The following is a 56,008-nucleotide window of genomic DNA, read 5'->3' as shown; positions in this document are numbered from 1 at the left end:
GAGCGCTGACGCATCGCTGCACGGTGCTGCGGCATGGCCGTGTTGCCGGCCGCGTCGATGACCCTGCCAACACAACGTCGTCCGCAATGGCGCAACTGATGTGCGGCCACGAGATCGTGCCGCCGGCGAGGGGGCCATCGACGCCAGGTGCTGATGTGCTGACGCTCGACGGCATTTCCACCTCGCATCATTCCGGCACTGCGCTGCGCGACGTATCGCTTGCCGTCCGCGCCGGCGAAATCCTCGGCATTGCCGGCGTGTCGGGCAACGGCCAGCGGGCGCTGGCGGAGGTGATCTCCGGGACACGTGTGCCCGATGCCGGCCGGATGACGATTGCCGGCCAAAAAGTCTCGCGGTTTTCGCCGCGCGAGGTGCAGGCGCTCGGTCTTGGCCGCATCCCGGAAGACCGCATGACGACGGGGCTGGTCACCAACCTGCCGCTGGCCGATTCGATGGTGCTGCCGCGCATCGGCACCGCCGCGTTCAGCAACAGGGGCCTGCTCAAGCCGGATGCGATCCGCGCCTTTGCCGAGGCGCAGATCAAGGCCTATGATATCAGGTGCCCCGGGCCGATGACCCGCGCCGGGGCGCTGTCCGGCGGCAATCTGCAGAAGGCGCTGTTGGCGCGCGAACTCGCCTTCGATCCGAAGGTGCTTGTTGTCTCGCAACCGACACGCGGCCTCGACATCGGTGCCGCCCGTTTCATCCACGAAAAATTCCTCGACATGCGGGCCAAAGGCTGCGGCATCGTCGTCATCGGCGAGGATCTCGAAGAGCTGCTGGTGCTCTGCGACCGCATCGCGGTGATGTATGAGGGCCGCATCGTCGGCACGCTCGACAGCGCGGATGCGACGATCGCGCGGCTCGGCCTGATGATGACCGGGGCGGAGGGCCACAGCTGATGTTTCGCCTGGAGGTCCGCACCTCGACGCCCGCCTGGTTCAATCTGGCTTTGCCGCTGGTGGCGATCGGAGCAACGCTCATCTTGTGCAGCGGCCTGATTGCGCTGGCCGGCGCGGGCGTGCTCGAAGCTTATGGCGTGATGTTCACGGCGTCGCTGGGCGACAGCTATGCGATCACCGAAACGATGGTGCGTGCAGCACCCATGATCTTCACCGGACTGGCGGTCGCGGTCGCTTTCCGGGCAAAATTCTGGAACATCGGCGCCGAGGGGCAATTGCTGGCCGGTGCGGTGGCCAGCTGCTTTGTCGGCGCCATTCCGATGCCGGGACCGCTCGCCATGGTCTTGATGGCGGTGGCCGGTGCCGCCGCCGGTGCGGCAGTGGCGCTTGTTCCCGCCACGCTGCGGGTCAAATTCAAGGTCGATGATGTCGTCAGTTCGCTGCTGCTCAACTCGGTCATCTACTACGCGCTGATGGCGCTGATCGAAGGGCCGTGGAAGGATAGTTTCAGCGGCTATCCGATCTCGCCGCCGATCGAGGATTCGGCCAATTTTCCGGTGCTGCTCGAAGGCACAAGGCTGCATCTCGGCGTCGTCGCGGCGCTGATCGCGGCGCCGCTGATCTGGTTCCTGATCGTGCGCACGACGCTCGGCTTCCGCATCAGGGTCACCGGCGAAAACCCGGAAGCGGCGCGCTATGGCGGCATCCACGTCGAGCGGGTGCTGATCTCGACAGCTCTGCTGTCCGGCGCACTGGCTGGGTTGGCCGGGGTCGGCGAGGTCGGCGGCGTGCACTTTCAGGTGATGAGCGACATCTCGCCGGGCTACGGGTATTCCGGCATCGTCGTTGCCATGCTGGCGCGGCTCAACCCGCTTGGTGTCGTGCCGGCGGCGATCTTCCTTGCCGCCGTGATGACCGGCGCCGAGGCGATGTCGCGGGCGACCGGCGTGCCCGCCTTCCTCAGTGACGTCATCCAGGGCACCGCATTGCTTGCCATGCTGGTGGCGCTGCTGTTCACCGCCTATCGCATCCGTCGCGTCGGAGTTGCCCGATGAGCGCGGTGTTCGAACAGATCTTCCAGGTCGGCTTCCTGGCCGCGATCATCCGCATTGCCACGCCGCTGGCTTTCGCGACGCTGGGCGAAATGTTCTCGGAGCGGGCCGGCGTGCTCAATCTCGGCATCGAAGGCATCATGCTGTTGTCGGCGATGACCGGCTTCACCGCCGCCAGCCTCACCGGCAGCCTGTGGCTCGGCGTGCTGGCGGCCGTGCTGACCGGCATGTTGATGGGCGCGCTGCATGCGCTGTTCACCGTGGCGCTCGGCCTCAGCCAGCATGTCTGCGGCATCGGCGTGACGCTGTTCTCGTCGGGCCTCGCCTATTTCCTCTACCGGCTGATCTTCGGCCAGCAGTCGGTGCCGCCCAACATCAAGGGTTTTCAGACACTACCGCTCCCGGTCCTCTCCGATATTCCGGTGCTCGGGCCGGCCGTGTTCAACCAGTTTGCGTTGGTCTACATGGCGATCCTGGCCATTCCGCTGGCCGCCTTCGTGCTCTACCGCACGCCATGGGGCCTGTCGGTGCGCATGGTCGGCGAAAACCCGCGCGCCGCCGATTCGGCCGGTGTCAGCGTCATCGCCACACGCTTCCAGGCGGTCATCCTCGGTGGTGCGCTGATGGGACTGGCCGGCGCCTTCCTGTCGATGGCGCAGTTCAATGCCTTCACCTTCGGCGTCGTCTCGGGGCGTGGCTGGGTGGCGATCGCGCTGGTCGTCTTCGGCCGCTGGGACCCATGGCGCTCGGCGGGGGCAGCGGTGCTGTTCGCCTTCGTCGATGCCTTGCAGCTGCGCATGCAGGCCAGCGGCCTCGGCCACATCCCCTACGAGGCGTTCCTGATGCTGCCGTTCATCTTCACCATCGTCGCCATGGCGGTGATGTCGCGCAATGCGGTGGCGCCTTCCGCGCTGCTGAAGCCGTTTCGACGCGAGGAGCGGTAGACGGGTAGGACTTGGTGTCCTTCCTCTCCCTCCGGAGGGGGGAGAGGTGGCGCTGCGAAGCAGCGACGGAGTGGGGGGAACCACCTGGCAACCGTCGCCAACGGATATTGAAAGGGGACCAAGGCGCAGGAACCTTCCTGTACCGCGCCAAGGGTCGACCCCACTCCGTCGAGCTGCGCTCGACACCTCTCCCCCGATCGACGGGGTAGAGGAAGGGCGCCAAGCTGTCCCTGGGACGAAGAACCTGGATACTGGAAAGCCTCACATCGCGGTAAAGCCGTTGTCGACGAACAGATGCGTGCCGTTGACGAAGCTCGACTCGTCGCTGGCCAGGTAAAGTGCCGCCCTTGCCACCTCTTCCGGCTCGCCGATGCGGCCCTGCTGCGCTGCCAGTGCCGCGTCGGAGACGTCGACGCCGAGCTTGCCGAGGTCGGCGACCTCGCGCAGGCCGTGCGGCGTGCGGATGAAGCCGGGACAGACCGCGTTGCAGCGGATGTTGCGGTCGCGGAATTCGACGGCGATGGCGCGCGCGAACATGTGGCAGGCGCCCTTGGTGGTGTCGTAGAGCACTTCGTTGGGAGTCGCCGCCACCGCCGAGATCGACGAGGTGCAGACGATCGAGCCACCGCCCGCCGCGATCATGCCGGGCAGCACGGCGCGCGTCATCAGGAACATCGAGCGCACATTGACGGCATGCAGCCAGTCCCATTCCTGGACCGTCGTCTCCAGGAAAGGTTTGATCACGATGGTGCCGGCGTGGTTGAACAGCACGGTGACCGGGCCGAGCTTTTCCGTCGCCCCTTTCACCGCCGCTTCGACCTGGGCTTCGTCGGACACGTCGGCCACCCAGTTTTCGGCCACGTGTCCCCGCGCGCGTATCGCCGCCGCCGTGGCTGCGGCCGCCTCGCCGTTGCGGTCGATGATCGCCACCTTGGCGCCTTCGGCGGCGAACAGCTCCGAGGCCGCCCCACCCATACCCGTCGCGCCGCCCGAAATGATGGCGACCTTGCCGGCCAGTCTTGTGCCCATTTTTCTGCTCCCCAGTTAGACGATTTCGTGTTTGCTGATTGGGCGATGCTACCGCGCCCGCTCTGGGCGGCCAATCCACGAATTGGGTTGCAGCGGGGACAAGGCCATAGGTCCATTCAGACGCAGAGGCGAAACGGACGTGCCCTGTCGATCGATCGCCCAGATGAGCTCTCTCAGCAAGCGGCTACCAATTTGTAGCCGCTTAGGAGAAAACTATTCTGCCTATCGCCCAAAAATAGCAATCGACAAAGTCTACAAGTTTTATAGATTAACCGGCGAGACGGAGGTCGATATGTCCTATATCCAGAACGCCCAGACGGATCGCAACGGCCAGAGGCTGGCCAATGCCCAGACCTTTCGCCCGGCCTATGCCGGTGCCTTCGCCTATGTCGTCTTTGCCCTTGCGTTTGTGTTCACCGGGGCCGTTGTTCTGGGTCTTATTCCCTGAGTCGTCAGATCGACCGGGGTTAACTGCCCCACCGCTTACAGGCAATCGGAGTTGAATGAACCGAATCCTCGGTGCGCTTTCGCGCGCCCGACACAACGGAGGAGATGGCAATGCCGATCGAGTTCACGCATGTTCCCAGCAAGACCGCCGACGCCGCAGTTCCCTTTTTCTACGACTTTGCCGAGACCGCGACCAAGCTCGGGCTGATCGAGGATGGCGGCTTCCGCAAGATCGTCGTCGATGATTCGGCCGGGTTGCTGACCAATATGGATCTTGCTGCCCAGGTGGTCGATCGCACCTCGTCGTTGGAAGTCGTCCTCACTCACTGGGCCGGCGTGGTCGAACCGACCGTGGCGGCCCGCCAGCTGGCGTCGATCGACAGGAAAAGTGGCGGGCGGCTGGCGCTGAGGATGATCAGCGAGCCGCTGAGCGACGACGATGCCGAAACACGGCCGGTCGGGCACACCGTCATCTGGCAGCGCATCGATGAATATCTGGTGCTGCTCAAGCGGCTGTGGTCGAACGACCGGCCGTTCGACCATGAAGGCGCGTTCTACAGCATCAAAGGCGGTTACGTGCCGCGCAAGGGTCCGCACGGCGCCGACCTGGTCATCCGTATGGGCGGGCAATCCGGAACGGCGCTCAAAGTAGCCGGCCGGCATGCCGATGTCTTCGAACTGGCGTCGGGCTCGATCGATGAGGTTCGGCAGTTGATGGAGCGGGTGCGCGGTACCGCCGCCGAGCACGGCCGGGCGGGCAAGCTGCGCTTTGCGCTTCCAGTCAGGATCCACCAGGGCGCCTCCGCCACCGGCCACAAGGCGGTCGACCTGTCCGGGCCACCGGCACAGGCCGCCCTGTCGCTGCTTGCCTATGCCGCTCTCGGGATCGATGAATTCATGATTGTCGGCGTCGACACGCCGCGCGAGATCGCAACGGTCGGCCGTGAAACGATAGCCCTGCTGCGCAACTCCCTGGCGCGTCGCGAGGCAGACGCATTCCAGCCTGGGGCGTATGCGCCTCATGCGAGGCCCGAGGCGCGCGCCGCGGGCTGAAGCGCCCTCAGCCTTTTATTCCCTGCCTGTCGCCAAGCCGCGACAGGCCTTCGATGACGGCAGCGGACTCAGCCAGGGCGCCGAAGACGCCGTCTTCGACCGTCACCATGTGAAGCGCGGCTTCGTGGGCCTTCTGGTCGCCGCTGGCGCAGGCGTCCGAAATCGTCAGGCATTGGAAATTGCGGTCGCAGGCCTCGCGCAGCGTGGTGTGGACGCAGACATCCGTGGTGCATCCGGAAAATAGCAGATGCGTGATGCCTTGCGCGCGCAGCACAAGCTCGAAATCCGTATAGGTGAAGGCGCTGTTGCAGGTCTTGTCGACAATGATGTCCTGCGGCGCCACGTCGACTTCCGGAACGATCTGGAATCCGGGGCCCGAGCGAAGCAGGATTTCGGTGCCTTCGAGCCCGGCGCGCTTGCGGCGCCATGTCTCGTAGGGCGTCATGTCGGCCATGTCAGCCCGATACCCCTGCCTTGTGTGGATGATCCTGACGCCGGCCTTGCGGGCGGCTGATATCAGCCGGCTCACGGTTGGCAGAATGGCTCTTAGCGGCGAAGGGTCATAGCCCTGCCTGGCGAAGTAGCCTGATGCCGACAGGAAATCCTGCTGCAGGTCGATGACAATCAGCGCGGTGTTTTCGGCCACCAGCCTGCCGTCATAAGGGAAGTCGAAGGGCGTTGCCTTGATCATTTTTGGCTCCCGGTTTTCGACCGGCACTTGTTTGCTTTGACGCAATTCCGGACGGGAAACCGTTTCACACTTTCCCTGGAATTGCTCCAGCCGTTTCGTATCAGCGCGACGACACCAGATGCTGGGCATCGTGCAGGCGCCGATAGACACCGCCGGCGCGGAGCAGTTCGCTGTGCGAACCCTGTTCGACAACGCCCGACTCCGAGACGACAACGATGCGGTCGGCGCCCCGGATCGTCGCCAGCCGGTGCGCGATGATCAGCGTGGTGCGGCCCTCGGCAAGTTCGGCCAGCGATTTCTGGATTTCGCGCTCGGTCTCTGTGTCGAGCGCCGACGTCGCCTCGTCGAGGATCAGGATCGGCGGGTTCTTCAGGAACATGCGGGCGATCGCCAGCCGCTGCTTCTGGCCGCCGGACAGTTTGACGCCGCGCTCACCGATGATCGTGTCATAGCCGGCCGGCAGGCCTGATATCATGCTGTCGAGCTGCGCCCGCCGTGCGGCGTCGGTGATAGCCTCGTCGGAGGCGCCGAGACGGCCATAGGCGATGTTCTCGCGGATCGAGCCGCCGAACAGGAACACGTCCTGCTGGACGATGCCGATCTGGCCGCGCAGCGAGGCGAGCGTCATGTCGCGGATATCGATGCCGTCGATGCTGATCTGACCGGTGCCGACCTCGTAAAAACGCGGCAGCAGCGAGCAGATGGTGGTCTTGCCGGCGCCGGACGGTCCGACGAAGGCGATGGTTTCGCCGGCGTGGATGGTGAGATCGATATGCTTCAGTACCGGCTTGCCGTCGCCATAGCCGAAGCTCACGCCGCGATATTCGATGTCGCCCTTGAGGCCGCTCACAGTCACGGCACTTGGCCGGTCGGCGATGTCGGGTTCGGTGTCGAGCAGCTCGGTGTAGCGCCGGAAGCCGGCAATGCCTTTCGGATAGGTCTCGATCACCGAATTGATCTTCTCGATCGGCCGCACGAAGACGCCGACCAGAAGTAGGAAGCCGACGAAGCCGCCATTGCTGAGGCCTCCCGTGATGACCAGATAGCTGCCGGCGATCATGACCACGAGCTGGATCAACCTGATGCCCATATAGTTCAGCGAATTGCTGGCCGACATGATGCGGTAGGCGTCGAGCTTGGTCTGGCGGTAGCGCTGGTTGTCGTGCGCGAACAGGGTGCGCTCATGCTCCTCATTGGCGAAGGCCTGGACGACGCGCATGCCGCCGACATTCTCTTCGATGCGGACGTTGAAATCGCCGACACGCCGGTAGAGCGCCTGCCAGTTGCGCTCCATGCGGTCGCCATAGCGCATCGTCACCCAGGCGATCAGCGGCACGATCACCGCCGTGATCAGCGCCAGGTGCATGTTGACCGTGAACATCAGCACGAAGGCGCCGGCGAAGGTCATGATGGCGATGAACAGGTCCTCGGGGCCGTGATGGGCGATCTCGCCGATTTCCTCGAGGTCCTTGGTGACACCGCCGACGAGATGGCCGGTCTTGTGGTTGTCGTAGAAGCGGAACGACAGCTTCTGCAAATGGTCGAAACTCTTGCGCCGCATCTCGGTCTCGATGTTGATGCCGAGCATGTGACCCCAATAGGTGACGACCGCCATCAGCACGGTGTTGAGCAGATAGATCACCAGCAGGCCGGCGGATGCGATGATGATCAGCGTCCAATCCTGCTGCGGCAGGAGCTGGTCGACGAAGGTGCGGACCGCCATGGGAAAGCCGAGTTCGAGCAGGCCGGCCAGCACCGCGCAGGAGAAGTCGAGCGCGAACAGCCCCTTCCAGGGCGCGTAGTAGGAAAGGAAACGTCTGATCATCGAGGTGAACCGCAAGCTGTCTTGATGGGCGCGGTGAGCGCGCCGGCCGTCATCGGTGGGCGCTGCTTACAACCGGCAGCGCAAGGGCGGCAATATGCCAGGACGGACTTCATTGCCTGCCTTTCCATATCAGCGCCATGAAATAGGGACCGCCGACGAAGGCGGGGATGAGGCCGGCCGGCACCTGCCAGGGAAAGATCAGCGTTCGGCCGGCCCAGTCGGCGGCAACAAGGATCAGCCCGCCGAGGAGGGCCGAGGCTAGAAGCTGCGGCACGGCGCGGCGGAAGCCGAGCATGCGGGCGAGGTGTGGCGCCATCAGGCCGACGAAGCTCAGCGGGCCGATAACCAATGTCGCGGTCGCGGTGGCCAATGCGGTGAGTGCCAGCAGAATGGCACGAACGCGGCCAAGCCGCAGGCCGAGGCCACGCGCGGCAGTTTCGCCGAGCGGCATAATGTCGAGCCAGCGCGCCGTCAGCGGCGCCAGTGCGAGGACGGCGACCGCGACCGCTGCGGCGGTGAAAGCATCGGTTGGCGTTGCGCGGTAGGTCGATCCCGACAGCCAGGCGAGTAGAAAATCCATGCGCGGATCGCCGCTGGCCAGAAGCAGCGCGGCGAAGGCGGACGCGACCGTCGCCACGGCGACGCCGGCAAGCAGCAGCCGCTCCGGCGACAGTGCATTGCGCCGCCCGACCAGCACGACGATCGCCAGCGCCAGCAAGGCGCCCGCCAAGGCCGCGCCGAGCATAGCCGAGCGGTCGAAGCTGTCGCTGAGCAGCAGCAGCGCCAGCACGCCGAAAGAGGCGCCGCCGGAAATGCCCAAGACTTCGGGTGCGGCCATCGGGTTGCCGGTCATGCGCTGCATCAGCGTGCCGGCAACGGCAAGCAGGACGCCCGCCGAGAGAGCGACGGCGACGCGGGGTACGCGCAAGGTGAGCAAGTCTGTCAAATCCTCTGATGAGACCCAGTGCCAGCCGTCGGCACCGCGGCCGAAGCCGATGGCGACTGCAACCGCGAGGATCAGCACCAACAGGCCTGCGATCAACGGCAGCCCGTTCTTCGACAGACGCGCGGACGACACGATGTCCGCCTGTCCTTCGAGGGCGGTTCGCATCCGTGGCAACAGGAACAGCAGCAGTGGTGCGCCGAGCAGGGCGGTTGCGGTGCCCGCAGGCACTTCGGCGGCGAACTGCAGATGCTGCACCAGCCGGTCGGTGAGCCAGAGCAGGGCGGCGGCGATCAGCGGCGACCAGACCATGCGGCGAGCAAGCGTGCGGGCTCCGGCCAGCCGCGCCAGCGCTGGCGCCGCCAGCGCCACGAAGCCGATGACGCCGACCTCGGCGACGACCAGCGCGCTGAGCGAGACAGCGACTGCCATGCCGGCAAGGCGGACGACGGCCGGCCGGGCGCCGAGCGACGCCGCGCCATCGTCGCTGAGATCGAGCAGGCGTAGTGGGCGCCGGAGCAGGAACGCGGCGCAGATGCCGGCCAGCAGCCACGGCGCCAGAGCAACGACGGCCGCGTCGCCATTCTGCACCAGCGAGCCGTTTTGCCAGATGAACAGTTCCTCGGTGTATTCGCGGTTGAGCGCCATCAGCAGCGCGCCGGCCGAGCCGAAGGTCAGGCTGACGACGAGGCCTGCAATGATGATCGACACCGGCGAGAAGCTGCGCCCGCGCGCCAGCGCGAAAACGGCTGATGTGGCGAGCGCGCCGCCGGCCAACGCGACGCCCTCGCGACCCCCTTCCAGCAGCCATGGTGCGTAGAGGGTGGCGGCGGCCAGTGCGAGGCTCGCTCCGGCATTGGTGCCGATCGTGGTCGGCTCGGCCAGCGGATTGCGCAGCACATGCTGCATGATGACGCCGGCCAGACCAAGTGCCGCGCCGGCCAGCGCGCTGACGGCGACACGCGGCAGGAAGGCATAGCGATAGAGCAGCTGTGCCGGATCGGATGTGTCGGGAGTGTTGAGCGCCAGCCACCACAGGTCTGTCGGCAGAAGGTGGATGAGATCGAAGACGGTCAGCACCAGCGCCAGGGCCGTCGGCACGGCCACCAGCAGGACGAGCGCGCCGATGCCGTCGCGTTGTCGCGGCAGGGACATTGCCTGAGCGATCATGCCGCTGCCATGAATTCGGCGAAACGTCCGGCGGCGGCAAGACCGCCGAACGGCCAGACCGGCGGAATGGTTCGCACCCGGCCACTCCTGACGCAAGGCAGATTGGCCCAGAGCGAGCTGCGGGCAATCCGGATTCTGATGTGCGGCGGGATCGGGTCGAGCGAGATCAGTTGCGCCTCGCCGACGGCGACCAGTTCCTCGATGCCGACCGTCGAAAAGCCCCACTCATTGGTGGCGCCGCTCCAGGCGTTGACGAGGCCGAGCCGGTCGAGGACATCCTGCAGCAGGCTGCCGGCGCCGTAGATGCGGACATGGCGGTCGTCGAACATGCTGACGATGCAGAGCGGTTTTTGCACCGCCCGCTCCAGCGCGGCGCGGGCTTGCGCTATCGAGGCTTCGATGCGCTCAACAAGGTTTTCTGCTTCCGTCCTGCGGCCAAGCAAGTCGCCAAGCTGCAGCGTCACCTGTTGCGCTTGTGCGTAAGGTGGGGCCTTGCCGCTGTAGAACGGCACGTTGAAGGTCGGGGCCAAGCTGGTGAAGCTGCCCTCGTCGAGGCCATAGCCATAGGCGCCAACGATCAGGTCCGGCCGCAATTCCCGGAGCAGTTCGAGATTGGGCTCGCTGCGCGATCCCAGGTCGATGGTGGCCCGCGGCAATGCCGGGCCCTGCACCCAGTCGTGATAACCCCTGGTGTCGCCGACGGCGAGCGGCGACAGGCCGAGTGAGACCACCATTTCGGCTGATGTCCATTCCAGGCAGACGATGCGGGCAGGTGCGGCGGCGCGCGCCATGCCGCCCGGCAAAGCGAGACCGGTCGCGGCGAGGCCGGCAAGACACTGGCGGCGCGTCAGCGGCGCCATCCTGGCTCGGCCGGTCACGTCGGCATCACCATGTGTATTTCACCGCGCCGTTGATTCTGCGGCCTTCGCCGTAGAAACAGCCAAAGCCTGATGAGAAACAGGAGGCGACATAGCGTTTGTCGAACAGATTGCTGACGTTGAGGCTGAGCGTGGCGTTCTGCCAGGTGTAGTGCACGGCCGCATCGGCAAGCACGGCGGATGGAACCTTGAAGCTGTTGTCGTCGTCGCCATAGGTCGAGCCGACGTAGCGGACGCCGGCGCCCAGCCCGAGGCCCTCCAGGCGGCCGCTGCCGAAGGTGTAATTCGCCCACAGCGACGCGGAATGCGTCGGCACGCCGAAGGGCGTATTGCCCTCGTTGCTGATTGAACTCCCGTTATCATCAACAACAGAGGTCGCCTTGGTGATCCTGGTGTCGAGATAAGTGTAGGCCGCTCTCAGGTCGAGGCCGAAATCGAGGCTGGCAACGGCCTCGAGTTCGACGCCGCGCGAGCGGATCTCGCCGGTCTGGAACATATCGTCGGGCCGGCCCTCATTGCCGTAGCGTACGACATTCTGCCGGGTCAGGTCGAAGGCCGAGACGGTGATGAAGGAGTTCCAGCCGATGGGCTGATATTTCAGCCCGATCTCATACTGCCTGCCGGTTTCGGGCACGAACAGATTGCCGTCGCTGTCGGCGCCGGCCACCGGCTGGAACGATTCGGAATAGCTGACGTAGGGTGCCAGGCCGTTGTCGGCGAGATAGACGAGGCCGGCGCGGCTGGTGAAGGCGTTGTCCTTCTGCGGGGCCAGGAAATCGCCGGCCAGATTGTCGTAGACTTTCGAGTCCGACCAGTCCTGGCGGCCACCCAGCGTCAGCCGCCAGTTGCCGAGCTTGACCTGGTCCTGCGCATAGAGGCCGACCTGCTGCTGGGTGGTGTCGGTATCGGTGTAGGGCGTCAGACCGGCCACCGGGCTGCCATAGACCGGGTTGAAGATGTCGAGGTTGTCGACAGCACCTTCGGAGGCATAGTCGCGGTAGGTGTAGCGCTTGTAGTCGAGGCCCATCAGCAGCGTGTGGGTGAGCGGTCCGGTGTCGAAATCGGCCTGCGCCTGGTTGTCGATGGTGACGCCACTGAGTTTGGTGCCGCCGGCATCGGCATAACGGGAATAGGTGCCATAGGGCGGATCATCGGGTTGAGGATTTTCAGGATCCCCTTCCAGCAGTCCGGCGCCGAAGACGCCTTCCTCGGTGTGGGTGAGATAGACGTAGCGGGCGTGCTGGCGAACCTGCCAGGTCTCGTTGAAACGGTGTTCGAACTCGTAGCCGATCGACGCCTGATCGTTGTTGTAGGAATCAAAACCCGGTTCACCGACAAACCGGCTGTTCGGCAATATCTGGCCGTTCTTTGCCGGCGTGATCGTACCCTCCGCCGGCAGATATTGCATCGCCCAGCCTGAGCGGTCGCGCTGGTAATTGGCGAGGATGGTCAGGCTGGTGTCGGCATCGGGCTGCCAGGTGATCGCCGGGGCGATGAAGATGCGGTCGTCCTTGACGAAATCGGTCTGCGTGTCGCCCATATGAGCGGCACCAGTCAGGCGGAACAGCAGCGACTTGTCGGCGTTCACCGCGCCGCTGAAATCGAACTTGCCTTCGTATCGGTTGAAACTGCCGCCACCGAATTCGACCTCGCGCAGGTTCTCCTCGGTCGGCCGCTTGCTGACATAGTTGATGATGCCGCCGGGGCTGGCCTGGCCGTAGAGCACGGATGCTGGCCCACGCAGCACTTCGTAGCGTTCGGCGCCATAGGAATCGAGCGCGGTGAACAGCGTGAAATTGCTCTCCTTGAGCTGCAGGCCATCCTTGTAGAAGACGCCGCTGGCGTTCGAAATGCCGCGCAATTGTAGCCCGAGGCCACGATTGTCGGTGCCATAGAGATTGCCGGTGGCGCCGGGCGTGTAGCGCAACGCACTGTTCAGGCTGTCGACGGCCTGCGCTTCCATCTGGTCCTTGGTGATGACCGATATCGACTGCGGCGTCTCGATCAGCGGCGTGTCGGTCTTGGTGCCGGTGGAGCCCTTGGTGGCGACATAGCCCTTGACCGGCCCAAAGGCGCTTTCGACACGTTCCTGGACGTTGATCGGGTCGAGCGTGGTTGCCGTGTCCTGAGCCGCTGCAAGGCTGCAGCCAAGCAGGGCCGGCAGCGACACCGTTGCGATCAGCAGGCGCTTGCGCGCAACCCCGTCCCGCCAAAATGGTCCCCGTCCAGTGATCATCCGGTGCACCCCTGTTTTTCCGAATTTCGCCGCGATGTTGACGGTCGCGACGATTTGTTGATCGTTGCAGTCATCTTCAATGTTGACTAGTAAGGTCATGTTTCATAGTCAACCGGGCATCGGCTGCCGAAGGCCGGAATCTGGAAATGCGGGCCGCCGCACTGGAGAAAAGCCATGACCGTGGCTGGAATTGATGCCCAGACTGCCTTCCAAATCGATGCGGTGCGCTTTGCTGTCGGCGAGCGGACGCTGCTCGGTCCGGTTTCGCTCGAACTGGAGCGCTCGCGCGTCTACGGGCTGATCGGCCACAATGGTTCGGGCAAGTCGACGCTGATCAAGCTCATGGCGCGCCAGCAGCCGGCAAGCTCAGGTGCCATCACCTTCGCCAGCCGCCCGCTGCCGAAATGGGGCGCCCGCGAGTTTGCCCGCGCGCTTGCCTATCTGCCGCAGACGACGCCGGCGGCGACCGGTCTCACCGTGCGCGAACTGGCGACGCTCGGGCGCTATCCCTGGCATGGCGCGCTTGGCCGTTTCCGCGCGGAGGACAGGCAGCATGTCAACGAGGCGCTGGCCCTGACCGACATGGAAGGTTTTGCCGACCGGCTGGTGGACGAATTGTCCGGCGGCGAACGCCAGCGCGCGTGGCTGGCCATGCTGGTGGCGCAGAACGCCGGCGTCATGCTGCTCGATGAGCCTATCTCGGCGCTCGACATTGCCCATCAGGTCGAGGTGCTAGGGCTGGTCAAGGACCTCAGCCGCAAACGCGACCTTTGCGTCGTCGTCGTGCTGCACGATCCCAACATGGCAGCGCGCTACTGCGACGAGCTGATCGCGCTGAAGGACGGCAAGCTGCTGACGCGCGGCACGCCCGGCGAAATCATGCGCAGCGATGTGCTGAAAGGCATTTTCGGCGTGGAGATGGGCGTGTTCGCACACCCAGTCACCGGCCAGCCCGTCGGCTATGTGCAGTGACGAGATGCGATGCGGCGGCGGGAATGGAAAGCGGCTGGCCGCTATGAGAACAAGGAAGAAGCCGTTGTCGAGAACTAGTTTGTTGGCGGCGTTGGTCGCATCCGTCATCCTGTCGGCCGGCAGCGCGGCCGCCCAGGAGCAACCGGCTAGTGGCGCGCCCGCGATCGAAGCTCCCGCCGCGCCAGCGCCCGTTGCGCCGGCGCCCACCGCACCGGCAGTCGTCCCGCCGGCCACGATGGCGCCTGCACAGCCGGCCAGCCAGCCGACTGCGCCGGCCGGGGCCGGGCCTTCGACGGCAATGGGGCTGACCTTGCCGCATGATCTGTCGCCATGGGGCATGTTCATGGCGGCCGATATCATCGTCAAGGCGGTGATGATCGGACTGGCCTTTGCCTCCCTCGTCACCTGGACGATATGGCTGGCCAAATCGCTGGAGATTTTTGGCGGCAAGCTGCGCATCCGTCGCGCCGTACGGGCGATCGGCGATGCCGCCACGTTGAAGCAGGCCAGCCGCGCCCTCGACCGCAGCGGCGGCCCCGGCGCGCTGCTGGTGCGGGCGGCCGAGGAGGAGACCGCCCTTTCGGCCGGCGCGCTCGACCATGTCTCGGGAGACGGGTTGAAGGAACGGGTCACGTCGCGCCTGTCGCGCATTGAGGCGGCGGCATCGCGGCGCATGTCGCGCGGCACCGGCGTGCTGGCGACGATCGGCTCGACCGCGCCCTTTGTCGGCCTGTTCGGCACCGTCTGGGGCATCATGAACGCCTTCATCGGCATCTCGCAGGCGCAGACCACCAATCTCGCCGTGGTCGCGCCGGGCATCGCCGAAGCGCTGCTGGCCACCGCGATGGGCCTTGTTGCGGCAATACCGGCCGTCGTCATCTACAACGTCTTTGCCCGCTCGATAGCCGGCTACCGGCAGATCCTCGCCGATGCCTCGGCGGGCGTCGAACGGCTGGTCAGCCGCGACCTCGACTTCCGCACCGTCGCGCCGGCAACGGCGCTGGCGGCGGAGTAGCGGCATGGCAAGCAGAATCCGACAGACCATGGATGACGATCTCGAGGAAAGCCACGAGATCAACGTCACCCCCTTCATCGATGTCATCCTGGTGCTGCTGATCATCTTCATGGTCGCGGCACCGCTGGCGACGGTGGATGTCAATGTCGACCTGCCGGGCTCGACCGCAACGCCGGCGCCGCGGCCCGAAACGCCGCTGTTCCTGACGCTGAAGGACGATCTGACGCTGGCGATCGGCAACGATAGCGTGCCGCGCCCGGCTTTCGCCGCGACGCTGGACGGCAGGACAAAGGGCGACAAGCAGACGCGCATCTTCCTGCGCGCCGACAAGGCGGTCGCCTATGGCGACCTGATGGAGGCGATGAACCTGCTGCGCGGCGCCGGCTATCTGAAGATCGCGCTGGTCGGCCTGGAGGCGACGCCCGCAGCCACTGGTGCGGCGGCGGCGCCATGATGCAAGCGGCCGCCATGCCCACGGTCCAGTTGTCGCGCTTCGGCTGGCGCGACCTTGGCTTGTGGGCCGGTGCGGCCGCGCTGGTCCTTGGAGCGCATGTCGCGGTCGCCTATGCCGTGCAGAGCTTCACGATGGTCACCGAAGCAGACGGTGGTCCGCCACCGGCCCAGGTGATCGAGATGGCGCCGATGGTGATGATGCCGGCGGTGGAGGAGCAGGTTGCCGCCCTGGACGCGGTGACGCCCGATCAGAGCGAGCCGACACCGACGACCGAGCCGACGCCCGAAGAACCGGTCGAGAAGGCGGAGCCGGTTGTCGAAAAGCCGGAAGCCGTTCCCCCAGACGAGGCCGAACCCACCCAGACCGAAGTGGCTGAACAGGTCGACCAGCCGCCGCCGGATGAGGTGGTGCCGGATATTGTCGAGGCTGTCGCCCCCGACGTCGTCATTCCCTTGCCGCAGCCGAAACCGGTCGAGGTGGTCAAGGACAAGAAACCTGTCGAGGCCAAGGCGAAAAAGCCTGTCGACAAGCCCAAGCCGCGGCCGAAGAAGGAGAAGGCTGCGCCGCCGAAGACGGTGGCCGCCGCCAGCGCCGATGCGAGACCAGCGGCCAAGACAGCCGCGCCGAAGTCGGCACAATCCGCGTCGAGATCCGGCGACTCCAGCAAATGGGATTCAAGGCTGCGCTCGTGGATCAATCGACATACGCGCTATCCGAGCGCGGCCAGGGCCCAACGCGCAGAGGGCAGCGCGTACGTAACGTTTACAGTCGACTCGTCCGGTCGGGTCCTCTCTGCCAGGCTGACCCGCTCCTCCGGCAACACCGCCCTCGATCGCGCGGCTCTTTCCGTGCTCCAGGGAGCTACCGTGCCGGCACCACCGCCAGAACTTGGGGGGCGCCAAAGCCGAACGGCGCCGTTCGTCTTCAACCTGCGCAATTGAAGTAGGCCTCGATCCAATTTGAAGTGGCGCTATCGGCTGGTCGCGCGAACTGCAGTCGATCAATAGCTCAGCGACAAGGCCTCGACCTCTTCGAGATAGAAGCGGCATTTCTTGCGCAGGATCTTGAGGCTCGGGTCATCGGCGCCGTTGATCTCGATGGTCTGCATCATGAAGTCGAAATGGGCGTGGAAGGCGTCCACCGCGCCCCAGAGACTGTCGGCCTGGCAGCTATCGGCAATTGCCATCGAGACGAGTTGGCGGGCCTCGATCCGCGCGGCGTCCGGCGATGGCGGTCGCCTGGCGATCAGGCCGTCAAGCCGGCTGAAAATGCTTTCCCTGGCGTCGACGCCTCTGATGTTGGCAATCATGTTCATGTGCAGGTCCCCCTTGGCAATTCCAGGCGCGCAACGGCTTCCCGTCTGGAGTTGTTTGAAAACAAACGGTTAGAGCAGGTTCAGTGTCCTGAACCGCTTTGGGTCCGAGCGACCGGGTGCCGGTTCTGCGGGCAGGATGCGATCAAGGCCGGGATGGCGGCCGCATCGGTCGGCCGGCCCCGGATGATGTTGGCGACCTCGGCATCGGCCTGTTCGAACCAGTAGACCATGTCGGCGCGGTTCAGATCCGTGGCGGCTTTTTTCAGCAGCGGCAGCAGGCTCTGCAACGCGCACAGCGTCTCCCAGCGGTTTGGCCGGGAGGCCGAACCTGCCCCCGCGCATGCGCCTGACGATTGCATGTCGCTATGCTCTGCGTGGCTGGGCAGCACGATTGTCTTTTGCCTGCGCCTTGGGGTGCAGCGGGTTGCCGCTGAGCTGCGCATGCCTGGCCGGCCGTGCGCCGCGAAGAACGTCGAAGGCTTCTGCATAGGCCATGCCCAGCAGATAGGAGATCATGGGAAAACGGCTTGCTTCCGCCATCTGCACGAGCTCATTGGTCATCGACGAAATATATTGAAGACTATCGATTTCCGACTGGCGTAAAGATTGATTTGGCACGTGCTGCTCCTGTCTCTGGTTGTACCTAGGGAACGCGTTACAGAATATACTGAGCCGTCTAATTGATAGATTGACCCGCCGAAGACGGGCATGTTGCCGGGGACGAGAGGGTCAAGGCATAGATGGGCGCGTCGGTGAGGCGATCGAGGCCGAGCAGACGCTTGATCGCCAAATGACTGAGCGCCGCCGTCGGACATGCCGACAGGCCATGATTGGTCGCCGCCAGCATGATGTTCTGGCCGATATGGCCGGCCTCGATCAGCACGACACGATAGGCATTGGCGTCCTCGTATTTCCACATCGTGCGATCGAGCTTCGCGCAAAGCAGGACAAGGCACGGCATGGCGTCCGCCCATTCCTGCCCGCCGACCAGTTCGGAGATCTTGGGCAGATGGTTTGCGGGAATCCTGCCAAGGTCGTGATCGGCGGCGGAATAGTGGTAGACGCCGGGCTCGAGGCCATCGACGCCGAGCGCGACCACATAGGCTTCATAGGGGTTCCTTGCGCCGCCGGAAGGGGTCATGCCAAGCGGCAGAGCGCCAACGCAGTTGGCGGTCTCGCCGGTGATGCCGAGCCCTGCGAACAGGCAGTCGGAAAGCTGTTTGGCCGTGATGGTGGGCTGAGCCGCCGTGCGGTTGGTGCGGCGCCGCGCCATCAAGGCGAGAAGCTCATTGTCTTCCAGCGCGTTCGGCAACTGGATGGCGCCGGCGGAATTCTTGAGCAGCAGGTCCGGCTGCGGTGTGTGGCCGGCGCGTTCGATCTGCCGTTCTTCCGCTTGCTCGATGGTCATGTATTCGCTGTCCTGGACGCAGAAATGCATCAGCGCGGTCGGAAGGCCCCAACTCCATTGTCCGGAGAACTGTTCCTCCTGTTCGGCGAGCGGCGATCCGGCGGTCACCAGGGCGGAAAAATCGAGCAACTGGGGAACGACTGCCTTCAACTCGGACTTCGACCACCCATGGGCGCGGGCGATATCCGCCGTCGACGCCCATTTGTCCCACGAAGCGAGAAGACCGACCATCTCCGGGCTGCATTCAAACACGCTTCTGGTCAGGAAGTTGCAGGCCGTGACCTTGTTCGGTCCGGGGTAGAAAACCAACGTTTTTGAAGAGCGCATTTTCATGATGCTGAATGCCATCTGCGGAGCCGAGGCGCCGACAAGCGAACCGCTCGCCGGCGCAGAACGGCTTCAGCGCTTGTTGTAGTGCATGCCCTGCGAAAAGAAGACGGTCTGCGTGCCGGCGGCAATCGTCAGCTTCGGAGCGGTGTTCACTTTCTTGGCCATTTTCATCCCTTTCCTGACCCCATTGGGATCCGTTGAAAGACCCCCCAAAAACGGGATCTACAGCAAGAAAGGTAAGGTCGAAAGAGTTAATGGTTTGTTAAAATTGTAGTAAAGATGCGAGGGAAAGACGAACGGCTGAATTATCTTTCCTTGCGATAAAGTGTAAAATATCGATTTTATTCAGATACAGAGTAGACTATCGCTAGCATACGCTTTTTTGGTATATGCTTATTCTTATTTAGCGTAAGCCGCGGCGATCGAAGGGATTAGCCCAACCCGTCCCGGGTGAGGCTGACCACCAGTTGGTCGACATCAGGATCGTCGAGCCTGATGACATGTGCCATGCTGATGGCATCCCTTGGGCGGATGTTGGCCATGTCGCGCCGCATGATGACGGATACGAACGCCGGCCCCGCCTCCGTCAGAAGCATGGCCTTGCCTGTCAGCACCGGTTCGGAGATGGGAGCCCATTGCACGGAGATCAGCGACGGCTCGCCGGTCTGGCGGCGATTGATGCCGCTGAAATAGATCCAGTTCAGGCGCGAGATCGCCACCCCGTAGTGGTTGCCGCGCGCCCGCGCCCATGTCGATCCCCGGCGTTCCGACCATCCGGTGACCCTTCTGAAGGTGACCAGCTCGGCTTCGCGCCGCACGAAGGTTACCGATCGCATCAAGAGATCGGGCCGGGAGGGAATCGAAAAATAGGTGAAATAGGTGCCCCCAGCGATCGATGGACTGGGCGGGCGAATCATCTGGTTGAACAGGCTCTCGGACACCGGCGGCAGGCCGCGCACCCTGGGTTCGGGGACGCCGGGATCCCGGTACAGTTCAGCTTCGTCGATCCGGAAGTAGTCGCATATCAGCTTGGCGGTGGCCTTGTTTGGAACCGTCTGGCCTTGCAGGTAGCGTTCGAACTGCGTGCGGTTGGTCCCGAGTTCGCGGCATACCGCGCTTACGGAGGCATGGTCCTTGCACAGTCGTCTGAGGTTTGCAGCGAGATTCTCGCGAATTGACACGTCTTTGCTTCCACAGGCGGCTTCTTCATTTCGATTCGAAAATCCATATAGCGTCTCCGGCCGCCCCCCGCCGAAACGCCCTTGTCACAACGCACAGAAAAACTGATTTGGTAACGCCAATCTAATGGGGCGGCTTCCAAAAAAAACGCAAACAATCTGTGAGCAGCTTCCGCCATAAGTCCAATTGACAACAGTTTTGTCAGATATCGCGAGACGGAGGCGCAGTATTGCGCGCGGCCTTCGAAGGCGCGTTGGCACAACAAATACCGCCCGCAGGCAAGCCAGGACGAGCGTCGTGCAGTGCATTGGCGCGGAGAGCGGATAATTATTCCGCTGGTGGAGCTGAGGAGGATCGAACTCCTGACCTCGTCATTGCGAACGACGCGCTCTCCCAGCTGAGCTACAGCCCCGTCCAGCGGATGGACGCATTTATCGGGCGCTGCGGTTTCCTGTCAAGGCGGAGGTTTGCCGAAATCCGCTGTCCCCGGCAGCCGTGCCGGCGCACCATGGCAGGCGGCCCTTGCCGGTTTGGCGCGCAATGGCTACATGTCGGCAACAATTGGAGACCGGCATGCTCGCCCTCATTCAAACAATCGTCATGGCGCTTGACCTCTACTGGTGGATCATCATCGCCTCGGCGATCTTTTCCTGGCTCTACGCCTTCAATGTCGTCAACTCGCGCAATCAGTTCGTCGGTTCCATAGGCAACATGCTCTATCGGCTGACCGAGCCGGCGTTGCGGCCGATCCGCCGTTTCATGCCGGATCTTGGCGGCATCGACATCTCGCCGATCATCCTGCTTCTGGTCCTGTTCTTCCTTCGGCAGTTCCTGCTCACCACGGTGGCACCTCTGGTCCTGTGAGCAGGATGACAGTATGAGCACGCCGTTTCGCCTGCGCGAGAACGGTGTCGACCTGTTTGTCAGGCTGACACCGAAGGCTGCACTGGACAGGCTCGAAGGCGTCGAGACGTCAGCGGACGGGCGAAGCCACCTCAAGGCCCGCGTCCGCGCCGTGCCGGAAAACGGCGCCGCCAATCATGCGCTTGAAAAGCTGATCGCCAAGGCGCTGGGCGTGCCCGGGTCCGCCGTCTCGGTTGTCGCCGGTGGCACCGCTCGGCTGAAGACCGTGCGCATTTCAGGTGATCCGGCGATGTTGGCGAAAGGCATAGAGGGGCTCGGCTCCTAATGCCCTCGGTGAATGGTTTAATCCCCCAGCGGCAAACGGGGGTCGTCGACCTTCAACGTGTTCACGCTCTGCTTGATGCGGCGCAGATTCTCGAGGACCCGTGGTCCGCGCGTCTCGGCGACCGAGGTGACGATCATGTCGACGATCGACAGCAGCGCATAGCGCGACGATGTCGGCTTGTAGATGTTGCCGTCTTCCAGCGACTGGAAATGGATGACCGTGTCGGCGACCTTGGCGAGCGCGGAGTCCGGCGGGGTGATGGCGATTGTCGTGGCGCCATATTGCTGGGCGACCTGCACCGCATCGATGACCGATCGCGCATAGCCCGAGACAGAGAAGGCGATCAGCGTGGTCTCCGGCGTGGCAACGGCGGCGTACATGCGCTGCAATTGTCCGTCGATCTGCGCCAACACCGACACGCCCAGCCTGAACAGCCGGTTCTGCATTTCGGTTGCCATCATCGACGAAATACCACCGGAACCGATGCACAGCACATTGCCGGAAACGGCGATGCGTGCAGCGACGGCGACCAGCGTCGTCATGTCGAGGTTTTCGCTGGCGCGCTGGATGGCTGATATCGCCGCTTCGGTGATGGCGGAAGCGATGCGCTGTTCGCGGACGTCGCGGCTCAACGGCTCCGGCGACAGATACTGGCCGCCGATGGCGATGGCCTGCGCCAGATAGAATTTGAAATCGCGCAGGCCCTCGCAACCGAGGTTGCGGCAGAACCGGGTCACCGTCGGCTCGCTGACACCGACGCGCAAGGCAATTTCCGAGATCGCCGCCTTGGAAACGAAATCGAGGTCGGCCAGCACGAAGCCGGCCAGCCTGCGATCCGACTTCGTTCCGTCCTGCAAAATCAGCTGCAGGCGCGTGATGATGTCGGCCGGCGTCTTCATGCGTGTGTTTTCATAGCGGCAGGCCCGTCGCCTTGTCGAACAGATGGACGTTGCCGGGATCGACGGTCACCGGCAGCAGGTCGCCCGGCCTGACCGGCACCCTGTCGCGGAACACGGCGCGCACCGTGTCAGTGCCGATGGCGCCATAGACATGGGTCTCGGAGCCGGTGGGCTCGACGACATCCACCCTGATCGCCATCGCGTCGACAGCCTCGCCGATGACAAAATGTTCGGGCCGGATGCCGGCTTCCACCGCGCTGCCCGCCGGCACCTGTTTGCCGGCAAGTGCAAGCCGCCCGCCACCGCTCGACTCGAACCAGGTTTTCTCAGCTGTCGTCTTGAGAGAACCCGAGACAAAGCTCATCGACGGGGAGCCGAGGAAAGAGGCGACGAACTTGTTGGCCGGCCGGTCATAGAGTTCCAGCGGCGCCCCGACCTGCTGGATCCTGCCCCGGTCCATCACGACAATGCGATCGGCCATGGTCATGGCTTCGATCTGGTCGTGGGTGACATAGACGATCGTCGATTTCAGCCGCTGGTGCAGCGCCTTGATCTCGACGCGCATCTGCACGCGCAGTTGCGCGTCGAGGTTGGACAAGGGCTCGTCGAACAGGAACACCGACGGCTCGCGCACGATGGCGCGGCCCATGGCGACGCGCTGGCGCTGGCCACCCGACAGCTGGCGGGGATAGCGGTCGAGATAGGAGAAGAGATTGAGGACGCCGGACGCCTTCTTGACCTTCTCGTCGACCACGGTGCGCGCCTCGCCGCGTATCTTCGGCCCAAAGCCGATATTGTCCGACGCCTTCAGATGCGGGAACAGCGCATAGGACTGGAACACCATGGCGATGTTGCGCTGCTGCGGCGGCAGTTCGTTGGCGCGCACGCCGCCGATCAACAGGTCGCCGGAGGTGATCGTCTCCAGGCCGGCCAGCATGCGCAGCAAGGTCGACTTGCCGCAGCCGGACGGGCCGACCAGCACGACGAACTCGCCGCTCTTGATATCGAGGCTGATGTTCTCGAGGATCTTGTGCTGCCCGAAGGATTTCGACAGGTCGCGAAACTCGACGTCGGTCATGCTCACGCTCCCAGAATGTCGTCGATGAATGGCAGGCAACCGGCGGTCAGCCCCGCGTCCACGGGCATCACCACGCCTGTTACGCCCGATGCGCGATCGGATGCAAGGAAGGCGACGGCTTCCGCCACTTCCGAAGCATTGACGATGCGACCTAGCGGATAGAGCCGCTGCAGCTTGCCGAGGATCTCGGGGTCCTTGGCAAGGCGGTGGTCCCAGGCGGCGGTGCGGATCGATCCGGGGCAGACGACATTGGCGCGCAGGCCGCTGCGGCCTAGCTCGACGGCGATCGCCTTGGCATAGGCGTTGATGCCGGCCTTGGCCGCGGCATAGGCGGGATTGCCGAAATGCGCGATTGCGTTGACCGAGGAGATGAAGACGACGCTGCCGGAGCCGCGCCCGGCCATCGCTCTGACCAGCGGATCGGCGAAAGTCATCACACCGGTCAGGTTGAGGTCGAGTTCCTGCTCTATCCTGTCGGGGTTGAGCGCGGAGAGCGTCTCGGCCCGCGTCCAGCCGGCATTGTTGATGAGAATGTCCGGCACGCCGTCCCGGTCGAGGAGCGCGCCGATCGCCGCTTCTATCGAAGCCCTGTCGAGAAGATCGAAGACGTGGCGGGAGGCAAGCTGCGGGCTGTTCAACGCCTCGCTCGACTGGTCGCAGCCGATGACCCTGGCGCCCCTTTGGGCCATCAGCGCCACGATGGCCGTGCCGAGGCCGCCGCCAGCGCCCGTCACCACGACAGTCTTGCCCTCGAACTCGGCCCTGCCTTCGAACTCGGCTTGCAAAACCACCGTGCGTTATCCTCCGAGAGTTCTGACAGATCGTGTAAGGCCTAGGCCCATAAATGTAATTAAGCAACAGAATAATCTGCTTGCAAGCCTTCAAATCATCGATAATGTAGGAAAGTCACATAAATCTTCTGCCCCGGCAACGAAGAGGCGCGCAGCGCAAAATCAAAATGGGAGAGATCAAATGAGCCTTGCAAAATGGACTGTCGGCCTGATGGCCGGAATGAGCATGCTGGCATTTGCGGCGCAGGCCAATGCTGGCGAGGTGCGCGTCACCGTCGCCGAGTACAGCGCCAAGACCGCCCCCTATTTCGCCGACGTCAAGAAGGAATTCGAGGCGGCGAACCCCGGCATCACCGTCAAGTTCGAAGTGGTGCCGTGGGATGTGCTGCTGCAGAAGCTGACCACCGACATCACCGCCGGCACCAATGCCGATCTGTCGATCATCGGCACCCGCTGGCTGATCGACTTCGTCCAGCAGGATGTCGCCGAGCCGCTCGACAGCTACATCAAGCCCGACTTCAAGGACCGCTTCATCGACACCTTCCTGTCGCCCTCGATCATGGACGGCAAGACCTACGGCCTGCCGATCGCGGCCTCGGCGCGCGCCATGTACTATAACAAGGAGCTGTTCGAGAAGGCCGGCATCGCCAATCCGCCGGCCAACTGGACCGAGCTGCAGGAAGACGCCCGCAAGATCAAGGCGCTCGGGTCCGGCACCTTCGGCTTCGGCCTGCAGGGCAAGGAGATCGAGACCGACGTCTACTACTACTATGCGATGTGGTCGCAGGGCACCGAGATCCTCAACAAGGACGGCACCTCCGGACTGAGCACACCGGGCGCGCTTGAAGCGGCCAAGCTCTACAAGTCGATGATCGACGAAGGCCTGACAGAGCCGGGCGTCACCTCCAACAACCGCGAGGACGTGCAGAACCTGTTCAAGCAGGGCAAGGTCGGCATGATGATCACGGCACCCTTCCTGTCCAACCAGATCAAGGACGAGGCGCCGAACCTGAAATACGGCGTGGCGGCCATTCCCGCTGGACCGACCGGCGCGCGCGGCACCTATGGCGTCACCGATTCCATCATCATGTTCAAGAACTCCAAGAACAAGGACGAGGCCTGGAAGCTGCTCGATTTCCTGTTCACCACGGAACAGCGCGCCAAGTTCACGCAGGGCGAAGGCTTCCTGCCGGTGAACAAGGAAGAGGCCAAGATGGACTACTACGTCAACAATGCCGATCTGGCGGCGTTCACCGCGCTCTTGCCCGACGCCCGCTTCGCGCCGGTCATTCCGGGCTGGGAGGAGGTCGCCCAGATCACGTCGGACGCCATGCAGAAGATCTATCTCGGCGGCGACCCCGAGGCAGGCTTGAAAGACGCGGCGGCGAAGGCAAACGCCGTGCTCAAGAAATAGGGCGTATCTCCCTGCGCCCGTGGCGCGCCCCCGACTCAGGTGGGGCGCGCCACATCTTGCAGACTTGAGCAGAAAGACAGATCGTCAATGTCAGCGCCGCCCCAGCCAGGCTCCTTCCTCTCCCTCCGGAGGGGGGAGAGGTGGCTCGGCGAAGCCGAGACGGAGTGGGGGACCACCTGGCAACCGCCGCGAACGGACATAGGAAGGGCACTAGGCGCAAGCATCGCCTCGTCTTGCGCCCAAGGGTCGACCCCCACTCCGTCGAGCTTCGCTCGACACCTCTCCCCCGATCGACGGGGGAGAGGAAGGACCCCCTTCCGCGACTGCTGCGGAGGACGGGCAGGCAGGTGAGGGGCGCGCCGACGGTTGCAAGGAATCCTGAAGCGGTGCCTTGAGAAGAACGAGGCGGGATTAAGTCAATCTGTTAAGCCAGCGCAATCCAATCTCCACCCGCAACAGGGTACAAAGTCAGTCGATGCAAAATCGTTTCTTGCCCTATCTCCTGACCTTGCCCAGCCTGTTCCTGGCGGCGGTCGTCATCTTCTGGCCGGTCTGGGACCTGATCCAGATTTCGACGCATGAAGTCAGCCGCTTCGGTCAGCTTCGCGAATTCAACGATTTCGCCAATTTCGCAGCGCTCACGGCCGATCCCGATTTCATGGCCGCGCTCTGGCGCACCGGCCAGTGGACGGTGATGGTCGTCGGCGGCGCGCTGCTTTTGTCGATTCCGGTGGCGATGATCCTCAACACCGATTTCTATGGCCGCGGCATCGCGCGCGTCATCATCATGCTGCCCTGGGCGGTGTCGCTGACCATGACCGCGGTGGTTTGGCGCTGGGCGCTAAGCGGCGAAAGCGGCATGCTGAATTCGGCGCTGATCGGCCTCGGCCTCATCGACCACAACATCCAGTGGCTGGCGAGCGCGGAGACCGCTTTCCCGATGCAGGTGCTGATCGGCATCCTGGTGACGGTGCCGTTCACGACGACGATCTTCCTCGGTGGCCTGTCGTCGATCCCCGACGACCTCTACGAGGCGGCGGCGCTCGAAGGGGCGACGCCGCTGCAGCAGTTCCGCGAGATCACCTTTCCGCTTTTAAAACCGTTCATCAACATCGCCATCGTGCTCAACACCATCTACGTCTTCAATTCCTTCCCGATCATCTGGGTGATGACGCAAGGCGGGCCGGCCAACTCGACCGACATCCTGGTCACCCATCTCTACAAGCTGGCGTTCCGCATCGGCAAACTCGGCGAAGCATCGGCGGTGTCGCTGGTAATGTTCGCCATATTGCTGGTCTTCACCATGATCTATGTGCGGCTGGCGATGCGGGAGCAACGCGCGTGAGAAGCAAGCTGAAACGTTCCATCATCGCCTGGCTGCTGCTGGCGCCGCTGATCGTGGTGACGCTCTTTCCCTTCGCCGTGATGCTCCTGACCGCGGTCAAGCCGAGGCAGGAAGTGCTGTCGCCGACCTGGTGGCCGAGCGAATTCCGCTGGTCCAACTTCTCCGATATGTGGGTGGCGACGGGCTTCGGCCAGGCGCTGCTCAATTCGCTCTACGTCTCGATCATCGCCACCGTCGGCGCCATTCTGATCTCGGTTCCGGCGGCCTATGCGATGTCGCGCTTCCGCTTTGCCGGCTACGGCGCCTTGCGCCAGTTCCTGCTGATCTCGCAGATGATCTCGCCGATCGTGCTGGTGCTCGGCCTGTTCCGGCTGATGGCGGCCTGGGGCCTGGTCGAGAGCACCACGGCGCTCGGCTTCATCTACATGGCCTTCAACGTCGCCTTCACGGTGTGGATGCTGCAGAGCTATTTCGACACCATCCCGCGCGATCTCGAGGAGGCGGCCTGGATGGAAGGCGCCGGCCGCTGGCTGACCTTGCGCAAGGTGTTCCTGCCGCTCTGCCTGCCGGCGATCGCTGTGACCGCGATCTTCACCTTCATCAATGCCTGGAACGAATTCGTCGTGGCGCTCACCATGCTGCGCAGCCAGGAAAGCTACACGCTGCCGATCCAGGTGTTTTCGCTGGTCGCCGGCCGCTATACCATCGAATGGCATCACGTCATGGCCGCCACGCTGCTGGCGACCGCGCCGGTGGCGATCCTGTTCATCTGGCTGCAGCGCTATCTCGTCAGGGGACTGGCGCTCGGAGCGGTCAAGTAGCGCCTATTCAAGACGGAGCTTTCATGCGCATTTTCACCGCCTCGCTGGCGACGGAAACCAACACCTTCTCGCCGGTGCCGACCGACAGGGCCTCATTCGAGATGGCCTTCTATGCCGGCCCCGGCAAGCATCCGGAAACGCCGACGCTGTGCTCGTCGCCGATGGTGGCGCTGCGCCGGCGGGCAGCGGCCGAAGGCCTCGATGTCATCGAGGGCACCGCCACCTGGGCGGAGCCCGGCGGCCTGGTGCAGCGGCAGACCTATGAGGCGTTGCGCGACGAGATTCTCGGCCAGCTCAGGGCGGCGCTGCCGGTCGATGCCGTCATCCTCGGCCTGCATGGCGCGATGGTGGCGCAAGGCTATGACGATTGCGAAGGCGATCTGCTCGAACGGGTTCGCGCAATGGTCGGGCCGGAGGTGGTGATCGCCGTGGAACTCGATCCGCACAGCCATCTGACACCGAAGCGCGTGGCGGCCTCTGACGTCCTCGCCTACTTCCTCGAATTTCCGCACACCGATTTCTACGAGCGCGGCGAACATGTCGTCGAGCTTGGCCTCGCCGCGGCGCGCGGTGAGATCAAGCCGGTCATCTCGGCCTTCGACTGCCGCATGATCCAGGTGCTGCCGACCAGCCGCGAGCCGATGCGGTCCTTCGTCGACCGCATCAAGGCGCTGCACGGCAAGGATGGCGTGCTGTCGGTCTCGGTCATCCATGGCTTCATGGCGGCCGACGTGGCCGAAATGGGCACGCGCATCCTGGTGGTCACCGACAATGACAAGGCCAAGGGCGACGCGCTGGCGGAACGGCTGGGGCGGGAGCTTTATGCGTTGCGCGAAAAGACGGCGATGACCATGCTGAGCACCGCCGACGGCATCGACCGGGCGCTGGCCGTGCGCGCCGAGAATCCGGGCAAGCCGGTGGTCATCGCCGATATCTGGGACAATCCCGGTGGCGGTGTGCCGGGCGACGGCACCTTCGTGCTGCGCCAGATGCTGGCGCGTGGCCTCGACAGGTTCGGCGTGGCGACAATCTGGGATCCGATCGCGGTCACCTTCTGCCTGGCGGCGGGCGAGGGCGCGGTCATCGACCTGCGCTTCGGCGGCAAGGCCGGGCCGCAGGCCGGCGAGCCGATCGACGCGCGCGTGCGCGTGCTGAAGGCGGTTGCGGAGGGTTGGCAAAGTTTCGGGCCAAGCCGCGTGACGCTCGGGCCGACGGCGCTGGTCCGCCTCGAAGGCACCGAGGTCGACATCATCCTCAACACCAATCGCACGCAGACTTTCGAGCCGGATATTTTCTCCAACATCGGTGTCGATCCGCTGGCCAAGGACGTGCTGCTGATCAAGTCGACCAATCATTTCTATGCCGGCTTCGAGCCGATCGCCGCCGAGATCATCTATGTCTCGGCGCCGAGTTCGTATCCCAGCAATCCGGCGGTGACCAACTACACCAAGCTGACGCGGCCGATCTGGCCGCGGGTGGCTGATCCTTGGAAGGGTGACGCTGGTGATCTCCCCCCTTGAGGGGGAGATGTCGCCGAAGGCGACAGAGGGGGTCGTCTCTCGTGAAGCGCCAACCTCCATCTGCAGCAATGGGCCGAGCCCGGTCGGACCGACCCCCTCTGGCCGCTTCGCGGCCATCTCCCCCTCGAGGGGGGAGATTACGCAGCGCTACACCAGCCCGCGCTTGGCCATCATCGCTTCGGGCGACGGCATCTTGCCGCGGAAGGCGGTGTACAGCTCTTCCGGGTCCTTCGAGCCGCCGGCGGCGTAGATGTTCTTGCGCAGCCGTTCGGCGAGCGCCGGGTTGAAGGGATCGCCGGTTTCCTCGAAGGCGGCGAAAGCGTCGGCGTCGAGCACTTCCGACCACATGTAGGAGTAATAGCCGGCCGAGTAGCCGTCGCCGGAGAAGACATGGCCAAAATGCGGGGTGCGGTGGCGCATGGCGATGGTGTCCGGCATGTCAAGCTTTCCGAGCGTTTCGGCTTCGAAACGAAGCGGCGCTTCCGGTGCATCCGGCCGCGCGTGATAGGCCATGTCGATCAGTGCCGAGGCGGTGAATTCTACCGTTGCAAAGCCTGCACCAAAAGTCCGCGCGGCCAGCATCTTGTCGAGCAGCGCCTTCGGCATCGGCTTGCCGGTCTTGACATGCAAAGCGTGCTTTTCCAGCACCGCCGGCACGGTCAGCCAGTGCTCGTAGAGCTGCGAGGGCAGTTCGACGAAATCGCGGCTGACCGAAGTGCCGGCAACCGAAGGCCAGGTGACATCGGTCAGCATGCCGTGCAAGGCATGGCCGAACTCGTGGAACAGCGTTTTCGCCTCATCGACCGAGAGCAAAGCCGGCTCGCCGGCCGGCGGCTTGGCGAAATTCATGATGTTGTAGATCACCGGCTTCGAACCATGGCCGAGACGATAGCCGGATTGCAGCGCGCTCATCCAGGCGCCGGAGCGCTTGGAGGGCCGCGCGAAATAGTCGGCGAGGAACAGGCCGCGCTCGCTGCCGTCGGCATTCTTCACCACGAAGACACGGGCATCCGGATGCCAGGCGGCAATGCCTTTTTTCTCCTCGAAAGTGATGCCGAACAACCGTGTCGCCACATCGAAGCAGGCGTCGATGACTCGGTCGAGCTGCAAATAGGGTTTCAATTCGGCCTCGTCGAAGGCGAACTTTTCCGCACGCAGTTTCTCCTGGTAGAAGCGCCAGTCCCAGGCGGCGAATTTTTCGTTGCTGCCGGCTGCGGTGGCCAGCCGCTGCAGGTCGGTCTGGTCGGCGGCAGCCTTCTCCAGCGCTTTCTCCCACACCGGATCAAGCAGCGCGTGCACCGCCTTCGGTGTCTTGGCCATGGTTTCGTCGAGCTTCAGCGCGGCGAAGGAGCCGTAGCCGAGCAGTTTTGCCTTTTCGGCGCGCAGCTTCAGCATGTCTCGCACAACGGATGTGTTGTCGGTGGCGCCGCCATTCTGGCCGCGCATGGTGAAGGCGCGGAAGGCGATCTCGCGCAGGTCGCGGCGTTCGGAGAAGGTCGAAAACGGTTCATAGATCGAGCGCGACAAAGTGACGGCATAGCGGCCCTTCTGGCCGCGCATTTCGGCGGCTTCGGCCATCGAGCTTTTCAGGAAATCCGGCAGACCGACAAGGTCGGCCTCGTTGAGGAACAGTGCCCAGTCGCTCTCGTCGGCTAGCACATTCTGGCCGAAGCTGGTGCCGAGCGAAGACAATTCCTCGCTGATCTTTGCCAGCCGCTTCTTGCCGTCGGCGTCGAGTTTCGCGCCGGATCGTACAAAGCCCTTCCAGGTCTTTTCCAGCACCCGCAGGGTCTCGGCGTCGAGCTTCAGGCTCTCACGGCGCTGGTAGAGATCGTCGATGCGGGCAAACAGCCTCTCATTCATCGAAATCGCTGAGAAATGCCTGGACATTTTCGGCGAGATGTCGCGCTCCAGCGCCTGGATCGTGTCATTGGTGTAGGCGCCGACGCGGCACCAGAAGATCGACGAGACACGGTCGAGCGCTTCGCCGCCGAGTTCCAGGGCGGCAAGCGTGTTCTCGATGGTCGGTGTGTCCTTGTTGCCGGCAATCGCCTCGATCTCGGCTTCATGCGCCTCCAGCGCCGCGTCGAAGACCGGGGAGAAGTCGCCGTCGCCGATGCGGGTGAAATCCGGCAGGCCCAGCGGCCCTTGCCACGCGGTCAGCGGATGGGCGGCGAGGTCGACGGCTTTTATGGAAGGCATGGACAGTCTTTCGATCGTTGACGGGGAAGGCTAGGTCGTCACCGATGTAGGGCGACGCCTCACAAGGCGCAACAGCGCCGCCGGTCAGGTTTTCGTCAGAAGCCGTCGCAATTTTCGGCGATTGCCGCTTGCGAACTGGCGGTGATGCGGTTGTCGGTCACCGCGAAGGTTTCCTGCATCAGCATGTCGTTGTTGGGGAAATCGTAACAGGCGACCACCGTGGTGACGCCACCTTCGCTCTTCTCGATCCTGTGCCGAATCTCTGCACCGGCAACCGCACCTTTCCATTCGTCGATCGAGGCGATGAATTCCTGCTTGCTTTGAACAATGCCGAGGTCATCGAGTTTGATGCGGACATCGTCGGCAAGCAGGTCGGACAATTCGGTGCGGTCGGCGACCAGCAGTGCCGAATACCAGCGGCTGATGAGGACGCGGTCATCGGCCCGTGCGGCAATAATCGCAACCAGCAGCGCGGCCGCCGTAAAAACGATCGACCGGATGTTCACCACCTTGCGCGCCGCCGTGTTCATCCCAGCTCCGGCCGTTCGAAATCGCCGGTCTCCTTGTTCATCACCCAGAGCTCACCGGTCGAAATGTCGAACCAGGCGCCGTGCAGCGACAGTCGTCCCTTGCCTTCGAGGATCGAGACGCAGGGAAAGGTCCGGAGATTGGCGATGGAATAGCGGATCGAGATGCGCTCCAGCGCGGTCTGGCGCTCCGACGCGGTCATGAAGGTGCTGGAGGACACCGTTTCGGCGGCCGGTGCGATGAGGCTCATCCACTTGCCGATGAAGTCGCCGGGCGACAGCGGTGCGGAATTGGTGTCGAGCGCGGCGCGGATGCCGCCGCAGCGGCCATGGCCCATGACGACGATGTTCTTGACCTTCAGGCTCTGCACGGCGAATTCGAGCGCCGCCGAGGTCGAATGGAACTCGCCGTCCGGTGCGTAAGGCGGCACCAGATTGCCGACATTGCGCAGCACGAAGAGTTCGCCAGGCCCGGCGTCGAAGATCGCTTCGGGGGCGGCGCGGGAGTCGCAACAGGCGACGATCATCGTTTCCGGCGCCTGGCCTTCGCGGGCAAGCTCGCGATAGCGTCCGCTCTCGGTGAGATAGCGGCCATTCATGAAATTGCGGTAGCCGGCGAGAAGGTGGTCGGGGAGATGGGGCATGGGCGGCGTCTGGAGCCTTTCCGGGTTGGAGGCGGCAGCTCGTTGCGGTCAAAAGAGGCTCTAACGGTAAAAGCCCGTTGCGAGCAATGCAGAATTATGGGGGCCGGCTATAAATGCCATGCATCGGGCGCAGCCTTGGCCAATAGCGTTACGCCCAGATGGCAACGGAAATGCCAAACCTGTCTCGGCCTGGCGGGTCGGGAAACGGCCTTGCTTCGCCGCTGGCGATGCGACCGGCGATCAACATCATCGCGGCTGCGTCAAGGAAATCATCGGCGGCGGCACCGCGCGGCGGCGGTTGGTCGAGAAACCCCTTCTCGTAGCCATGCCGGCAGAGCAGCGCCTTGCGTTCCGCCATGCCGGCCGGATTGATGCTGCCTTTGACTTTCTTCGGCAGTTGCATGGCTTGGTCGCCGTTCAGCCGGCAGAAGGCGACTTCCGGATGCGATTCGAACACACGGCCGCGCAGATCGGGTCGCGCGATCAGCAATGCGTCGATCTCGCGGATCTTGGTAAAAATGCCGAACGCCTGGATCGAAACGCCGCGCGGCGGGTCGGATGTGGTCTTGGCCACCGCGCTTGCCCTGATGTGCGCGGCATACCAGGCTTCGATGGTGGTGAAGTCGTTGGTATCGGCATAGAGCGCGGCGCGGGATGGGATCGAGAACACGCTTGATTGGCGTGCCCCGAGCAATGGCCGCACCAGCGCTTCCGGGCCGCGACCGCCTTTGCTCGAAAATTCGGGCAGGCCGATCGGCATGTCGACAGCGATGACCGCGTCGTGGGGAAGCGATGCAAGCAGAGCGGCGAAGCTGGCAAAGACCGCGACGGAGGGTGTCGAACCGGGGTTACGAGGTGTCGAACCGAGTTCGCGCCGCACGACAATCCAGCCGGCCTTGCAGCCGTCGACGCCGACAAGCACGATCTCGGCCGATGTCACGCCCGGCGGTCCCGCCCCGGATGTGTGAGGTGGCGCAGCTGGACCATCGCCATCGCGTGCGACAGGCTCGGGGCATCGGTTTCGAGCTGCAGTTCGTCACCGCCGCGCTTGGCGGTGCGCGCCAGGATCTCGTAGACTGCCGCCGTCGTCGATTGCAGCGCCTTGATCGGCGGTTGGCCGGACAGGATGCGTGCCAGGTAGACCGCCGCCGTCAGATCGCCCAGGCCATTCGGCGGCTTGTCGATCAGGCGGTGCTCGGCAAGCAGCGCCTGGCTGCCGTCGAGCAGGAGATTGCCGGTGCCGCCGGTCATCATCGACGGCGCCGAGGTGACCAGCATGGTCGATGGTCCGGCATGGAGTGCGGCCGCGATCACCGATTTCAGATCGGGCAAAGGAGCGCCGGCCATCCATTCCAGTTCGTAGCGGTTGGGAGTAGCGATATCGGCGATCGGCATCAGCCGGTCGCGCATGGCGATGGCGGTTGGCTCCGGCACATAGAGGCCGCCTGAATCACCCATCACCGGATCGCAGATATAGACGGCGTCAGGCGTGCTTGCCTTCACCGCGGCAACCAGCGAGGCGACGGCCTCGGCCTGGCCGGCCTCGCCGAGATAGCCGGACAGCACGGCGCCGACCTCACCCAGCCATGGCGCGCGCTCGAGATCGGCCATCAACGCCTTGAACTGGTCGAGCGGCGGCACGATGCGCGTTGCCCGCCCATGGCCGGGATGCCAGGGCAAGATGACCGTCGGCACCGCCCAGACCGGGAAGCCCAGGGTCTCCAGCGCAAAGACGGCGGCACGGTTGCCGACCGAGCCGCGTGCGACATGACTGGAAATGACGATGACCGCACGCGGCGCGTCGGTTTGTTCGGCGCTCATTGTTGTTTGATTCCTAACTGCCCCGGATGACGTAAAGCACAAGCCAGACCATCAGGCCCAGCGCCAGCAGCAGGCCGAGTGTCCGGCCAATGCGGGTGCCCCAGACTTCGATCGGATCGGCACGATCTGCATCGGCCGCGGTGACGTGATCGTGCAGGCCTTTCGTGGCCCGCGCCACAAACGAGTTGCCGGCCGGATCCGTCTCGCGCGCAACGCGCTCGAGGATACGGCGCGATTCCTTGTCGCTGTCCTGGCGTTCCGCCATGATGATGTCCCGTTTCGATCGAACCTTACCGCGTTCGCACAGCCAATCACAGGGCCTTGCAACGGCATCGGGCGTGCCAGGCAAACGGCTGCCGGTCGGGCGGTTTTCTTGCGCGCCGATTGTGGTAATGCTTCGCATGCAACTTCTACCGAGGGACCCCATCATGTTTGCCCAGCGCCTTGCCTCACCGTCCATGTTCCGCAGGCTGCCCGCCTTCCTGATGATGGCGATCGTGCTGCCGCTGCTTGCCGGCTGCGGCTACAACACCATCCCGACGGCGGAGGAAAACGCCAAGGCGGCATGGAGCGAGGTGCTGAACCAGTATCAGCGCCGCGCCGACCTCATCCCCAACCTGGTCGAGACGGTCAAGGGCTATGCCTCGCACGAAAAGGACACGCTCGACGCGGTGGTCGAAGCCCGCGCCAAGGCCACCCAGATCACGGTGACGCCGGAAACGCTGAACGACCCCGAAGCCTTCAAGAAGTTCCAGGACAGCCAGGCTGGCCTGACCAGCGCGCTGTCGCGGCTTTTGGCCGTCGTCGAGAACTATCCCGACCTCAAGGCCAACCAGAATTTCCTGGCGCTGCAGGCGCAGCTCGAAGGCACCGAAAACCGCATCGCGGTGGCGCGGCGCGACTACATCCTGGCGGTGAAGGACTACAATCTGACGCTGAGGACCTTCCCCTCGGTGCTGTGGGCGACCTTCTGGTTCCGCGGCAACCAGCCCTTCGCCAATTTCACCATCGAGGAAGACAAGCTGCAGACGCCGAAGGTCGATTTCGGCACGAAGCAGGGCGGGTGAAGAGCGCCTGTTGATCCTGGTCCTTGTCGGCCTTGTGCTCCGTCACACCCCCCTCTGTCCTGCCGGACATCTCCCCTGCAAGGGGGGAGATCGGCAGCCTCGGTGGTTTCGCTAATTTTCAACGCTGCAGAGGGGTTGCTGTCAGTGGCGACAGCCAATCTCCCACCTGGAGGGGGAGATGTCCGGCAGGACAGAGGGGGGTGCAAAGGAACGCAAGCCTGACATTCCTGGCTATCATTCTAAGCTTTCTCTTCCTGCCACTCGCCTTCGCCGCCGAGCTCCCCGCACTCACCGGCCGTGTCGTCGACAATGCCGGTATCATCGATGCTACGACCAAGGCGGCGCTGACCCAAAAGCTCGCCGATTTCGAGACAAAAGGCTCCGACCAGATCGTCGTCGCGACGATTCCCAGCCTCGATGGCGAAGAGATCGAGCCTTACGCCAACCGGCTGTTCCGTTTCTGGAAACTCGGCCAGGCGAAGGAAAACAATGGCGTCCTGCTGCTGGTTGCACCAAACGATCGCAAGATGCGCATTGAGGTCGGCTACGGGCTGGAAGGCACGCTGACCGACTTGCACACCAAGCTGATCATCGAAAACGACATGGTACCGGCCTTCCGCGCCGGAGATTTCTCCGGCGGCATAGAAAAGGCCGTCGACGACATGATCATGGTGCTGGAAGGCAATCCGGAGGAGCTGGAGGCACGCGGCGAGCGCAACCAGCAGGCCCCTTTCGATTCCGACGACCTGTTCTTCGCCGTCTTCATCAGCATATGGGCGATCATCTTCTTCGGCAGCATCGCGGTTTCCGTGCTGCCGCCGATCTTCGGCCAGAAGCTCGGTCCCGGCCGCTACCGCTGGCTTGGCATGACCTTCGAGCCAAGCCGCCGATCGTCGCGTGGCGGCTGGTCGTCGGGAAGTTCCGGCGGCGGATGGTCTTCGGGTGGCGGCGGCGGCGGCTTTTCCGGCGGCGGCGGTTCATCCGGCGGCGGCGGCTCGTCAGGAAGCTGGTGATGGCATGATGATACGCATCGTCAGCTTGTTGGGACCCGGCCGCTTCGCCTCGGTTGTCCTGATGGCTGTGGTCGTGCTGTTCTCCTGCTTCACGGCCTTCGCCGCCGACCTGCCGGCCCTGACCGGCCGTGTCGTCGACAATGCCGGCATCATCGATGCGGCGACCAAGGCGGCGCTGACGCAGAAGCTTGCCGATTTCGAGACAAAAGGCTCCGACCAGATCGTCGTCGCGACCATCCCCAGCCTCGACGGCGAGGAGATCGAACCTTACGCCAACCGGCTGTTCCGCTTCTGGAAGCTCGGCCAGGCCAGCGAAAACAACGGCGTGCTTTTGCTGGTGGCGAAGAACGACCGCAAGATGCGCATCGAGGTCGGCTACGGGCTGGAAGGCACGCTGACCGACTTGCACACCAAGCTGATCATTGAAAACGACATGGTGCCGGCCTTCCGCGCCGGCGATTTCTCCGGCGGCATAGCCAAGGCCGTCGACGACATGGTCATGGTGCTGGAAGGCAATCCGGAAGAACTGGAAGCGCGGGGCAAGCGCAATCCCGCCGATGACAGCACGCCCTTCGACCCGATCGTAGCGGTGTTCCTGATCCTGTGGGCGACGATGTTCTTCGGCGGCATGGCAATGGCGTTCCTGCCGCCGATGTTCGGCACAAAGCTGTCGCCGGGCGTGTACAAATGGCTGGGCATGACGTTTCGTTACGGTCGCGGACCGAGTGGCTCCTCGGGCAGCAGCGGCTGGACAACGGGTTCGTCGTCGGGCAGCGGCTGGTCGTCGGGAAGCTCGAGCAGTGGCTGGTCTTCGGGGTCAAGCAGCGGCGGCGGGTTTTCCGGTGGCGGTGGCTCATCCGGTGGTGGCGGTTCTTCAGGAAGCTGGTGAGACAGATCATGGCAACACGACCGATCAGCCCGCAGGATCATGAGCGCATCGCCACCGCGATCCGGGCCGCCGAATCGAAAACCGACGGCGAGATCTACTGCGTCGTGGCGCATGCGAGCGACGGTTATTTCTTTCCGGCGGCCTTCATGGCGACGGTAGGCATGCTGGTCGTCAGTCTGGCCGTCGGCTATGGGCTGGAGGCCTGGTGGCTGTCGATCCGGCTGCCGCATTTCGTCCTCGCCCAGCTCCTGGCGCTGGCCTGCGTGCTGGCCTTGTTGTGGGCGCTGCCCGGTCTGCGCATCCATCTGGTGCTGAGGCGGCTGCGCTATCAGGCGGCCCACGCCAATGCGGTCAAGCAGTTCCTCGCCCGCAACGTCCACCGCACCACGGCGCGCACCGGTGTGCTGGTCTTCGTCTCGATCGCCGAACGCTATGCCGAAGTGGTTGCCGATTCGGGCATCGACGCCAAGGTCGGCCAGCATGTATGGGATGGTGTCGTGCGCGACCTTACCGCGCATGCCGGCGACGACCGGCTTGCCGACGGCTTCATCAAGGCCATCGAGCAGGTGGGGGCGGTGCTGGCCGAGCATTTCCCGGTCACGGCGGGCGACAGCAACGAGTTGGACGACCATTTGGTCGAAATCTGAGTTTTCCAGAGAGACTTTGAAGGCCTTCCACCGAGGCGGTGATCGCCTGTGAGAAAGCGGTCGGCGGGCCGCCCGGACTCTTGCAATCGGGCGATGCGGGTTTATGGTTAACAAATCATGAATACGCTGACCATCGACATAAGAAAGGCCGACCCACGCGATGCCGGTGCCATCGCCGAGGTGCATCTGGAGGCCTGGCGCGGCGCCTATTCCGGCATCATTCCGCACCGTACCCTGACATCGATGATCAACCGACGCGGCGCCGACTGGTGGGCGAATGCGATTCGCCGCGCCGCCACCGTTCTGGTCGTCGAAATCGGCGGCAAGATCGCCGGCTATGCGACGATCGGCAAGAACCGCGCCCGTGAGCTGCGCCAGCAAGGCGAAATCTACGAATTGTACCTGCGCCCGGAATATCAGGGCATCGGGCTCGGCAGCCGCCTGTTCGCGGCAGCCAGGGCGCGTCTGGCCGATCACGGGCTGAAAGGCATGGTGGTGTGGGCGCTGGAGGACAACCAGAACGCGCTTGCCTTCTATGCCGGCGCCGGCGGCCGCGATGTCGCCGAGGGCGTCGAGATCTTCGAGCAGAAGGCGCTGAAGAAGGTCGCTTTCGTCTGGGAATGACAGCCCGGCCTTTCGGCCATTGGGCGTCCCGATCGCACCCAGCACCATTCGCCGCATTGCACCATGACGCGCCGCCCGCTATCGATCGTCCATCGAGAGAGGGATAAAGCCATGCGCATTGAAGCCATAGCCAGCGGAAAGAATCCGCCTGAGGACGTCAACGTCATCATCGAGGTGCCGATCGGCGGCGAGCCGATCAAGTACGAGATGGACAAGGAGGCCGGCACGCTGTTCGTCGACCGCTTCCTGCACACCTCGATGCGCTACCCCGGCAATTACGGCTTCGTGCCGCACACGCTGTCGGGCGACGGCGATCCGATCGACGTGCTGGTCTGCAACACGCGCGCACTGGTGCCGGGCTGCGTCATCAATGTGCGGCCGATCGGCGTGCTGATCATGGAAGACAATGCCGGCCAGGACGAGAAGATCATCGCCGTGCCGTCACCGAAGCTGACGCTGCGCTACGAGAACGTCACCGAATACACCCAGCTGCCCGACATCACGCGCCAGCAGGTGCAGCACTTCTTCGAGCACTACAAGGATCTCGAGCCCGGCAAATGGGTCAAGATCGAAGGCTGGCATGATTCCAAATATGCCAAGAAGATGATCGTCGACGCGATCGAGCGGGCCAAGGCGAGCAAGTAGCCCGACCGGTCAGTTATCGACCCGGCCGAAAGCCGGCACGTTGCCGATGACAGTGCGCCTGTCCTTGCCACAGGCGAAGGTCCGGGCCTTGTCGTCGGCAAGCTTGCGCGCCTGATCGTTGGCGGCGGGATTGCCCGTGGCCACCACCAGGCCGACGGTGCAGCCGTCGCGGGCCTCCATCTGGCCGACCTTGGCGACGAGCAGCACTTCGGTCGGCTTTTTCTCGTCCTCGGGATTGCTGATCGAGCGGCGGTGGATGGCGGCAAAGGGCACTGCGGTCTCGCCCTTGGTTTCGATGCGCCATTCGATCTTGGCTCCGGACGAATTGAAACCGGAAAAACTCTCCCACACCGTTGTCATGTCGCCGCCGGGCGGAAAGCCGTAGAACAGCGATTCACGAGCGTCGTCATAGGCGATCAGCACGGGGTAACCGCGATAGCCCGAACAGGCGAGTTCGGCCCAGTCGCCGTCGCCTTCCTCGGCCTGCCCGTAGGTCACGCAGTCCTTCTTCGAGTCGAGATCGGTGTAGGCGCTTGCAATGCCGTCGGCATGTGCAGCCTGGCAGAAGCCGGCGAGGATGAGCGGAATCAGCAGGCTACGCATCGCGGGACATCTCCGTTGGAGGTTGTCCTAGCGTATCGCCTGTCGCTATTTCTTCAAGCTGGCTTCGATCAGCAGGTCGGCGTTGCGAGCGACCGCTTGCGCGGGGCCGCCGAGCCCGAACAGCTGACCGCTGATATAGGCGCCTTCGATCAAGAGCAGCAGGCCGTCGCCGAGCGTGTCAGGGTCTTGCGCGCCCATCGCAACCGCCATGGCGCGCAGGCGGCGGCGCAGTTCCTGCTTGTTGGCCTCGCTGACCACGCGGGCCGGATGGCTGTGGTCGGGATATTCGACCGCCGCGTTGGTCATGCCGCAGCCGCGATAGTCCGCCACTTGCGTGCGCTTGCCGATGCGGGTCAGAAAAGCCTTGATCTGCGCGCGCGGGTCGCCGGGATGAGCGGCAACGGCCTCGTCGAAACGCTCCCAGTATTCAAGATCGTATTGCCTGAGATAGGAAGCGGCCAGTTCATCCTTGGACGGAAAGCTGCGATAGAGGCTGGGCTTGGTGACGCCTGCCCGTTTGACGATCTCGTCGACGCCGATCGCCCGGATGCCGCGCCGGTAGAACAGATCATACGCCACATCGAGGATTTTCTTGGCGGCCTTCGGCGGCGCCGATGCATGACCGTCGCTGATGGTCAGATCAATATTTTTGTCCGTTGGCATCGTGTGACTCGATTGACAATGTTACCGATCGGTACGTATACATGTTCCCACCCTGCAACGTACCGGTCAGTAACATGGTAGCTCAATCCCGCCCATTTGGCCAGCGCTACGCTTTCGTCGTGGTTGGCGTCATCTTCCTTAGCCTGCTGGTCGCGGCCGGCCTGCGGTCCGCTCCCGCCGTCATGATGCTGCCGCTCGAGAACAGTTTCGGCTGGCGGCGCGACATCATCTCGCTGGCCGCCGGTGTCGGCATCCTGCTTTATGGCCTCACGGGGCCATTTGCCGCAGCGCTGATGGAGCGGATCGGACTGCGTCGCACGCTGCTGGCCTCGCTGGTGGTGATGTCGGGTTCGACCGCGCTCAGCCTGCTGATGACCAAGCCCTGGCATCTTTTCATCACCTGGGGCGTGTTCTCGGGCATCGGTTCCGGCGCTGTCGCCAGCGTGCTCGGCGCCACCATCGTCAATCGCTGGTTCAAGACCAATCGCGGCCTTGTCATGGGATTGATGTCGGCCTCCAGCGCCTCCGGCATGCTGGTGTTCCTGCCGCTGATCGCCGCGTTGGCGCAGTCGGGTGGCTGGCAACCGGTCGTCATTGCGGTGGCGATCGCCACCGCGGCTCTGATACCGCTGGTCTGGCTGCTGGTGCCGGAGCGTCCGGCATCGATCGGCATGGTGCGCTATGGCGCCGAGGCGGACGACGTGCCGCCGACATCGCCCGCGTCGCAAGGCAATTTCCTCGCGCATACGCTCAACACGCTGCGCCGCGCCGCCGGCACAAGGGTGTTCTGGTACCTGTTCGCCACCTTCTTCGTCTGCGGCTTCACCACCAACGGGCTGGTCGGCACGCATCTGATCGCCTTCTGCGGCGACATGGGCATCGGCGAGGTGCAGGCCGCCGGGCTGCTGTCGATGATGGGCATTTTCGACCTGATCGGCACGACACTGTCGGGCTGGCTCACCGACCGCTACGACCCGCGCAAGCTGCTCGGCGTCTATTACGGCATCCGTGGCCTGTCGCTGATCTATCTGCCCTATTCCGGCTTCTCGGCGACCAGCCTGATCATCTTCGCCGTGCTCTACGGCCTCGACTGGATCGCCACCGTGCCGCCGACGCTGAGGCTCGCCAATGAGGCGTTCGGCGATCGCAGCGGGCCGATCGTGTTCGGCTGGATCGTCGCCGGCCACCAGATCGGTGCGGCCACTGCCGCAGCCTTCGGCGGCACCATGCGTGAGCTGCAGGGCAATTATGAGCTGGCCTTCCTGATTGCCGGCATGACTGCCATCGCCGCCGCCTGTATCTCGCTGCTGATCAACACAAGCAAGCCGGCATTTGAGCCGGAGCCGCAGGCGGCTTAGGCGCAGCGGCGGAGCGCTAATCTCCCCCCCTTGAGGGCATATGCGCTAAGATAGCTTCGGCATGGACTGAAATTTGCGCTTTCGTGGTGGCTCACGCCATCGATGTCGCAAGGCATGGAGATTTTGGCGCAGGGCTGCCAAGGGAGGTTGAGCAAAGATCGCTGCGATCAGAGAGGCGACGATCTGGCGGGTGGCGCGCCACAGCAGCGGGCGCCCGTCGCTCAAGGGGGAGAGACACCCAACTCCTGCGAAAGGGGTTCGGTCACAAGCGCGATGAGGAAGTGGGCAAGAATCCAAGGCTTTGCGATCCTTGGGTCTTTGGCTGGAGGCGCGCGCAGTCCGATCAGGCTCTTCAGACGCTTGAAGGCGAGCTCGATGCGCCAGCGCATGCGATAGAGCTTGAGAACTGTGCCGGAGGGAAACTCCTCCTGGTCAAGCGAGGTCACAAGGATGACAAAGCCGGCGGCAATCAGCGTCTCCGGTTGAACCTGCTTGCCCTTGGCCTTGGCTTCCTTGTTGATTTTGCGCCGCGCTTCTTGTGTCGCAGCCTCGGATTTGCGCAAGGCGATCAGGCGCATCTTCAGGGGCTCGCCCTTCTTGAGGCCCAGCCAGACAGGCGTTTCGATGACCTCCTCCCGGCAGCTCTTCAGGTGGCCGATGAGATCGAACGCCTTGCCGTTGGCGTCGAGCCATCGCACATTCTTCCACGGCGCGCGCACGACAACGTCGCCGTCTTGCGCCATGACCTTTGCGATCCGCTCGGCCTGCAGATAGGCGCGGTCGCCGATGCGGATCTCGCCCGGCACCACCGGCACGCGGTCGATCAGCTCGGCCTCGCTCTGGTCGGTGATCTCGAGGAAATCGAACTGCTCGCGCTCAAGATCGAAGGCGCAGTGCATACGCCAAAGGCCATTGTTCTTCTTCTCATGCACACCCGCCTTGGCAACCGATGTCGCATCGAGGATGCGGATCAGCCGGCCCTTAGGCAAGCCTTCCTCCTCGCGCTTCAAAAGGTGCCCGATCAACTGCTGCAGCCACGGCCCTGCATTGCGCAGCCGGCCGAGCAACGCCACGTCCGAGATGTCGGCGATCCCGCTTGCCGCCGCCCAGGCCACGACGCCCCGCATGCCCACCTTGCCAAGGCAGTAAGCCAGTGTCAGGCGCAACAGATCAGTAGCCGACCTGACGCCCCGCGGCCGCAGAAACGCCTTCGTCTCGCGGGCACTCCCTGCAATCAACTCTTCACCGCCGAGGAGCTCAATCGTCTCGGCCCAGCCGTCATCTACAAGCGATTCGTGAGTCATCGCAGCGTAGAATCACAACCGATTCCCCACTGCAACACCTATCTTAGCGCATATGCCCTTGAGGGGGAGATGTCGCCGAAGGCGACAGAGGGGGTCGTCTCACGTGGAACGCCGACCTCCTGCGTCTGCGACAAAGGGCCGAGCCCCGTCGGACCGACCCCCTCTGGCCTGCCGGCCATCTCCCCCTCGAGGGGGGAGATCATCTGTTCATTGTTATCAAAACTTCATCATCCCGAGATGTGCCTGAAACATTGACGCTGGACCTTGGTGGCACCGTTCAAGCCATCCAGGAGACAGCCATGAACAAGCTCTCGATGACCCGCCGCGCCTTCGTCACCTCCGCCAGCGCCGTTGGCCTGGCCGGCGTTTCGAGCCTGGCGCTGCCCTACTATTCGCGCGCCAACCAGCGGCCGGCCTTCACCCATGGCGTCCAGTCAGGCGATGTCGACGCAACCAGCGGCATGGTGTGGACGCGCACCGACCGCCCGTCGCGCGTCATGTTCGAGGTGTCGTCGACGGAGAATTTCGCCAATGCGACACGCCTGGCGCCGCTCGATACCTCGCCGGCCAGCGACTACACGGTCAAGCGGCTGCTCACCGACCTCGCTTCCGATCAGGACATCTTCTACCGCATGACATCAGCCGATCTCGCCGACATCAACGCCGTTTCCGAGCCGATCACCGGCCGCTTCAGGACGGCGCCGGCCTCGAAACGCGACATCCGCTTTGCCTGGTCGGGCGACACCGCCGGCCAGGGCTGGGGCATCGACGAGACCGGCATGAAGACCTACGCCACGATCGGCAAGCACACGCCCGACTTCTTCCTGCATTCGGGTGACACCATCTATGCCGACGGCGCCATGAAGGACGAGGTCGACCTGCCGGGCGGCGGCAAGTGGAAGAACGTCGTGCTGATCGACGGCAAGCGCAAGGTCGCCGAGACGCTGGACGAATACCGGGACCAGTGGAAATACAACATGATGGACAGGAACGTGCTCGGCCTCAGCGCCATCTGCCCGACCTTCTACCAGTGGGACGACCACGAAGTGCTGAACAACTGGTCGGATTCGAAGGACCTCAGCGCCGACAATCGCTACACGGAGAAATCCATCCACGTGCTGGCGGCCCGTGCGGCACGCGCCTTCCATGAAATGACGACGATCCGCTACGAACCGTCCGAGCCCGGCCGCGTCTATCGCAAGATTGCCTACGGGCCTCTGCTCGACGTGTTCTTCCTCGACATGCGTTCCTATCGCGGACCCAACGGTCCCGATATGCAGGATGAGATGGCGCCACAATCGCGCATCCTGGGCGAACAGCAGACGAAATGGCTGAAGCGCGAACTGGCGAATTCGAAGGCGACCTGGAAAATCATCGCCGCCGACATGCCGCTTGGCCTCGTCGTCTGGGACGATGGTACCAAGAAGGTCGGCGCCGAAGCGGTCAGCAATGGCGATAATGGTCTGCCAAAAGGGCGCGAGCTCGAGATTGCCGACCTGCTGCGCTTCATCAAGAATGCCGGCATCAGCAACACCGTCTGGCTGACCGCCGACGTGCATTACACGGCCGCGCACTACTACAACCCGGACAAGGCGCAGTTCCAGGAGTTCAACCCGTTCTGGGAATTCGTCTCAGGCCCGATCCACGCCGGCACGTTCGGTCCCAACGATTTCGACATGACGTTCGGCCCGGAGCTGAAGTTCATCAAGGCGCCGAGCGCCGAGCAAGGCCAGAACCTGCCGCCCTCAGCCGGCCTGCAATTCTTCGGGCTGGTCGACATCAACGGCGCCAGCGAACAGATGACGGTGCGGCTGATGGATCGCGACGACAACGAACTCTACAAGGTCACGCTCGACCCGGTGCGGTCGGCGTAAGCGCGCGGTCGGTTGGAAAAGCGTGTCGCGCGCGTCATGCGCGCGGCATCTTAATCCGGATAGCAGACCATCGGAATATTCGGCCACACGGCACTGTCGCAGTTGGCGCTGACCTGCCGCTGCTTGAAGACGGCGCTGACCGGGCCGGTCACCATCGGGTCGACGCCATCGGGTGCATCGGCAAAGGTCTGTTCGGCTGTCTGCGTGTCGGGCTGCGCAACAGGGCGCGCCTCGCGCAGCGACGCGGCCGACTGCGCGGCGTTGGCCGCCAGCAGGATGGCAAAGGCTGCGGACGCTATGAGCGGCCAGAATCGGTTGAGTTTATCGGTCATGACGTTCGAACTGCCCGGGCCCCGAAAGGTTCCCGCCTTGGTTAACAAAATCATCTCACACGCAGATGCTTAAGATTTGATGAGTATTTGGTGTCGCGCTTCCTCTTTCGCAACTGCGAAAAACCCTGTATGAGCCGCGCAACCGAAAGAGGCAGCGCCTTTTGGCCTGCTGCCTGCAACGCTTCCGAGACCTGAACATGAAAATCCGTAATATCGCGATCATCGCGCACGTCGACCATGGAAAAACCACCCTCGTCGACCAATTGCTCCGGCAATCCGGCTCCTTTCGCGACAACCAGCGCGTCGCCGAGCGCGCCATGGATTCCAACGACCTCGAAAAGGAACGCGGCATCACCATCCTGGCCAAGGCGACCTCGGTCGACTGGAAGGATACCCGCATCAACATCGTCGACACCCCCGGCCACGCCGATTTCGGTGGCGAGGTCGAGCGCATCCTGTCGATGGTGGATTCGGCCATCGTGCTGGTCGACGCCGCCGAAGGGCCGATGCCGCAGACCAAATTCGTCGTCGGCAAGGCGCTCAAGGTCGGCCTGAAGCCGATCGTCGTCATCAACAAGATCGACCGTCCGGACGCCCGCCATGTCGAAGTGGTCAACGAGGTGTTCGACCTGTTCGCCGCCCTCGATGCTACCGACGAGCAGCTCGACTTCCCGATTCTGTACGGTTCAGGCCGTGATGGCTGGGTTTCGGAAAATCCGGAAGGACCGAAGGACCAGCAGTTGGCGCCGCTGTTCGATCTCGTCATCAAGCATGTGCCGGCGCCGACCGTGCATCCCGGCCCGTTCCGCATGATCGGCACCATCCTGGAAGCCAATCCGTTCCTCGGCCGCATCATCACCGGCCGCATCGAGTCAGGCACGCTGAAGTCGAACCAGCCGGTCAAGGTGCTGCACCATGACGGCACGCTGGTCGAAACCGGCCGTATCTCCAAGATCCTCGCTTTCCGCGGCCTCGAACGCCAGCCGATCGAAGAAGCCCAGGCGGGCGACATCGTTGCCATTGCCGGCCTCTCGAAAGGCACCGTCGCCGACACGTTCTGCGATCCGGCTGTGAGCGAGCCGCTGCATGCGCAGCCGATCGATCCGCCGACCGTGACCATGTCGTTCCTCGTCAACGATTCGCCGCTGGCCGGCACCGAAGGCGACAAGGTGACCAGCCGCGTCATCCGCGACCGCCTGCTGCGCGAGGCCGAAGGCAATGTCGCGCTGAAGATCGAGGAATCGCCCGATAAGGATTCGTTCTTCGTCTCCGGCCGCGGCGAATTGCAGCTGGCCGTGCTGATCGAGACGATGCGCCGCGAAGGTTTCGAGATCGCCGTGTCGCGTCCGCGCGTCGTCATGCAGAAGGGCGAGAACGGCGAATTGCTGGAGCCGGTCGAGGAAGTCGTCATCGACGTCGACGAGGAGCATGCCGGCATCGTCGTGCAGAAGATGTCGGAGCGCAAGGCCGAGATGGTCGAGCTGCGTCCTTCCGGCGGCAACCGTCAGCGTATCGTCTTCCACGCACCGACGCGCGGCCTGATCGGCTACCAGTCGGAATTGTTGACCGACACGCGCGGCACCGCCGTGATGAACCGGCTGTTCCATGCCTACGAGGCCTACAAGGGCGAGCTGCCCGGCCGTACCAACGGCGTGCTGATCTCCAACGAGCAAGGCGAGGCGGTGGCCTACGCCATGTGGAACCTGGAAGACCGTGGCCCGATGGTCATCGACCCGGGCGTCAAGGTGTATCAGGGCATGATCATCGGCATCCATTCCAGAGACAACGATCTCGAAGTGAATGTGCTGAAGGGCAAGAAGCTGACCAACATCCGCGCCGCCGGCAAGGACGAGGCGGTCAAGCTGACCCCGCCGATCCGCATGACGCTGGAACGCGCGCTGGCCTGGATCCAGGACGACGAGCTGGTCGAAGTGACGCCGAAGACCATCCGGCTGCGCAAGCTCTATCTCGATCCGAACGAGCGCAAGCGCTTCGAGAAGTCGGCCAAGGTGGTCGGCGCGGCGTAAGCTTTCTATTTTTCCAACAACCGAGAGGGGCGGAGCAAACCAGTGTTCCGCCCCTTTTTCGTTCATCCACCGGCAGCCGAGATGATGGCCTGCCGATCGGCCTCGCCGGACAGATCGAAGCGAATCATCATCCCCTCGCGGGCCGGCTTGCGCAGGGCCTTCGCCCCGTCCCGGCCAAGGACCAGCAATCGCTTCTCTTCCAGCGTCTGAAGCCGTGATCGCGAGATGCCGAGTTCGCCGGCGAGCAGCCGGTCGAGCCGGAGCGATGTCGGCATTTCGAGCTTGAGCTGGAGTTCCAGCATGGTCGCGGCGTCCCTTGTGTCGCCGAGCCTCTGCTTGTCAACGTTGACATCGGGAAACTCTTCGACACGCCCGATCCGGTTTCGCAGCGCGACCACATCGAAAGCATGTCGCCGGGCGAGCGCCGGGTCGTTGCTTTCGAGCGCCTGCAGCAACATAGGCTCGAGGTCGCGGCGGTTGCAGCGCTCGAAAATGCCGAAATTCCAGGAATTGTCGCAGTCGATGCAGCGGTAGATTAGCCAGACGTCGATGCGTTTGCCGTTGGCGTTGACGCGGAATTTTCCGCTGCTGCAATAGGCCTTCACAGTGCCGCAGCGATTGCAGTTGATGAGCGGTCGAGGTGCGGTCGTAGGCGCGATCGCCCAGTGCATACGCAGAAGTCCAGACATGCCGATAAGCCCTTCCCGTCGGGAAGTTCATCAGGCCGGCGATGTCGAGATGCCCATGCGGGCACGGCGTGGCGAGAGGCTGCGGTTTTTGGAAATCAGGTGTCACGGGCAAAGCCGCGCGACGCGGTTCAGCAGTGCCAAACCGGTCTCGAACCGCCGCCCAGAAGAACACATGGAAATGAAAACAGGCACCGCGAATGCGGTGTCATGCCTTGTGTCGGGGGAGTTGACGAGACCGGCGGTTACGTAGGCAAAGTGAAGCTCAAAATTGTTTCGCGGCGGCCTTTCTAGCCGCGAGATGCCGGACCGGCAAGCGCCTTTTTGTCGGTGCTACCGCAGCTGAGCCACTTGCGCTAATGTCTGATATCGAAGGTTTTCAACCAGAGACCCTGGCCATGCACCTTACATCGCTCCTCATCTTCGCCGCCGCTTTGTTCGTTGCCGCCGGCTCGCCTGGTCCGTCGATCGCCGCGCTCGTCGCGCGCGTCATCTCGAAGGGGTTTCGCGACGTGTTCCCGTTCCTGCTCGCCATGTGGATCGGCGAGGGCATCTGGCTGTCGCTGGCGGTGTTCGGGCTGGCTGTGGTGGCGCAGACCTTCCATTTCGCCTTCGTCGTCGTGAAGTGGGTCGGCGTTGCCTATCTCGCTTACCTTGCCTGGAAGATGTGGACCGCACCCGTCGACGCGAAAGAGGGCGAGATGCCGCGCGAGGATTCTCCGGCAAAGCTGTTCTTCGCCGGCATGGCGGTGACGCTCGGCAACCCCAAGATCATGATGTTCTACCTGGCGCTGCTGCCGACCATCATCGACCTCGCTTCGGTCAGCATCGTCGGGTGGGTCGAGCTGACGGCGACCATGGCCGTGGTACTGGTCGCCATCGATCTCGCCTGGGTGCTCGCTGCATCACAGGCGCGCAAGCTTTTGAAGAGCAAGCGCGCCATGAAGATCGCCAACCGCGTCAGCGCCACGACGATGGCCGGCGCGGCGGCGGCCATCGCGGCGCGATCCTAGGACATGCTCCCGAACCGAAGGACCGCGTCAGCGAAAAGCGGGAACCGTTTTTTTGCTTCGCTGACCTTCGGCAGGAGAGATCATGCTTAAACAAACGCCGCGTCACATCATTTCAATGATCGGCGCGATCTCGACGCTGAAACCCGGGTCCATCAGGATTGGGCAATCCTTGGCCTTGGCTACGGCGTCGTCGATGTCTTTTGCTTCGACGATCGTGTAGCCGGCGGTCGGATTGCTGCCGCCATTGTTCTCGACCTTGCCGCCGGGCAGCACCATCTTCGACATGCCGACCGGATTGCCGCCGTCGACCACGGCCGAGCCGAGCTTGCCGTACCAGCCGTTCCAGGCGTCCATTGCGGCCTTCCGCTCGGCCTCGTCGGTCGGCATCTTGCCCGAGCCATGATAGACGTAGAGATACTTCGCCATGTTCTCCTCCCTTGGTGAGCGGCATCGAACCGGCATGCGGTCATGCCGCCTGCCGATCATCGGACCAAACCGGCAAACAAGCAACGAGAATGCGAAACTGCTAATATAACACCCGACCTGGCCCCAGCTGCTGCGCCTCATCGCGCCATGGCGTGGTATTCATCGTTCGGCCGCATGTCGATTGCCGCCGCCACCCGGTTCGACATGTTGAAGAAGGCCGCGGTCGAGGCGATGTCCCAGATGTCGCGGTCGGTGAAGCCGGCTTTGCGAAGTGCCGCCCGATCAGCCTCGACGATATCAGCCGGTTCTTCCGTCAGCTTGACGGCGAATTCGAGCATTGCGGTCTGCTTGGGCGAAAGATCGGCGGCGCGGAAATTCATCACCATCATCTCGCCGAGCGCCCGGTCGCCGGACAGCTGACGTACCGCCGCGCCATGCGCGGTCAGGCAATAGTAGCAATGATTGATCGAGGAGACGGCGACCGCGATCATCTCGCGCTCCAGCTTCGAGAGGCCGGAATCACCCAGCATCAAATCGTTGTACATGTCGGTGAAAGCGCGCAGCTTCTTGTCGTCGAAGGCGTAGGCGCGCAGCACGTTGGGGACGAGGCCGAGCTTCTCCTCGCATTTGGCGAAATAGGTTTTCGTCGCCTCGCTCAGCTCTCCCTGGCCAAGGTCAAGCGCGGTGATTTTGCCAGTCATGGGTCATTTCTCCTCGTTGGGCGATGTCTTGTCGCCGAATTCCGATATTTCTTTGCAAGCCGTCAAACCTTTGTCGCCAAACAGCGGTCATCTGCTACCATAGTCGTAAAAGCATTGACGGGAGGGAAGTGCGTCATGGCCAGCGTGAAATCCGCGAGCAAGCCGAAGAAAAAAGCCACGGCAGCGACAAAAGCGGAGGAAAGGCCAGCCAGGCTTGCCGACTATCTGCTCGCCCGCGCGCCGGCTGAGGACATCGCCACCTATGAGGTGGCCGACCTCGAACGCGCCGCCGATCTCGCCGGCAAGGCGATTGCCGTTCACAAAAAAGGCGAGTGCGTCGTCGCCGTCGATGCCGATTCCGGCGTTGCGCGAGACGGCCGCCCGGTGACCGTTATCACGGTAGTCAACGACAACATGCCGTTCCTGTTCGATTCCATTCTCGGCGAGATCACCGAGACATCAGGCGAACCGACACTGGTCACCCATCCGGTCATCGTGGTGCGCCACGGCAAAGGCGGTGTGGACGAAATCCTCGGCGACGGCAATTTCGCCAAGGATGACGGCAATCACGACCGGCTGAGCGTCATCCATGTCCACATTCCGCGGCTGACCGCCGAGCAGGCGAGCGGATTGACCGAGCGGCTGCGCAAGATGCTCGGCCAGGTTCACGCCGCCGTCCACGACTGGAAGCCGATGCTGGCCCGCCTCGACCAGGCGATCTCGGAGTTCCGCTATTCGGCGGTACCGCTCGACAAGAAGAGCGTTGCCGAGGCGATCGCCTTCCTGGAGTGGCTGCGCGACGACAATTTCACATTCCTCGGCATGCGTGAGTTCAAATACACCGGCGGCGAGGAAAGCGGCACGCTGGAGCGCGCCGACAAGCCCGGTCTCGGCATCCTGTCCGATCCCGACGTGCTGGTGCTGAGACGCGGCACCGAAGCGGTGACGACGACGCCCGAAATCCGCGCCTTCCTGCATGGGCCGGAGCCGCTGATCGTCACCAAGGCCAATGCCAAATCGTCCGTGCATCGCCGCATCTATCTCGATTACATCGGCGTCAAGACCTACACCGCCAAGGGCACGCTTGCGGGCGAGTTGCGCATCGTCGGCCTGTTCACCTCGACCGCCTACACGCGCTCGGTGATGAAGATTCCGTATCTCAGGTCCAAGGCCGAAACCATCATCGCCAAGTCCGGCTTCGACAGGCACGATCACTCCGGCAAGGCGCTGATCAACGTGCTGGAGAGCTATCCGCGCGACGAACTGTTCCAGGTGCCCGTGCCGGTCCTGAGGAAGCATGCCGCCGCCATTCTCGGCCTGGTCGAGCGGCCGCGGGTGCGGGCGCTGGTGCGCGCCGACCAGTTCGACCGCTTCGTTTCGATCCTCGTCTTCGTGCCGCGCGACCGCTACGACAGCGTCGTGCGCGAGAAGATCGGCAGCTATCTGAAGACCGTGTTCGAAGGCCGGCTGTCGGCCTATTACCCGGCCTTCCCCGAAGGCGGGCTGGCGCGGGTGCACTTCATCATCGGCCGCTCCGGCGGCAAGACGCCGAAGGTCGAGCAAGCGACGATCGAGGCGGCGATCCGCGACATCGTGCGCACCTGGGAAGATGCCCTTTCCGATGCGGCGGAGGCCAGTGGCGGCGACCAGGCGTTGAAGAGCATCGCCGCGCGGCTGCCGGAAAGCTACCGCGATTCGTTCAGCGCGGCGGTGGCGCTGGCCGATGCCGGGCGCATCGCGAAGATCAGCGCCGGCAATCCGATCGCCATCGACTATTATCGCCATGCCGAGCAGAAGCCGCACCAGGCGGCGCTGAAGATCTATCACCACGGCAGCCCCGTCGCGCTGTCACGCCGCGTACCGGTGCTGGAAAACATCGGCTTCCGCGTCATCAGCGAGCGCACTTTCGAGGTCGGCGACGACCAGTCCGGCTTGGTCTTCATCCACGACATGGAGTTGGAAAACAGCTACGGCAAGCCGATCGACCTTACCGATGGCGGCGCGCTGTTTGAGGACGCATTCCTGTCCGCCTGGCGCGGCGACGTCGACAATGACGGCTATAACGGCCTTGCCCAGACCGCCGGGCTGTGGTCGGGCGAGATCACCATCCTGCGCGCCTATGGCCGCTATCTGCAGCAGGTAGGCATTCCGCAAAGCCAGGATTTCATCGCCGCCGCGCTCAACCGCTATCCCGACATCGCGCGTGGCCTGCATGCGCTGTTCATCGCCCGGCTTGGCCCGACGGCGGAGACCGGGGGCGTGGTCGCGGCAAAACATCTCAAGGCCAAGATCAGGGATGCGCTGGAAGACGTCCCCAACATCGATGACGACACCATCATCCGGCGCTATCTCAATCTGATCGAAGCCTCGCTGCGCACCAATCATTTCGTTGCCGATACGAAAGAGAAAGGCCAGTCACTGGCAATCAAGCTGGACTCGCACGCGGTCGAGGGATTGCCGGCGCCGCGGCCGTGGCGGGAGATCTTCGTCTACGGATCCGAGGTCGAAGGCCTGCATCTGCGCTTCGGCCCGGTGGCGCGTGGCGGCCTGCGCTGGTCTGACCGCGCCCAGGACTACCGCACCGAGGTGCTCGGCCTGGTCAAGGCGCAGCAGGTCAAGAATGCCGTCATCGTCCCTGTCGGTGCCAAGGGCGGCTTCTATCCGAAACAGCTGCCGATGAGCGCCGGCCGCGACGCGATTTTCGAGGCCGGTACTTCGGCCTACAAGAACTTTGTCTCCAGCCTGCTGTCGATCACCGACAATATCGGCCTCGACGGCGTCATCCCGCCGGCCGGCGTTGTCAGACGCGACCCTGACGATCCGTATTTCGTCGTTGCCGCCGACAAGGGCACGGCGACCTTTTCCGACACCGCCAACGCGATCTCGGAGAAGCACGGCTTCTGGCTCGATGACGCTTTCGCCAGCGGCGGCTCGGCCGGCTATGACCACAAGAAGATGGGCATCACCGCCAAGGGCGCCTGGGAAGCGGTCAAGCGGCATTTCCGCGAGATCAACCGCGACATCCAGACGTCGTCCTTCACCGTCGTCGGTGTCGGCGACATGTCCGGCGACGTGTTCGGCAACGGCATGCTTTTGTCGCCGAAGACCAGGCTGATCGCCGCCTTCGACCATCGCGATATCTTCATCGATCCCGATCCCGACATGGCGGCGTCGATGGCCGAGCGCGAGCGCATGTTCGCGCTGCCGCGTTCGAGCTGGCAGGACTATGACAAGACGAAACTGTCGGAAGGCGGCATCATCGTCTCGCGCAACCAGAAGTCGATTACCTTGCCGGCGGCAGCTGCGGCTGCGATCGGCTTGGCCAAGACCACCGCCACGCCGGTCGAAATCATGACCGCGATCCTCAGGGCGCCGGTCGACCTGTTGTGGTTCGGCGGCATCGGCACGTATTTGCGGGCATCGACCGAAACAAACGCCGAGGTCGGCGACCGTGCCAACGATGCCATCCGCATCACCGCGCTCGACGTGCGCGCCAAGGTGATCGGCGAGGGTGCCAATCTCGGCGTCACGCAGCGTGCGCGCATCGAATTCGGCCTGAATGGCGGCCGCTGCAATTCCGACGCCATCGACAATTCGGGCGGCGTCAACTGCTCCGACGTCGAGGTCAACATCAAGATCGCGCTGGCGTCCGCCATGCGCAGGGGATCGTTGACGCGGCCGGCACGCAACAAGCTGCTGGCCGAGATGACCGAGGAGGTCGGCTCGCTGGTGCTGTCCAACAACTACCAGCAGACGCTGGCGCTCTCGATCGCCCGCAAGCGCGGCCTCGCCGACATCGCGCATCAGAGCCGTTTCATGACCGCGCTGGAGGCGCGCGGCCTGCTCAACCGCACTGTGGAGACGCTGCCGTCGCCGGCGGCACTCGCCGAGCGCGAAGCGCGCGGCGAACCGCTGACCAGGGCCGAGCTCGGCGTGTTGCTCGCCTATGCCAAGATCGTGCTGTTTTCCGACATCGTCGCCAGCGACGTGCCTGACGACGGGCATTTCGATCGCGACCTGATGGGTTATTTCCCGGACCGGATGGCGAAGAAATACGCCGCCGAGATCAACGGCCACCGGCTGCGCCGCGAGATCATTACCCGCGTCGTCGCCAATGACCTGGTCAATCGCGGCGGCCCGTCCTTCGTCAACCGGCTGCAGGAAGCCACGGGGCGCACCGCCGCTGACGTGGTGCGCACCTTCGCGGTTGTGCGCGACGGCTTTGCCCTGCCGGGGCTCTATCGCGAGATCGACGCGCTCGACAACCAGATCGACGGCCAGGTGCAGCTCGATCTCTATCAGATGGTCAGCCGGCTGATCTATGTGACCAGTGGCTGGTATCTCAAGAACGATGCCCGCACGACACCGCTTGGCGAGCGCATCACTGAGCTGCAGGAAGCGCGCAAGGCGCTGGAGCCCAAGCTCGTTTCGCTGCTGCCGGCCTTCTCGCGCGAGCGGATCGAGGAGAAGCGGCACGGGCTGTTCAAGAGCGGCGCGCCGGAAAGGCTGGCCGAACAGCTGGCGCTGAGCGAGGTGGCGGAACTCATCCCCGACATCGCGCTGACGGCCCGCACCGCCGGCGCCGACATCGTTGCCGCGGCCAAGGCGTTCTTCGCGGTCAGCGATGCCTTCCGCATCCCGCGTGTCGAGGACGCGGCGCGCTCGATCACGCCCTCGGACTATTACGATCAGCTTGCGTTATCGCGTGCCACCGACACGATCGGCTCGGCACGGCGCGGCATCGCGGTGGCGGCACTCACCGGCCACGCCAAGACGGCCGATCCGGTGGCGGCCTGGCTGGAAGCCGGGGGCGAGCGCGTGGCTCGCATCCGCGAGCGGCTGCAGGCGCTGACCGAGGGCGGCGACATCACCGTATCGCGGCTGTCGGTCGCGTCTGGGCTGATGAGCGATCTGACGGGGATGTGAGCGAGATTCGCTTGGCGAGGTTGGCGCTGCCCGTTCGGCTGGAACAGCGCCAATCGCAGTCGTTTGCATGAGCACGGGAAAACATGCAGACATGATGCCAACCGCCAGTGTTACGAAGGCGATCGGAGGGGACATGACCGAGGTAGCAGTGCAGCGTGCGTCCGGGCGCGGCATCTGGGGATGGATGCTGTTCGACTGGGCGGCGCAGCCGTTCTTCACGGTCGTGACCACCTTCATCTTCGGACCCTACTTCGTCTCGCGCATGGCGAGCGATCCGGAAACCGGCCAGGCGGCCTGGGGCTACGGCATCGCCGCGGCGGGCCTTGTCATCGCCGTGCTGTCGCCCATCCTCGGCTCGATCGCCGACCAGACCGGGCCGCGCAAGCCATGGATCGCGTTCTTCGCCGCTGTCAAGATCACCTGCCTTTGCCTGCTTTGGTTCGCGGCCCCCGGTTCGAGCCTTTTCATGGTCGTCTTCTTCTTCTCCCTGGCGTCGGTCGCGGCCGAGTTTTCGACGGTGTTCAACGATTCGATGATGCCGCGCCTGGTGCCGAAGAGCGAGATCGGCCGGGTTTCCAACATGGCCTGGGGCCTTGGTTATCTCGGCGGCATGATTGCGCTGATCTTCGTCGTCGCCTGCCTGGCCGGCTCGCCGGAGACCGGCAAGACGATTATCGGTATCGACCCGCTCTTCTCGCTAGACCCAAAACTCGGCGAGGACGCGCGCGCGACGGGGCCTTTGTCCGCAGGCTGGTACTTCCTGTTCATCCTGCCGATGTTCTTCTTCACCCCCGATGCCCTCAAAGGCCTGCCGATCGGCCCGGCGGTGCGAGAGGGGCTGGCGGAGCTGAAAGTAACGCTGGGTGAGGTGCGCAAGCGCAGCGGTATCTTCCGCTTCCTCGTCGCCCGCATGATCTATCAGGACGGCGTCAATGCGCTGCTGGCACTGGGCGGCACCTTTGCGGCTGCAATGTTCCATTGGTCGATCACCGAGATCGGCATTTTCGGCATCATTCTCAACGTCGTCGCCATCTTCGGCTGCCTGGTTGCAGCCCGTCTCGACACGGCGCTTGGCTCCAAAACCATCGTGATGATCTCGCTTGTCCTGCTCAGCAT

Annotated in this window: 54 protein-coding genes and 1 tRNA gene (2 of these 55 running past the window's edge); 27 read left to right on the top strand and 28 right to left on the bottom strand. The window is 63.8% G+C overall.

Features of this window, described 5'->3' with window-relative positions:
• The 3 genes in view from ACFOJ9_RS31935 to ACFOJ9_RS31925 are tightly spaced (each overlapping or abutting the next) and all read left to right on the top strand, a layout consistent with a single transcriptional unit that may run on beyond the window.
• Window positions 1-902: the 3' portion of an ABC transporter ATP-binding protein gene (locus ACFOJ9_RS31935; RefSeq protein WP_378988177.1), read on the top strand. 589 nt of this gene lie to the left of the window's left edge; 902 of the gene's 1,491 nt are visible here — the last part of the coding sequence; the start codon falls outside the window, past its left edge; the stop codon is at window positions 900-902.
• Window positions 902-1,957, top strand: coding sequence for an ABC transporter permease (locus ACFOJ9_RS31930; RefSeq protein WP_378985081.1), 1,056 nt, complete (start codon window positions 902-904; stop codon window positions 1,955-1,957). The genes ACFOJ9_RS31935 and ACFOJ9_RS31930 overlap by 1 nt, the downstream gene beginning before the upstream one ends.
• Window positions 1,954-2,898: an ABC transporter permease gene (locus ACFOJ9_RS31925; protein ID WP_378985079.1), complete on the top strand. Its 945-nt coding sequence runs from the start codon at window positions 1,954-1,956 to the stop codon at window positions 2,896-2,898. Before ACFOJ9_RS31930 ends, ACFOJ9_RS31925 begins: the two co-directional genes overlap by 4 nt.
• A gap of 261 nt (window positions 2,899-3,159) precedes the next feature.
• On the opposite strand, the gene ACFOJ9_RS31920 is transcribed toward ACFOJ9_RS31925, so the two are convergent.
• Window positions 3,160-3,927, bottom strand: coding sequence for an SDR family NAD(P)-dependent oxidoreductase (locus ACFOJ9_RS31920; protein WP_378985077.1), 768 nt, complete (start codon window positions 3,925-3,927; stop codon window positions 3,160-3,162).
• A 292-nt stretch (window positions 3,928-4,219) separates the two neighbouring features.
• Here ACFOJ9_RS31920 and ACFOJ9_RS31915 point away from each other — a divergent pair, with 292 nt between their 5' ends.
• Window positions 4,220-4,375, top strand: a complete 156-nt coding sequence (locus ACFOJ9_RS31915; RefSeq protein WP_352866152.1) for a hypothetical protein — start codon at window positions 4,220-4,222, stop codon at window positions 4,373-4,375.
• 110 nt (window positions 4,376-4,485) lie between these two features.
• Window positions 4,486-5,427, top strand: coding sequence for an LLM class flavin-dependent oxidoreductase (locus ACFOJ9_RS31910; protein WP_378985075.1), 942 nt, complete (start codon window positions 4,486-4,488; stop codon window positions 5,425-5,427).
• A 7-nt stretch (window positions 5,428-5,434) separates the two neighbouring features.
• Here ACFOJ9_RS31910 and ACFOJ9_RS31905 read toward each other — a convergent pair whose 3' ends face one another.
• From ACFOJ9_RS31905 to ACFOJ9_RS31885, 5 genes are all read right to left on the bottom strand, one after another.
• Entirely contained in the window at window positions 5,435-6,118 is a 684-nt protein-coding gene (locus ACFOJ9_RS31905) for a cysteine hydrolase family protein (protein ID WP_378985073.1), read from the bottom strand.
• A gap of 100 nt (window positions 6,119-6,218) precedes the next feature.
• Window positions 6,219-7,943: an ABC transporter ATP-binding protein gene (locus ACFOJ9_RS31900; RefSeq protein WP_378985071.1), complete on the bottom strand. Its 1,725-nt coding sequence runs from the start codon at window positions 7,941-7,943 to the stop codon at window positions 6,219-6,221.
• Between the two features lie 109 nt (window positions 7,944-8,052).
• Entirely contained in the window at window positions 8,053-10,041 is a 1,989-nt protein-coding gene (gene fhuB, locus ACFOJ9_RS31895) for a Fe(3+)-hydroxamate ABC transporter permease FhuB (RefSeq protein WP_378985068.1), read from the bottom strand.
• Between the two features lie 11 nt (window positions 10,042-10,052).
• Window positions 10,053-10,934 carry an ABC transporter substrate-binding protein gene (locus tag ACFOJ9_RS31890; RefSeq protein ID WP_378985065.1) on the bottom strand — a complete coding sequence of 294 codons (882 nt, stop codon included), beginning with the start codon at window positions 10,932-10,934 and terminating at the stop codon, window positions 10,053-10,055.
• A gap of 7 nt (window positions 10,935-10,941) precedes the next feature.
• Window positions 10,942-13,170, bottom strand: a complete 2,229-nt coding sequence (locus ACFOJ9_RS31885; protein ID WP_378985062.1) for a TonB-dependent siderophore receptor — start codon at window positions 13,168-13,170, stop codon at window positions 10,942-10,944.
• A 174-nt stretch (window positions 13,171-13,344) separates the two neighbouring features.
• Between ACFOJ9_RS31885 and ACFOJ9_RS31880 the strand changes: the two genes are divergently transcribed.
• From ACFOJ9_RS31880 to ACFOJ9_RS31865, 4 genes are all read left to right on the top strand, one after another.
• A complete protein-coding gene (locus ACFOJ9_RS31880; RefSeq protein ID WP_378985060.1) occupies window positions 13,345-14,142 on the top strand; it encodes an ATP-binding cassette domain-containing protein in 798 nt (265 codons plus the stop codon).
• A gap of 64 nt (window positions 14,143-14,206) precedes the next feature.
• Window positions 14,207-15,157, top strand: coding sequence for a tonB-system energizer ExbB (gene exbB, locus ACFOJ9_RS31875; protein ID WP_378985058.1), 951 nt, complete (start codon window positions 14,207-14,209; stop codon window positions 15,155-15,157).
• A gap of 4 nt (window positions 15,158-15,161) precedes the next feature.
• Window positions 15,162-15,611: a TonB system transport protein ExbD gene (exbD, locus tag ACFOJ9_RS31870; RefSeq protein WP_378985056.1), complete on the top strand. Its 450-nt coding sequence runs from the start codon at window positions 15,162-15,164 to the stop codon at window positions 15,609-15,611.
• Window positions 15,608-16,552, top strand: a complete 945-nt coding sequence (locus ACFOJ9_RS31865; RefSeq protein ID WP_378985054.1) for an energy transducer TonB family protein — start codon at window positions 15,608-15,610, stop codon at window positions 16,550-16,552. Before exbD ends, ACFOJ9_RS31865 begins: the two co-directional genes overlap by 4 nt.
• Before the next feature lie 59 nt (window positions 16,553-16,611).
• On the opposite strand, the gene ACFOJ9_RS31860 is transcribed toward ACFOJ9_RS31865, so the two are convergent.
• The 6 genes from ACFOJ9_RS31860 to ACFOJ9_RS31835 all read right to left on the bottom strand — a co-directional run bounded on the left by ACFOJ9_RS31860 (window position 16,612) and on the right by ACFOJ9_RS31835 (window position 20,255).
• A complete protein-coding gene (locus ACFOJ9_RS31860; protein ID WP_378985052.1) occupies window positions 16,612-16,926 on the bottom strand; it encodes a hypothetical protein in 315 nt (104 codons plus the stop codon).
• Window positions 16,927-17,006: 80 nt separating this feature from the next.
• Window positions 17,007-17,213, bottom strand: a complete 207-nt coding sequence (locus ACFOJ9_RS31855) for a hypothetical protein (protein ID WP_378985050.1) — start codon at window positions 17,211-17,213, stop codon at window positions 17,007-17,009.
• Between the two features lie 76 nt (window positions 17,214-17,289).
• Complete coding sequence (locus tag ACFOJ9_RS31850) at window positions 17,290-17,544, bottom strand: hypothetical protein (protein WP_013528973.1); 255 nt, start codon at window positions 17,542-17,544, stop codon at window positions 17,290-17,292.
• 58 nt (window positions 17,545-17,602) lie between these two features.
• Window positions 17,603-18,661 carry a SagB family peptide dehydrogenase gene (locus tag ACFOJ9_RS31845; protein ID WP_378985048.1) on the bottom strand — a complete coding sequence of 353 codons (1,059 nt, stop codon included), beginning with the start codon at window positions 18,659-18,661 and terminating at the stop codon, window positions 17,603-17,605.
• Window positions 18,662-19,095: 434 nt separating this feature from the next.
• Entirely contained in the window at window positions 19,096-19,845 is a 750-nt protein-coding gene (locus ACFOJ9_RS31840) for a helix-turn-helix domain-containing protein (RefSeq protein ID WP_378985046.1), read from the bottom strand.
• Between the two features lie 334 nt (window positions 19,846-20,179).
• A tRNA-Ala gene (locus ACFOJ9_RS31835) sits at window positions 20,180-20,255 on the bottom strand.
• Between the two features lie 161 nt (window positions 20,256-20,416).
• Between ACFOJ9_RS31835 and ACFOJ9_RS31830 the strand changes: the two genes are divergently transcribed.
• Complete coding sequence (locus tag ACFOJ9_RS31830) at window positions 20,417-20,707, top strand: YggT family protein (protein ID WP_378985044.1); 291 nt, start codon at window positions 20,417-20,419, stop codon at window positions 20,705-20,707.
• A gap of 13 nt (window positions 20,708-20,720) precedes the next feature.
• A complete protein-coding gene (locus tag ACFOJ9_RS31825; protein ID WP_378985042.1) occupies window positions 20,721-21,032 on the top strand; it encodes a DUF167 family protein in 312 nt (103 codons plus the stop codon).
• A 17-nt stretch (window positions 21,033-21,049) separates the two neighbouring features.
• On the opposite strand, the gene ACFOJ9_RS31820 is transcribed toward ACFOJ9_RS31825, so the two are convergent.
• From ACFOJ9_RS31820 to ACFOJ9_RS31810, 3 genes are read right to left on the bottom strand one after another with little or no spacing between them, the layout of a single operon-like run.
• Window positions 21,050-21,931 carry a MurR/RpiR family transcriptional regulator gene (locus ACFOJ9_RS31820; protein ID WP_378985040.1) on the bottom strand — a complete coding sequence of 294 codons (882 nt, stop codon included), beginning with the start codon at window positions 21,929-21,931 and terminating at the stop codon, window positions 21,050-21,052.
• A gap of 10 nt (window positions 21,932-21,941) precedes the next feature.
• A complete protein-coding gene (locus tag ACFOJ9_RS31815) occupies window positions 21,942-23,009 on the bottom strand; it encodes an ABC transporter ATP-binding protein (RefSeq protein WP_378985038.1) in 1,068 nt (355 codons plus the stop codon).
• A 2-nt stretch (window positions 23,010-23,011) separates the two neighbouring features.
• Window positions 23,012-23,800 (bottom strand): SDR family oxidoreductase, encoded by a 789-nt coding sequence (locus tag ACFOJ9_RS31810; protein ID WP_378985036.1) that lies wholly within the window; start codon window positions 23,798-23,800, stop codon window positions 23,012-23,014.
• 181 nt (window positions 23,801-23,981) lie between these two features.
• On the opposite strand from ACFOJ9_RS31810, the gene ACFOJ9_RS31805 reads away from it, so the two are divergent.
• The 4 genes from ACFOJ9_RS31805 (at window position 23,982) to ACFOJ9_RS31790 (ending at window position 28,900) form a co-directional block, all read left to right on the top strand.
• Entirely contained in the window at window positions 23,982-25,214 is a 1,233-nt protein-coding gene (locus tag ACFOJ9_RS31805; protein ID WP_378985034.1) for an ABC transporter substrate-binding protein, read from the top strand.
• 475 nt (window positions 25,215-25,689) lie between these two features.
• Window positions 25,690-26,559 carry a carbohydrate ABC transporter permease gene (locus ACFOJ9_RS31800; RefSeq protein ID WP_378985032.1) on the top strand — a complete coding sequence of 290 codons (870 nt, stop codon included), beginning with the start codon at window positions 25,690-25,692 and terminating at the stop codon, window positions 26,557-26,559.
• Complete coding sequence (locus ACFOJ9_RS31795) at window positions 26,556-27,380, top strand: carbohydrate ABC transporter permease (protein WP_378985030.1); 825 nt, start codon at window positions 26,556-26,558, stop codon at window positions 27,378-27,380. Before ACFOJ9_RS31800 ends, ACFOJ9_RS31795 begins: the two co-directional genes overlap by 4 nt.
• A gap of 23 nt (window positions 27,381-27,403) precedes the next feature.
• The gene (locus ACFOJ9_RS31790; RefSeq protein WP_378985028.1) at window positions 27,404-28,900 is read left to right on the top strand and encodes a M81 family metallopeptidase; all 1,497 of its coding nucleotides are present in this window, start codon (window positions 27,404-27,406) and stop codon (window positions 28,898-28,900) included.
• Window positions 28,901-29,047: 147 nt separating this feature from the next.
• On the opposite strand, the gene ACFOJ9_RS31785 is transcribed toward ACFOJ9_RS31790, so the two are convergent.
• The 6 genes from ACFOJ9_RS31785 to ACFOJ9_RS31760 form a co-directional block, all read right to left on the bottom strand.
• Complete coding sequence (locus ACFOJ9_RS31785; RefSeq protein ID WP_378985026.1) at window positions 29,048-31,102, bottom strand: M3 family metallopeptidase; 2,055 nt, start codon at window positions 31,100-31,102, stop codon at window positions 29,048-29,050.
• A 95-nt stretch (window positions 31,103-31,197) separates the two neighbouring features.
• On the bottom strand, window positions 31,198-31,632 hold the full coding sequence (locus ACFOJ9_RS31780) for a nuclear transport factor 2 family protein (RefSeq protein WP_378985024.1): 435 nt from the start codon (window positions 31,630-31,632) through the stop codon (window positions 31,198-31,200).
• Entirely contained in the window at window positions 31,629-32,273 is a 645-nt protein-coding gene (locus ACFOJ9_RS31775; protein ID WP_378985022.1) for a carbonic anhydrase, read from the bottom strand. Before ACFOJ9_RS31775 ends, ACFOJ9_RS31780 begins: the two co-directional genes overlap by 4 nt.
• Window positions 32,274-32,421: 148 nt before the next feature.
• The gene (locus tag ACFOJ9_RS31770) at window positions 32,422-33,213 is read right to left on the bottom strand and encodes a DUF429 domain-containing protein (RefSeq protein WP_378985020.1); all 792 of its coding nucleotides are present in this window, start codon (window positions 33,211-33,213) and stop codon (window positions 32,422-32,424) included.
• The gene (gene pdxY, locus ACFOJ9_RS31765; RefSeq protein ID WP_378985018.1) at window positions 33,210-34,094 is read right to left on the bottom strand and encodes a pyridoxal kinase PdxY; all 885 of its coding nucleotides are present in this window, start codon (window positions 34,092-34,094) and stop codon (window positions 33,210-33,212) included. The genes ACFOJ9_RS31770 and pdxY overlap by 4 nt, the downstream gene beginning before the upstream one ends.
• A gap of 13 nt (window positions 34,095-34,107) precedes the next feature.
• Window positions 34,108-34,359 carry a hypothetical protein gene (locus tag ACFOJ9_RS31760; protein ID WP_109665384.1) on the bottom strand — a complete coding sequence of 84 codons (252 nt, stop codon included), beginning with the start codon at window positions 34,357-34,359 and terminating at the stop codon, window positions 34,108-34,110.
• A 163-nt stretch (window positions 34,360-34,522) separates the two neighbouring features.
• Between ACFOJ9_RS31760 and ACFOJ9_RS31755 the strand changes: the two genes are divergently transcribed.
• The 6 genes from ACFOJ9_RS31755 to ppa all read left to right on the top strand — a co-directional run bounded on the left by ACFOJ9_RS31755 (window position 34,523) and on the right by ppa (window position 38,979).
• Window positions 34,523-35,161, top strand: a complete 639-nt coding sequence (locus ACFOJ9_RS31755) for a LemA family protein (protein ID WP_378985016.1) — start codon at window positions 34,523-34,525, stop codon at window positions 35,159-35,161.
• Window positions 35,162-35,361: 200 nt separating this feature from the next.
• The gene (locus ACFOJ9_RS31750; RefSeq protein ID WP_378985014.1) at window positions 35,362-36,174 is read left to right on the top strand and encodes a TPM domain-containing protein; all 813 of its coding nucleotides are present in this window, start codon (window positions 35,362-35,364) and stop codon (window positions 36,172-36,174) included.
• 7 nt (window positions 36,175-36,181) lie between these two features.
• On the top strand, window positions 36,182-37,063 hold the full coding sequence (locus ACFOJ9_RS31745) for a TPM domain-containing protein (RefSeq protein WP_378988174.1): 882 nt from the start codon (window positions 36,182-36,184) through the stop codon (window positions 37,061-37,063).
• 8 nt (window positions 37,064-37,071) lie between these two features.
• The gene (locus ACFOJ9_RS31740; RefSeq protein WP_378985012.1) at window positions 37,072-37,710 is read left to right on the top strand and encodes a TPM domain-containing protein; all 639 of its coding nucleotides are present in this window, start codon (window positions 37,072-37,074) and stop codon (window positions 37,708-37,710) included.
• 117 nt (window positions 37,711-37,827) lie between these two features.
• On the top strand, window positions 37,828-38,334 hold the full coding sequence (locus ACFOJ9_RS31735) for a GNAT family N-acetyltransferase (protein ID WP_183447375.1): 507 nt from the start codon (window positions 37,828-37,830) through the stop codon (window positions 38,332-38,334).
• Between the two features lie 111 nt (window positions 38,335-38,445).
• A complete protein-coding gene (gene ppa / locus ACFOJ9_RS31730) occupies window positions 38,446-38,979 on the top strand; it encodes an inorganic diphosphatase (RefSeq protein WP_013528997.1) in 534 nt (177 codons plus the stop codon).
• Between the two features lie 9 nt (window positions 38,980-38,988).
• On the opposite strand, the gene ACFOJ9_RS31725 is transcribed toward ppa, so the two are convergent.
• Both ACFOJ9_RS31725 and ACFOJ9_RS31720 read right to left on the bottom strand, forming a co-directional pair.
• Complete coding sequence (locus ACFOJ9_RS31725; RefSeq protein ID WP_378985009.1) at window positions 38,989-39,582, bottom strand: hypothetical protein; 594 nt, start codon at window positions 39,580-39,582, stop codon at window positions 38,989-38,991.
• 45 nt (window positions 39,583-39,627) lie between these two features.
• Window positions 39,628-40,245, bottom strand: a complete 618-nt coding sequence (locus tag ACFOJ9_RS31720; RefSeq protein WP_127294145.1) for a TetR/AcrR family transcriptional regulator — start codon at window positions 40,243-40,245, stop codon at window positions 39,628-39,630.
• A 74-nt stretch (window positions 40,246-40,319) separates the two neighbouring features.
• Between ACFOJ9_RS31720 and ACFOJ9_RS31715 the strand changes: the two genes are divergently transcribed.
• Complete coding sequence (locus ACFOJ9_RS31715) at window positions 40,320-41,603, top strand: MFS transporter (protein ID WP_378985007.1); 1,284 nt, start codon at window positions 40,320-40,322, stop codon at window positions 41,601-41,603.
• Between the two features lie 221 nt (window positions 41,604-41,824).
• Here the strand turns inward: ACFOJ9_RS31715 and ACFOJ9_RS31710 are convergent, their stop codons facing one another.
• Window positions 41,825-42,907, bottom strand: a complete 1,083-nt coding sequence (locus ACFOJ9_RS31710) for a transposase (RefSeq protein WP_056580349.1) — start codon at window positions 42,905-42,907, stop codon at window positions 41,825-41,827.
• A gap of 299 nt (window positions 42,908-43,206) precedes the next feature.
• On the opposite strand from ACFOJ9_RS31710, the gene ACFOJ9_RS31705 reads away from it, so the two are divergent.
• On the top strand, window positions 43,207-44,781 hold the full coding sequence (locus ACFOJ9_RS31705; RefSeq protein ID WP_378985005.1) for an alkaline phosphatase D family protein: 1,575 nt from the start codon (window positions 43,207-43,209) through the stop codon (window positions 44,779-44,781).
• A 50-nt stretch (window positions 44,782-44,831) separates the two neighbouring features.
• On the opposite strand, the gene ACFOJ9_RS31700 is transcribed toward ACFOJ9_RS31705, so the two are convergent.
• On the bottom strand, window positions 44,832-45,113 hold the full coding sequence (locus tag ACFOJ9_RS31700; RefSeq protein ID WP_378985003.1) for a hypothetical protein: 282 nt from the start codon (window positions 45,111-45,113) through the stop codon (window positions 44,832-44,834).
• 197 nt (window positions 45,114-45,310) lie between these two features.
• Between ACFOJ9_RS31700 and typA the strand changes: the two genes are divergently transcribed.
• Window positions 45,311-47,140, top strand: coding sequence for a translational GTPase TypA (typA, locus tag ACFOJ9_RS31695; RefSeq protein WP_378985001.1), 1,830 nt, complete (start codon window positions 45,311-45,313; stop codon window positions 47,138-47,140).
• 62 nt (window positions 47,141-47,202) lie between these two features.
• On the opposite strand, the gene ACFOJ9_RS31690 is transcribed toward typA, so the two are convergent.
• Window positions 47,203-47,829 carry a DUF1062 domain-containing protein gene (locus tag ACFOJ9_RS31690; RefSeq protein ID WP_378984999.1) on the bottom strand — a complete coding sequence of 209 codons (627 nt, stop codon included), beginning with the start codon at window positions 47,827-47,829 and terminating at the stop codon, window positions 47,203-47,205.
• 395 nt (window positions 47,830-48,224) lie between these two features.
• Between ACFOJ9_RS31690 and ACFOJ9_RS31685 the strand changes: the two genes are divergently transcribed.
• Window positions 48,225-48,839: a LysE family translocator gene (locus tag ACFOJ9_RS31685; RefSeq protein WP_128304079.1), complete on the top strand. Its 615-nt coding sequence runs from the start codon at window positions 48,225-48,227 to the stop codon at window positions 48,837-48,839.
• A 102-nt stretch (window positions 48,840-48,941) separates the two neighbouring features.
• Here the strand turns inward: ACFOJ9_RS31685 and ACFOJ9_RS31680 are convergent, their stop codons facing one another.
• Window positions 48,942-49,265 carry a hypothetical protein gene (locus ACFOJ9_RS31680; protein ID WP_352865095.1) on the bottom strand — a complete coding sequence of 108 codons (324 nt, stop codon included), beginning with the start codon at window positions 49,263-49,265 and terminating at the stop codon, window positions 48,942-48,944.
• Between the two features lie 137 nt (window positions 49,266-49,402).
• Window positions 49,403-49,966: a peroxidase-related enzyme gene (locus tag ACFOJ9_RS31675; RefSeq protein ID WP_378984996.1), complete on the bottom strand. Its 564-nt coding sequence runs from the start codon at window positions 49,964-49,966 to the stop codon at window positions 49,403-49,405.
• 135 nt (window positions 49,967-50,101) lie between these two features.
• Between ACFOJ9_RS31675 and ACFOJ9_RS31670 the strand changes: the two genes are divergently transcribed.
• Window positions 50,102-54,892, top strand: a complete 4,791-nt coding sequence (locus ACFOJ9_RS31670; protein WP_378984994.1) for an NAD-glutamate dehydrogenase — start codon at window positions 50,102-50,104, stop codon at window positions 54,890-54,892.
• A 133-nt stretch (window positions 54,893-55,025) separates the two neighbouring features.
• A protein-coding gene (locus ACFOJ9_RS31665) for an MFS transporter (RefSeq protein WP_378984992.1) crosses the window boundary here: on the top strand, window positions 55,026-56,008 show its 5' portion. It continues 394 nt past the right edge of the window; only the first 983 of its 1,377 coding nucleotides appear in the window; it begins with the start codon at window positions 55,026-55,028; its stop codon lies off the right edge, out of view.

The sequence above is a fragment of the Mesorhizobium cantuariense genome, from assembly GCF_042647205.1.
Lineage (GTDB): Bacteria > Pseudomonadota > Alphaproteobacteria > Rhizobiales > Rhizobiaceae > Mesorhizobium > Mesorhizobium cantuariense.
This window is presented reverse-complemented; position numbering and strand designations above follow the sequence as displayed.

Bases quoted from the DNA above. Each gene is read 5' to 3' on its own strand.
- ACFOJ9_RS31690 (WP_378984999.1), bottom strand. From the start codon at position 47,829: ATGTCTGGACTTCTGCGTATGCACTGGGCGATCGCGCCTACGACCGCA.
- ACFOJ9_RS31815 (WP_378985038.1), bottom strand. From the start codon at position 23,009: ATGACCGACGTCGAGTTTCGCGACCTGTCGAAATCCTTCGGGCAGCAC.
- ACFOJ9_RS31780 (WP_378985024.1), bottom strand. From the start codon at position 31,632: ATGAACACGGCGGCGCGCAAGGTGGTGAACATCCGGTCGATCGTTTTT.
- ACFOJ9_RS31715 (WP_378985007.1), top strand. From the start codon at position 40,320: ATGGTAGCTCAATCCCGCCCATTTGGCCAGCGCTACGCTTTCGTCGTG.
- ACFOJ9_RS31775 (WP_378985022.1), bottom strand. From the start codon at position 32,273: ATGCCCCATCTCCCCGACCACCTTCTCGCCGGCTACCGCAATTTCATG.
- ACFOJ9_RS31910 (WP_378985075.1), top strand. From the start codon at position 4,486: ATGCCGATCGAGTTCACGCATGTTCCCAGCAAGACCGCCGACGCCGCA.
- ACFOJ9_RS31700 (WP_378985003.1), bottom strand. From the start codon at position 45,113: ATGACCGATAAACTCAACCGATTCTGGCCGCTCATAGCGTCCGCAGCC.
- ACFOJ9_RS31825 (WP_378985042.1), top strand. From the start codon at position 20,721: ATGAGCACGCCGTTTCGCCTGCGCGAGAACGGTGTCGACCTGTTTGTC.
- ACFOJ9_RS31680 (WP_352865095.1), bottom strand. From the start codon at position 49,265: ATGGCGAAGTATCTCTACGTCTATCATGGCTCGGGCAAGATGCCGACC.
- ACFOJ9_RS31805 (WP_378985034.1), top strand. From the start codon at position 23,982: ATGAGCCTTGCAAAATGGACTGTCGGCCTGATGGCCGGAATGAGCATG.
- fhuB (WP_378985068.1), bottom strand. From the start codon at position 10,041: ATGTCCCTGCCGCGACAACGCGACGGCATCGGCGCGCTCGTCCTGCTG.
- pdxY (WP_378985018.1), bottom strand. From the start codon at position 34,094: ATGAGCGCCGAACAAACCGACGCGCCGCGTGCGGTCATCGTCATTTCC.
- ACFOJ9_RS31670 (WP_378984994.1), top strand. From the start codon at position 50,102: ATGGCCAGCGTGAAATCCGCGAGCAAGCCGAAGAAAAAAGCCACGGCA.
- ACFOJ9_RS31925 (WP_378985079.1), top strand. From the start codon at position 1,954: ATGAGCGCGGTGTTCGAACAGATCTTCCAGGTCGGCTTCCTGGCCGCG.
- exbD (WP_378985056.1), top strand. From the start codon at position 15,162: ATGGCAAGCAGAATCCGACAGACCATGGATGACGATCTCGAGGAAAGC.
- ACFOJ9_RS31725 (WP_378985009.1), bottom strand. From the start codon at position 39,582: ATGCGTAGCCTGCTGATTCCGCTCATCCTCGCCGGCTTCTGCCAGGCT.
- ACFOJ9_RS31865 (WP_378985054.1), top strand. From the start codon at position 15,608: ATGATGCAAGCGGCCGCCATGCCCACGGTCCAGTTGTCGCGCTTCGGC.
- ACFOJ9_RS31845 (WP_378985048.1), bottom strand. From the start codon at position 18,661: ATGCGCTCTTCAAAAACGTTGGTTTTCTACCCCGGACCGAACAAGGTC.
- ACFOJ9_RS31705 (WP_378985005.1), top strand. From the start codon at position 43,207: ATGAACAAGCTCTCGATGACCCGCCGCGCCTTCGTCACCTCCGCCAGC.
- ACFOJ9_RS31860 (WP_378985052.1), bottom strand. From the start codon at position 16,926: ATGAACATGATTGCCAACATCAGAGGCGTCGACGCCAGGGAAAGCATT.
- ACFOJ9_RS31790 (WP_378985028.1), top strand. From the start codon at position 27,404: ATGCGCATTTTCACCGCCTCGCTGGCGACGGAAACCAACACCTTCTCG.
- ACFOJ9_RS31720 (WP_127294145.1), bottom strand. From the start codon at position 40,245: ATGCCAACGGACAAAAATATTGATCTGACCATCAGCGACGGTCATGCA.
- ACFOJ9_RS31760 (WP_109665384.1), bottom strand. From the start codon at position 34,359: ATGGCGGAACGCCAGGACAGCGACAAGGAATCGCGCCGTATCCTCGAG.
- ACFOJ9_RS31905 (WP_378985073.1), bottom strand. From the start codon at position 6,118: ATGATCAAGGCAACGCCCTTCGACTTCCCTTATGACGGCAGGCTGGTG.
- ACFOJ9_RS31930 (WP_378985081.1), top strand. From the start codon at position 902: ATGTTTCGCCTGGAGGTCCGCACCTCGACGCCCGCCTGGTTCAATCTG.
- ACFOJ9_RS31675 (WP_378984996.1), bottom strand. From the start codon at position 49,966: ATGACTGGCAAAATCACCGCGCTTGACCTTGGCCAGGGAGAGCTGAGC.
- ACFOJ9_RS31915 (WP_352866152.1), top strand. From the start codon at position 4,220: ATGTCCTATATCCAGAACGCCCAGACGGATCGCAACGGCCAGAGGCTG.
- ACFOJ9_RS31745 (WP_378988174.1), top strand. From the start codon at position 36,182: ATGATACGCATCGTCAGCTTGTTGGGACCCGGCCGCTTCGCCTCGGTT.
- ppa (WP_013528997.1), top strand. From the start codon at position 38,446: ATGCGCATTGAAGCCATAGCCAGCGGAAAGAATCCGCCTGAGGACGTC.
- ACFOJ9_RS31900 (WP_378985071.1), bottom strand. From the start codon at position 7,943: ATGATCAGACGTTTCCTTTCCTACTACGCGCCCTGGAAGGGGCTGTTC.
- typA (WP_378985001.1), top strand. From the start codon at position 45,311: ATGAAAATCCGTAATATCGCGATCATCGCGCACGTCGACCATGGAAAA.
- ACFOJ9_RS31820 (WP_378985040.1), bottom strand. From the start codon at position 21,931: ATGAAGACGCCGGCCGACATCATCACGCGCCTGCAGCTGATTTTGCAG.
- ACFOJ9_RS31830 (WP_378985044.1), top strand. From the start codon at position 20,417: ATGCTCGCCCTCATTCAAACAATCGTCATGGCGCTTGACCTCTACTGG.
- ACFOJ9_RS31755 (WP_378985016.1), top strand. From the start codon at position 34,523: ATGTTTGCCCAGCGCCTTGCCTCACCGTCCATGTTCCGCAGGCTGCCC.
- ACFOJ9_RS31710 (WP_056580349.1), bottom strand. From the start codon at position 42,907: ATGACTCACGAATCGCTTGTAGATGACGGCTGGGCCGAGACGATTGAG.
- ACFOJ9_RS31920 (WP_378985077.1), bottom strand. From the start codon at position 3,927: ATGGGCACAAGACTGGCCGGCAAGGTCGCCATCATTTCGGGCGGCGCG.
- ACFOJ9_RS31785 (WP_378985026.1), bottom strand. From the start codon at position 31,102: ATGCCTTCCATAAAAGCCGTCGACCTCGCCGCCCATCCGCTGACCGCG.
- ACFOJ9_RS31885 (WP_378985062.1), bottom strand. From the start codon at position 13,170: ATGATCACTGGACGGGGACCATTTTGGCGGGACGGGGTTGCGCGCAAG.
- ACFOJ9_RS31685 (WP_128304079.1), top strand. From the start codon at position 48,225: ATGCACCTTACATCGCTCCTCATCTTCGCCGCCGCTTTGTTCGTTGCC.
- ACFOJ9_RS31880 (WP_378985060.1), top strand. From the start codon at position 13,345: ATGACCGTGGCTGGAATTGATGCCCAGACTGCCTTCCAAATCGATGCG.
- ACFOJ9_RS31740 (WP_378985012.1), top strand. From the start codon at position 37,072: ATGGCAACACGACCGATCAGCCCGCAGGATCATGAGCGCATCGCCACC.
- ACFOJ9_RS31735 (WP_183447375.1), top strand. From the start codon at position 37,828: ATGAATACGCTGACCATCGACATAAGAAAGGCCGACCCACGCGATGCC.
- ACFOJ9_RS31800 (WP_378985032.1), top strand. From the start codon at position 25,690: ATGCAAAATCGTTTCTTGCCCTATCTCCTGACCTTGCCCAGCCTGTTC.